The following is a 57,671-nucleotide window of genomic DNA, read 5'->3' as shown; positions in this document are numbered from 1 at the left end:
TGTCCGGCCTGCGGCAGCCATACGGTGCGGCCGGAGGGAGAGGCGGTCCAGCGCTGCATCAACCTCGCCTGCCCGGCACAAATCAAGGAGCGCATTCTTCATTTCGCCTCCAAACGCGCCATGGACATCGAGGGTCTGGGCGAAAAACTGGTGGACCAGTTGGTGGAATCCGGGCTGGTGCACGACGTCGCCGATCTCTATGCCCTGAGCCCGGACCATCTGGCCAAGCTTGAGCGCATGGCTGACAAGTCGGCCGGCAATCTATTCGCCGCCATCGAGGTCAGCCGCCAGCGCCCACTCGACCGCCTCCTCTTCGCCCTCGGCATCCGCCATGTCGGCGAGCATGTCGCTCGCGTGCTGGTGGAGGCCTTCCGAAGCATCGAAGCCCTCATGGCCGCGGCTCCGCAAAGGCTGATGCAGGTCCGCGAAATCGGCCCCCAGGTTGCGGAAAGTGTCTTCGAATTCTTCGCCACCCCCGAAAATCAAAAGGTCATTGAGCGGCTGCGGCAGGCGGGGGTCCAGATGAGCCCGGCCGTAACCACGCGGGGCAACCTCCTCGCCGGCAAAACGGTTGTCCTCACCGGAGCCCTAGCCGCGTTCACCCGCGAGGAAGCAGAACAATTAGTGATCGCCCAGGGCGGACGCCCCGCGGCTTCGGTCAGCAAAAAGACCGCTTTCGTCGTCGCCGGCGAAGCCCCCGGCAGCAAACTGGATAAAGCCCGGGAACTCGGCATCCCGGTCCTCACTGAGGCTGAATTTAAAGAGATGATCGGACTATGAAAAAAGAAGGCCCTCTGGGTATCCTGCTGACTGCCCTCCTGCTGCTTGCCACAGGGTGCGCCGGAAGCCGCAAAAGCGGCACCCTGGCCTTTGTGAGCATCGAGGAAGAGATTGCGCTGGGCAAGGAGGTCTCCGTGCAGGCCGGGCAAGTGCTGAAGACTGTCCGCAACCAGGAGGTGCTGCACTACCTCGACAGGCTGGCAGCGGAGATCGGACTGCAGTCGCACTGGAGTGGATTGACCTACAGCGTGCAGGTGGTCAATGAACCCGACCTGAACCATTTTTCTCTGCCAGGAGGAGAGATCTTCCTCTACCGCGGAATGATAGAAAGTCTCGGCAGCAGCGATCAGGTGGCGGCGGTACTAGCGCACGAGATCGCCCATATCGCAGCGCGTGACGGCATCGAGCGGCTCGCGGCCAAATACGGCTGGGCGGTGGCCGCCCAGAGCATGATCGGACAAAACCCCGAGATCGCACGGCAGCTGCTGCTCACCCTGTATACAAAGGATTCAATTCTGGATTATCCCAAGCCAGTCGAGCGCGAAGCTGACCGGAAATGCACCACTTATCTCGAAAAAGCCAATTTTGACCCTAAAGGGGCGCTGGAGATGCTTCGTATCCTGCGCCAGGCCGAATCCAGACATCCCTCGCTGGTGCGGCTCCTGCGCAGGACACATGCTTCGGCCTCAAGCAGATATCGTCATGTTTACAATGATGTTAAATCACTCAACTCTCCCGACATCAACACCCATCCGTTAGCCGATTTTCTCCAGGTCAAGGAGATCCTCGCCAAAATACCCTATTGAAGCCCCGCCATTTTTCCGCAAACTTGATCTTTTTGGCATGCTTGTTGTATCAGCATCGGCAGAAGTGAATGCATCCTGAGACAGGCAGCGCCGCAGGCAATACCAGGCCGGACATGTAGTGGTTGCATCGCCTTTGAGCGTCCTTTGGAGTGGGATCTGCCATCGCATCTATGACGGCCTGGCGCCTGTCGCATCTTGACGGCACCATGAGCAGCCGCACAGGTCTGAGTGAGCCTGTCAATGACATAGCATTTAGCCATCGCCCTCCGTGGGCGATGGCCGGGGCAAGGCAGCCTGTCCAGCTCTTCTTGCCCCGAAGAACCTCCCTCCTCCTCAGATGCCAAAACTAAAAAGCCTCCGCTGAGCACACGGAGGCTTTTTAGTTTGTCTCTCCTGGATGACACCAGGCTCTTGACCCGCCGACTCCGCCGCCGGCTTCCCGCTTTCCTGCTTGTGTCCACCCGGCCTCGGGTCAGCGCCGTCGGACTCCCAGCTTTTGTATCTTTTTATAGAGATTGGTACGGTCGATGCCCAGCACCGCGGCGCTGGCGTCCATCTTCCATTCATGAGCCTGCAGAATCTGCGCAATGTACTCCCTTTCAAACCGCTCCCGCGCTTCTTTCAGGGGAAGTATCCCTTTTTCCCTGTCCGGAATGCCCATCATCTGTTTCAATTCGGCCTCGGAAAGCGTATCGCCGGCGGCCAGCACCACTGCCCGTTCGATGAAGGACCTTAGCTGCCGCACATTGCCCGGCCAGTCGAAGTTCATCAGCAGGCGCAGAGCCGCTGGCGACAACCCACTGAGCCGCCGGTTATAGCGTTCACAGAATTGGCGGAGGAAGAAGGCGCTCAGTTCTGGGATGTCCTCCCTGCGCTCCCGCAACGGCGGGAGCTGGATATCAACGACGCAGACGCGATAGTAAAGGTCTTCGCGAAAGAGGCCTCTGGCGATTTGTTCGGTGAGAGTGCGGTTGGTCGCCGCGATGATGCGGACATCGATCGGCAGCGGCCGGCTGCCGCCGACCGCCTCCACTTCATGCGATTGCAGCACCCGCAGCAGCTTGGCCTGGGCCGGCAGGCTGAGATCACCGATCTCATCTAGAAAAAGGGTGCCGCCGTCGGCCAGCCTGAATTTACCGTCATAGTTTTCGATGGCGCCGGTAAAAGCTCCCTTGCGGTGGCCGAAAAGCTCGCTTTCGATCAGGGTTTCGGGAATCGCCGCGCAGTTGACGCGCATGAAGGGGCCCGCGCTGCGCTTGCTGCGTAGGTGGATAGCCATCGCCACCAGTTCCTTGCCCGTCCCGGTTTCCCCGGTGATCAGTACCGTACTCTCCGTGGGGGCCACCCGTTCGATGCGCGCGTAAACCGACTGCATAGCGGTGCTGGTGCCGACCATCTGATAGCGGTTCATAATCTCGGCGCCCATCCAGTTGGTCTTCTGTTCGAGATGCCGCCATTCCAGGGCGCGTTCCACCGTCAGCAGCAGGCGGTCGAGATTGACCGGCTTTTCAAGAAAATCGAAGGCCCCGAGCCGTGTGGCCTGGACAGCGCGATCGATGGTTGCATTGCCGGTGATGACCACCAGCGGCAGGCCTGGAGCCAGCGAAGCGGCGCGTTCGAGAACCTGCATGCCATCCAGCCCGGGCATGGAAAGATCGATCAGCGCAATCTCCAGATCCCCGAGTGACAGCCGCTTGATCGCCTCGTTGCCGTCCTTGGCCTGGATCGCCTCGAACCCTTCGCCTTCCAGCACCGAAGCGAGCTGTGCGGCGAAAGCGCTGTCATCTTCAGCGATCAAAATCCGTCCATGGGAATACCTCTTCATTCCTTCTCTCCCATACTATCGGATAGGCAGCCGTACAAAGACCGTCGTCCCGCTCCCCTCATGGCTGTCGATCTCGATGGTGCCGTCGTGGGCTTCTATGATGCTTCTGGCCAGGGGCAATCCCATTCCGGTCCCAGAGCGCGAGGTACTAAAGCCCGCCTTGAAGAGCCGGGAAAAATCCGCTGCACTGATCCCTTTGCCGTTATCCGTGATCTCAAGCAAGGCCTGATCTCCCTTCCCGTGTCCGGAGAGCGGGTCCTTCTCCTGCATCGTTGTAATACCGAGAATGCCATCGCCCTGAATGGCGGAAATGGCGTTATCTAGGAGGTTATAGAAAGCCTCCTTGAACTGACTGATATCGATGGCGACCGGCAGCTCGAGGGTTTCAAAACTGGTCTGCAGCTGTACCTCGTCTGGAATCCGCGGCAGGTATTCCTGCAGGCATTCCTGCACCACGCGTGAAAAATCATCTAAAACCAGTACCGGAGGCTCAAGGCGGGCGAATTTCATAAAGGCATTGATCGAATCACGCACTCGTTCGATTTCATGCAGAGCGGTCCGGGTCATCTCGTCATACTCCTGGACCCGTTCGGGAGAATTCTTTTTATAGTTGCGTTGCAGCCGCTGGATGGCCAGCAGGACGGTCGCCAGCGGGGTTTTAGTCTTGTGGGCCATCCGCTGCGCCATGGCGGCCCAGATTTTCAGACGCTCTTTTTCCAGGCTCTCCGAAAGGTCAATCAGGAGCAGCAGAATGAAAGAAGCATAGCTCCGAATCCGGAAGAATTCCACAGCCATTGTCTGGGCTCGGCTCTCCAGCACCCATTCAATTTCGTGCTGTTCATAAACCTCCCCGCGTCGGCTGAAGGTCTGATAGCGAAGAAGCAGTCCCTCCAAACGCGAGGTTCTCAGCACCGTATCGGCAGGCTGTTTGAGGACTTGTTTCCGGTCCTGGTCGATCATTTTTAAAAACCGGGGATTGCAGTGGACGATGCGCCCCTCGGCGTTGACCATGGCAAATCCGACCCGGGCTGAAGAGAGACGGTCTGCAAAACCAGCAGTCCGATGCAGTGCAAGGGCCAAGAACAAGAGCCCCGGAAGGATCAGGAGTAATAGCGCCAGCAGGAAGAACAGAATGGTCTCAGACGGGACCCTTTTGCCGAGAAACAGGAGACCCCGCCGTTCCCCGGGTAGTAGTTCATTGACTCCGATTTGGAGCTGATAGAGAGCCGTGCCATCGCGGAAGCTGTAGCCCGGGCGTGCGGCCAACAGGCGGGTATGCGCGGCAATCTTGAAATGGTAGGGATCTTTTATCGGCATCCAGGCCAGGGGATGGAGCGCCGCATCGGTCAGCCAGAGCGCCGGTGGATTGGCCGTCGTGATAAAGATCTCAACAGTCCCGTCCAGGTTAACATCATCGGCCAGCTGCAGAGAAGCCTCGCCACCGGTTTTGACCAGAGACAGGACTTTAAACCGGGTGTCTCCCGGATCATAACTGATGACCGCCGCATGCCCGGTCAGGTCGCTGGTGATGAACTCCGGCGTACCATCTCCATTCAGATCCCGCTGGATGAGCTGATTCAGCGGGGAGATCTCCGCGGCGTTCTCTAGTTCACTTTTCACTGCAAGCGAACACCCGTCCAAAGCGTACAGTCTGGCCGCCCGTTGGTGGTTCAGCACCAGAGAAAACGGTGCGGCAAGAATTTCCGGCTGGCCATCTCCATCCGTATCAGCAGCCTGCACATTGACATAGGAGGACTCACCGCCGAAGGCTTTGTGGGCGAGTAGCCGGCCATCACACCCGAGGACCGCAATGTAGCTGCTGTCGCGGCTGAAGGGGCCGAATTGGGGCCCATCCGAGGCGCCAGCAAGCGAAATAACCAGCTCCGTAGCGCCGTCGCCGTTGCCATCGACCGGCAGAACCTGGCTCACCATCGGCGCAAAATGAACCTCCAGAAGGCGCTCCCTGGTGGCCAAGTCATAGGCCAGCACCGCCCGCGGCCCGCCGTCCGCTCCCGTATTCACCAGAGCCACAAGATCCGGCCGGTCGTCTCCGTTAAGGTCAACCGCGGGCAGGACAATCAGCTTGCCCGTCCAGAGCCCATCACCGGAACCATCCCGTCCGCCGAGCGCAGTGAGCGAATCGACGCGCACCGCTTTATGGTCGTAGAGATCGATCCATCCCTTTTCTCCGGCGCGGCGATAGGTGGCGAAGCGGAACCGGCCCCTGCCGCCCAGAGTGAACAACACCTGATCATAAGGATCAAGGGCGATCGGATGGCCCGGATAGGTATAGCCAGCGCGTGAAAGCTCGAGGATGGCCAGGAAAAGCGGGTGGTTCATTTCGGTGCGCAGCTCGCAGAGTTCCAGTTGGCCATCACCATCGAAATCTTCGAGGATAAAATCGTGGACGGTGTGGCTGGGATTGCTTTCCACAGCCCAGTTGTCGAGACGGGGTAATCCCTGGGCACTCCAGACCAGGGGCGCAGAAGGATTTTGCGGGCGAACGGTTGCCAAAGGCGCCAGCAACCACGCCACTGCATAAAAAAAGACCGAAGCGGTTCTCATTTTTTTCCCCAGCCCCATCTCAATGTACGAGCACCATTTTGCTGGTCGCCATACCCCCTTCCCAGCGCAGCTGGCAGAAATAAATACCTGCCGGATGGGATCCTGCGTGCCAGACAACCCGGTGGGATCCAGCCGTCTGGGGGCCATCAATGAGCCGGGCGACTAACTGTCCGCGGCTGTTATAAACCGTCAGGGTCACCGCGCCCGCTGTAGCCGTCTCGTAAGAGATCGTCGTTTCGGGATTAAAGGGATTGGGATAATTCTGGCTCAGTATATATTCCGCCGGCGCGGTCGCCGCTTCCGCTGTTACCGCCGCCTCGATGTGGCAGGCGCTTTGCGCTAGATGGTAGAGGAACAGATGACCGACGGCCGCATACCATACGTCGGGGCGGTTGCTGATATGAGCCAGGTGCTGCCAGGGATAGGGCTTGTCCCATTCCACCACATTGGGGTGGAACATGAGATGATAGACGCTGTGACCGACCAGCGCCTTGTCGAAGGCGCCGTTGAGGTCATTGAGGTCATTGGTGCCGATACCCCAGCCCAGTTGGGAGGCGGGCGGATCAAAGGCGCGGGCAACCCCGGCGTTGGTGAACATCTGCAGAGTTGCATTCCATGCCGGCCAGCCGAAAAAATTGCTGGTGTAGAGCCGGTCAAAAAGAAACCGGTTGACGGTCAGTAGCGAGTCCACAATCCGGTCGGTGCGTCCGTTCGGGGCAATCCAGAGATAAACATACTCACGCGATCCTGAAGTGAAAAGCTCCGGGAGCTGCAGATTCTTGAGGATATCCTCCCTGTTGCCGCTGACTTCCGCAACATAGTTCTTGTAGGGCAAGGAGGGATGACTTCGGGAATGGCAAGCGGCCTCGACCCATCCCGAATCGAGTTCAGCCTGAATGTAGGTGTAGGTGGCACGATCCGCACCCACTGAGTTGATGCCGCAGCTGACCCAAAGGTTATACGAGCGCAGGATATACAATGCGCGCTGGAACTTGTCTTTGCTCCAGCCGGCCATGTCATCGGCGCTCAGGGCCACCGCCATGGCGCGGTTGTCGTAATAGGGGGATATCCCGCTGCAGGTCACAGGCACGGCCTCCTCCGTAGCGCTGGTTATTCGGAGCATCAGCGAGTCGCTCACAGCGGAGAATCCTGCCGATACCAGCGCCGTCGCTGCCGCCTCGTCAAAACGGACAGCAGCGATCCCGTTGAAAAAAACACCGCTCTGCTTTTCGGGCAGCCGCATCCAGGGATCACCTTGGCGATAGCGGTACCAGGCACTCAGGCCGCTCTGTGGGGAAGAGAGATTGAGGATAAACGTCAGGGGATAGCTGAATCCATAATCGACATGCGCCTGCGGGGCTATGGTAACGGTCACCTCCGCTGCAGCAGGATGGATGTGTACAATCGTCTCTTGGGCCACAAGGGGATTAAAAACGAGAAATAGGAGCCAGCGAATGGGGCGCGCGTTCCAACGGGACATGATTTTCTTCCTTGTGAGCAGCCATTTCTTCATATAAACTACAATTTTTTGCCCAAATTTCAACCGCTTTTCTCGCCCTTTATGAAAACTTTTTTGCTTTTTCGCGTAAAAGTACTATACTATAAAAAAGGAGGAACTATGCCGATTCAATTCATCGCGCCCTTTGAAAGAGCCTATTATCGCATGAAATCCGCGTTGTTCCAGCCCTTTGACCTGCACAAATGGATGGTCCTCGGCTTCACGGCCTTTCTTGCGGACCTGCTCGATCATGGCGGCGGGGGCAACAGTCTGAAAAGGGGGGGGCATGCTGATTGGGGTGCGATTCTCGGCGCCCCCTACGAGGCCCTCGACTGGCTGAAAGCAAGACCGCAATGGATGGCGCTGATCGTTTTAGGCGGCCTGCTCCTACTGGTGATCCTGCTCCTCGGCATCTGGCTGAGCTCGCGGGGCAAATTCATGTTCCTCGACAATGTCGTGCAGGAGCGTGCTTTAATCTCACAGCCCTGGCGCCAATTCCGCGACCTGGGCCACTCCCTTTTCCGCTGGCGCGTGGCTTTTCTTGCCGTGGCCATCCTCCTTGCCGGCGGAACGCTGTACCACCTCTGGCGTATCGCTTACACGCGGTGGAACGACTCCGGCGATCTCTGGTCTCTGCTCCCCTCCCTCTTCATCTGGGGTGCCTTCTTCGCCGTTGTGGTTTTAGCCCTGGGTTATGTAAAGCTGCTCCTTGACCATTTCATCGTTCCGCTGATGTACAAGGACAACTGCACCTGCGTTCAGGCCTGGGAACAGCTATTGCCGCTGCACTGGCGCCACCTGGGATATTTTATTCTTTACGCCCTTTTCATGCTCGCCATCATCATCGCCCTGGTCGTCCTGGTGATCCTGGGCGGCCTCTTCACCTGCTGCCTCGGCTTTTTCCTGCTGATGATTCCCTATATCAATTCGGTTGTTCTGCTGCCCTTCCTCTACTGGATTCGCGCTTTCAGCCTCGAGTTTTTGGCCCAGTTCGGCGAAGCCTACACACTTCTGCCTCAGCGGCCGGTTGAGGAGAATGCACTTCCACAATAAAAGTGTCCAAGCCAGCCCTCTATCCCTAAGGGAGTGATGATGAATCACTCCCTTTATTTTTTATGGGAAATTATCTGCAGTATGGCGAGTTTAATCAAACAGATAATCCTTGCTTATCTGAATGCGCTTTTGTAAAATTTAAATCAATTTTAACTATGAGAATTCTGATATGATCGGTTTGAAAAGATTTCGTCCTCTCCTTGTTTTGCTCATGATGGCCGGCCTCTGTACGTTGAGGCTGCAGCCGGCCGCTGCCCTGCAAACGGCTGCTACGGGGAAAGCTTTGCCCGGCGTGGTCGCCCTCGCCTTGAAGGAACCGCTCTCCGGTGCGGCCACATTGAGCCGGACCGGTTCAAAAAGCCTCGACGCAGCACTGCAGGCCCTGCAGATCCAGGTTCTCGAACCGGTCGCCCCGGCGCTCGGACGCAGACTGCAAAAGAGTATTCATCGCACTCGCGTTGACAATCTCTATTATGCTTTTTTTCCCGGCGGCCGTCCGCCGCAAGAGGTGGCGCGCGAACTCGCCCGCGATCCGGCAGTGGAGTTTGCCGAAGCCCGCTATGAATACCAGTTGACCGCCGTGCCGAACGACCCCCTGACCGGCAAGCAGTATTACCTCAACAAGACCAGACTTCCTCAGGCCTGGGATCTTTGCAAGGGAGAACAGGGATCGGTCGTCATCGCAATCATCGACGGAGGCACCGATATCTCCCACCCCGATCTGGCGGGTAATCTCTGGACCAATCCCGGCGAGATCCCCGGCAACGGCCGGGATGACGACGGAAACGGCTTTATCGATGACCTGCACGGCTGGAATTTCACCACCCATACCGCCGATCCCAACAGCCTCTTTTCTGGAACCACCTACAGCAGCCACGGTACGCACACCGCGGGAGCCGCGTGCGCGGTCGCGAACAACCGAATCGGCATCGCCGGCACCAGCTGGAATGCCCGGCTGATGGCGCTCAACGCCGGTTCCCGGACCGCAGATGACAAGATCGATCCCCTCAGTATCGACCAGGCGATTATCTACGCCACGGCGAACGGCGCCAACATCCTCAGCTGCAGCTTCAGCGGCGCCTACTCGGAGGTCAACTGGCGGCTGATCCGATTCGCCACCGAACAGGGCATGGTGGTAGTCGCTGCAGCCGGCAACAGCGCAACCCTCGCCAATGAGGTCTATCCGGCCAGTTATCCGGGAGTACTCGCGGTCGCGGCGATCGACAGTTCCGACATCAAGGCCTATTTTTCCAATTATGGCACTACGGTCGATGTCTCGGCTCCGGGCGTCGGGATCTGGAGCACGGTCGCCGGCGGCGGCTATGAAGGCCCCTTGTGGCAGGGCACCTCGATGTCGACGCCGATCGCCGCAGGGGTGGTCGCTCTGGTGATGACCCAACACCCGGAGTGGAGCGGTCTGCAGGCTGCCGAACAGGTGCGCATAACCGCGGACAAAATCGACAGCAAGAACCCGGCTTATGCCGGCCAGCTCGGGCATGGTCGAATCAATGCCTGGCGCGCCCTGAGCGAGTCCTGGCCCGCCCTGCGCCTCACCGGAATTGAATTTGCCGATCAGGATGGCGACAGCCTGATCAAGCCCGGCGAGACGGTCGCTCTGAGCCTGACCCTGACCAACTATCTGGCGGCAGCGCAAAACATCTCATTGAAATTGAGTGAATCCAGCCCTTACGTCACCCTCTCCCGTAGCACGGCCACCCTCGCCGCCCTCTCCACCGGCGAGAGCATCACCCTGCGCAACGCCTTCACCTTCGAGGTGGCCAGGACCGCGCCCAGCGACCATACGATCCTCTTCACCCTGAACCTGAGCGAGGGGGAGTACAACGATGCCGATCATTTCAGCCTGACTGTACTGCCCTCTTTTGCCGACATCGGCATCAATAACATCTATACCACCGTGACCAGCATCGGCCGGATCGGCAGCGCCAATCCCAATAGCAGCGGCACCGGGATCGGGCTCCTCTATAAATCGGGAAGCAGCCTTCTATTCGAAGGCGCGCTCATCGCCGGGACCGCGGCCGACCGCATTGTCAACGCGGCGCGCGGAATCCTCGATTTCAACAACAGTCAGGTCAATGATGCCGATTTTACCAGCTCGGAAGGCGGCGATGTACGAATCGCGACGCCGGGCGCTCTGCTCGATCAGGAGAGCAGCGCCATCTTCGACGACCGCACCACTGCCAGGCCCCTCAACATCCGCATTACCCAGCAGACCTTCGCCAGCCGGGAGGAGCGCTATGCCGACAATCTCCTGTTCCGCTATACGGTGCATAATCTCAATGCCCAGCCCCTCGAAAACTTCCACCTGGGCATCTTTTGCGACTGGGACATGGACGCCACCAGCTATGCCACCAATGTGGCCGACCTGGATGCCGGACGCCGCATGGGATTCGCCTATGATGCCGGCACGGGGCCGAAAACCCATGTCGGCGTGATGCTCTTGAGTGACGGCGGCTTTTCCTATCGCGCCATTATGAATGATAATGCCGATCCCCTCAATCCGAGTTGGGCCTTGCACGACGGCTTTACCGATGCCGAAAAATGGCAGGCGATCAGCGGCGGACTGGTACAGACCAAGGTCGGACCGGCCGACATCTCGATGGTCATCGGCTCCGGGCCGCATACCATCGCCGCCAACGGTGACCTTACCATCGACTTTGCCTTCCTCGCTGCTGACGATCTCGCCACCCTGAAGGCCGATGCCGACAGCGCCCGAGCACTCTGGCGTTCCCTCTTCACGACCGGTATCGGTCCGACGCCCGGTCCGCTTTATCCGGCGCAATGGACTCTGGAGGCCAATTACCCCAATCCCTTCAACGCCGGGACGACGATCCGCTACGCTCTGCCGGCCGCCGCTCCGGTCCGTCTGGAACTCTTTGATTGCTCGGGCCGGCTGGTGCGCTTGCTGGTCGATGCGACGCAGACCGCCGGTTCGCATGAGATCCAGTGGGACGGGCGGGACCAGGAGGGCCGGCTGGCGGCCAGCGGAACCTATTTTTACCGCCTGCGCAGCGGCGGCCGGGAGTCGATCCGCAAACTGCTGCTGCTGCGATAAAGCGGGCCGCGCTCCAGGGGGATCGATGCGGCATCAGGCGGGCGGGATCACACGGCATCCCCTTCAACCGCAATTTCGCGCCAAATCAGGAGGCTGGCATGATCTCATTTCGCCGCATCCCGCAGAGGGTGATCCTGGCGGGCGCGCTGCTCGGTTCGGCAGCAGCCGCCCAGCCTGTTCTCTTTCCGCAGCCCCAAAGCCCTCGCATTGCCAACTATGACATCGAGGTCCGTCTCGATGCCGCCACCCATCAACTGTACGGCCGCGAAACCCTGCACTGGCGCAATACCGCGGCGGTGCCCCTCTCCGAGCTGCAATTCCATCTCTACCTGAATGGATTCCGCAACAACCGGTCGACCTATATGCGGGAATCAGGCGGTCGCGGCGGCGGCAAAACGGCCGATCGCACCGCATGGGGATTTATCGAAGTGGATTCGCTGACCAGCAGCGGGGGAGAGAACTGGCTGCCCCTGACCTCCTTTATCCAGCCCGATGACGGCAACGCCGAAGACAAGAGTGTCCTCCGGCTCCGCCTGCCCCGGCCCCTGCCTCCGGCGGAGAGCATCACACTGCAGATCGCCTTCACCGCCCAGCTTCCCTCGCCGCCGATTTCGCGCACCGGCATCAAGGAAGAATTCGTCATGGCCGGCCAGTGGTTTCCCAAGATCGGCGTCTGCGAAAATGGGGTATGGAACTGCCACCAGTTTCATGCCAACTCGGAATTCTATGCCGATTTCGGGGTCTATAACGTCGCGATCACCGTGCCGCACGGCCACATCGTCGGCGCCACCGGCCTGTGTTATGCCACCGAGGACCATCCCGACGGAACCGTCACCCACCGCTTCCATGCCGAGGACGTCCATGATTTCGCCTGGACCGCCAGTCCCGATTTTGTCGTCTTCTCCGGAAAAAGCCAGGATGTCGAGATCAGCGCCCTGATCCAGCGGGATCATGTCAGCCAGGGCCAGCGATATCTCCAGGCGGCTGCGACCGCCGTTGCCTGGTTCCAGGATCAGTATGGTGATTATCCCTATCCCAATCTCACCGTGGTCGATCCCCGCCGCGGGGCGCTGGGCGCCGGCGGGATGGAATATCCCACCCTGATCACCGCCTGGGGCGCCTATGGCATGCCGGCGGGCCTCCACGCTCTCGAAATGGTGATCATGCACGAATTCGGCCACAACTTCTGGTATCACCTGGTCGCCTCGAACGAATTCGAAGAGGCCTGGCTGGATGAGGGGATCAACACCTTCAGCGAAATCGAAATTCTCGCTGATACCTTCGGCGAGGCGGGCAGCATGATCAACCTCTGGGGCCTTCAGCTCAACGATATCCAGCTGCAGCGGCTGGGCTATATCGCCGACCCCGCGATCGATCCCATCCTGCTGCCATCGTGGCAGTATTCTTCCGGCAGCGCGTATGGTGCGATGTCCTACAACAAGCCGGGCCTGGTCCTGCTCACCCTGCAAAATTATCTCGGCCGTGATACCATGAATCGGATCCTGCGCACCTGGTTCGACCGCTGGAAGTTCAAACATCCCCGCACAGCCGATTTCATCGCCGTGGCCAATGAGGTTTCGGGGCAGAATCTCGACTGGTTTTTCAATCAGGCTCTACACACCACCGCCGTGCTCGATTACAGTATCGGCCGCGTCAGCAGCAATCCGGTGAAAAAAGGCCGGGGATTCGATTGGGATCTCCAGATCCACCGCAAAGCCGCGGCAGCGGACAGCGGGACTAGCGCCACGAAGCAGGATTCGAACATGCGCGCCGCAGACGCTTCCGCCGACCTTGCAAAGGCGGACGCTGACGGAGAAAAGCCCAGCAAGCTATACGAAACCCGGGTGGACGTACGCCGCCAGGGCGATTTCATTTTCCCGGTTGAGGTACGGCTGGTCTTCGCCGGTGGTGATACCGTTTGGGAGCGTTGGGACGGACAGGCACGCTGGAAACGCTTCATCCTCACCCGTCCAGCCCGGCTGGTCTCGGCCACGGTCGATCCGGAGAATAAAATCCCCCTCGATATTCAGATCACCAACAACAGCCGCACAACCGATGTGCAAAGTGCCGGGCTCAACGCGCTGACCGCGCGTCTGCTCTTCTGGACGCAGGCCCTGTTCGATATGCCGCAGGCACTCAACCTACTCACTGCCCTCTCCGTAAACCTCTAACCAGCGCCGAGGAATTAGCCATGATCCACCGCACACTCTCTTCCGCCCTGACCCGCCTGGTCTCGCTCAAGCGGCTATGGCTGCTCTATTACCTCCCCGGTCTCATCTTCGCCGCCCTGGTGGCGATCCCCTTCCGGGCGGTCCTGAGCGATTGGGCCGGCAGCACCCTTGCCGCCGGCCGCCTGGGCGAGGGCCTGGATATGACCTTCTTCATCGAACTCATCAAGTACCGCGGAAACGCCTTGTCGCCTCTCCTGCTGCTGGCGCTCCTGCTGGCCTTACTCTACTGGCTATGGCTTCTTTTTCTTTCGGGCGGGGCTGTAAAACTGCTCGGCACCGATCACCCCTGGCGGCCGCGGGAATTCTGGGATGCTTGTGGCCGCTACTTCGGCCGTTTCTTGCGCATCTTCCTCTGGAGTGTGCCGCTCCTCTCCCTGCTTCTTCTTTTCCCCTGGCTGCTCAAGCTGCCGGAGCGGCTCATCTGGGGCAAGGATCCGGGAGACAACATCACGCTCCTTCTCAGCTATCTTAAAATGGCAAGCCGCTTCCTCGCCCTCATGCTCTGGGCCCTCTTCTTCGACTATGGCCGGATCCTGACTGTCGCCAGGAACGAAAAGAGGAGCCGCTGTCTGCTGCGACCGCTCCTCCTGTTCTTGTTTCACCATTTCGGTCGAATCCTGCTCTTGGCGATATTCCTCTCGGCCATCTCCCTAGTCGGAATCCTCATCTATACTCTGATCGCCAACCGGCTCGCTGCTTCGGCTGCTGCCGCCCTTTTTCTTTTCATCTGGCAGCAGCTCTATATGTTCTTCCGAGCCGGGATGCGCCTGTTGGGTCTTGGCGCCCAGGTGCAGCTCTATTTGCGCCTTGCCAGAACGTGAAACCTCCGCATCAGGAGGACTGGAAAGGAATAGACCAATGAAGAGCACAACACAACCCTCCCTGCCCATCCTGCACTGCCCGAAGATCGAAGCGCCGCCCCGGCTGACCGGCAGCATCGATGACCCGGTGTGGCAAAAAGCTGCCAAGATCGACCTTGTCGAGGCAGTCAGCGGCCGGCCCGGCCGCTGGGCTACCTCCGTCCGCGTCGCCTGGAGCGAGTGCTTTCTCCATGTCGCCTTTGCATGTCAGGATGATTATGTCTGGGGAACCATCCTGGAGCATGACGGTCCCATTTATGACCAGGAGTGCGTAGAGATCTTTCTCAATCCCTCCGGATGTCGCCATCAATACTTCGAGATCAATCTCAGCCCGAAAAATGTGGTCTTTGACGCCTGCATCCTCAACCACCGCACAGAAGAGCGGCCGGAGGCTCCTTTCATCGGCTTGCCCGCCTGGGAAGCGGAGGGCTTGCGCACTGCCGTCGCTGTCCAGGGCATTGCTGACCGCCCCGGTCTGGCCTCCGGGTGGTCCGCCGAGTATGCTCTTCCCTTCGCTGCCCTCTGCGGCGCGGCCCATCAGCCGCCGCAGCCCGGCGATCTCTGGCGGATCAATTTTTACCGGATCGATTCGCCCCGCCTGGGAGTTCAGGAGCTCTACGCCTGGAGTCCCGTTCTGCTCGGCACCTTTCACCGGCCCTGGCGCTTCGGCTATCTCCGGTTTGATGCATGACCCCGGGGCCCGACCTTTCCGCCCTCATTCTGGAAGCATGCACTGCCATTCTCGAGGGCGGCCGCCGCGCCGATGCCGCCCTGCAATATTGCTTCCGTGAGCACCGGACCCTGACCCTCCCGGCGCGAAACGAGGTGGCTACGGCCGTCTATGATATCGTCCGCCGCGCGCGCTGGCTCGCTGCGCTCGAAAGCGGCGATCCGGCGGCACCGCCCGCGGTCTCGCCGACTCTTCATGCCACCTGGCGGCTCTGGCGCGGGGAGCGTACGGCGGCAACGCCTGCCGACCGGGAGGTACTGGAACGCGCCGGCCGCTTCGCTGCCCTCCGCCCGCTGCGGGAATCCCTGCCGGACTGGCTCGATGCCCTGGGACTGCACGAGCGAGGCGACCGCTGGGAGCCCCTGCTCGCCGCGCTCAACCAGCCGGCGGTGCCGGTTTTGCGTGTCAACACCCTGAAAACGAGACTGGATCAGGTGGTCGCAGCGGTCGCAGCTCATGGCGCCGCCTGCCGCCGGGTGGAATTTGCGCCCGACGCTCTGGCCATCGAGGGCTTTGCACCGGTGTTTGCGTGGGAGGAGTATAAAAAAGGGTGGTTTGAGCTGCAGGATGCCGCCTCACAAGCGGTCGCGTTATTCCTCGAGGTCAAGCCGGGAATGCGGGTGGTCGATGGCTGCGCCGGTAACGGCGGCAAGAGCCTGCACCTGGCTTCGCTGATGGGCAACCGTGGCCGGATCATCGCTCTCGATATCGCGGGGGACAAGCTGGCAGCGCTCGAACACCGCGCCCGCCGGGCCGGCGCTACCAATATCGAGACGCGCATCATCACTTCGACCAAGGTCATCAAACGGCTCGCCGGCTCGGCCGACCGGGTACTCCTCGATGTCCCCTGCTCAGGTTCGGGGGTCTGGCGCCGCAATCCCGATGCCCGCTGGCGGCTTCATTCCGAAGATCTGACGCGCTTGCTCGCTGAACAGCAGCACATTCTCGGCTACTACAGCAAACTGCTACGGCCGGGCGGGCGCCTGGTCTATGCTACCTGCAGCCTCTTCCCCTGTGAAGGCGAGCAGCAAGTGGCTGCCTTCCTCGCCGCTACGTCCGGCGCCTTTGCCCTGGCCGCCGAGAAGCGCCTAGATCCGGATCTGCACGGCTTTGACGGTTTTTATATGGCCGCACTCGAACGCTGCTAGGCCATCCTGGCCCTTCAAGCGAGCGCGCCCGACCCATCCGCTGGGCCGCGGCGCCAGGGAGCCGGGATTCTGCTCAGACACGTAGGAAAATCTTGTGCTTGTAGAACAGATAGAGCACCAGCCATGTGCAGAGCAGAGCCGCCGAACTGAAGATGACCGGCTGGACTATCTCCGGGAACAGCCCCGCGACGCCGGTGAAAAAGTAACGCCCCATCTGGTCGAAATTAACAATCCCCGAGTTGAGCATATAGATCGTGATGGAGTTGAGCCCGATGACCACGAAGGGGAACGCCCATTTCTTGTAACCCCAAACATCGATGATCAGGTAAAAAAGTGCTAGCAGGATCAGGCTCCACCCTCCGGCATAGAGGACAAATGAGCTGGTCCAGAGATTCTTGTTGATCGGGAAAACAAGATTCCAGAGCCGGCCAATCGCCAGTCCCGCCAGACCTGCGGCGAAAAGGACCCCTCCCTTGTGCAGCGGGGCCAGATCGCAAATCTTTCCGCGCAGCAGTTGCCCGGTGAGGACGCCGAGCAGCGCAGTGCCGACGGCGGGTATGGTCGAAAGGATCCCTTCCGGATCATGATTGCCCAAATAGAGCACGCCCGGGCAGAACATCCGGTCGAGGTAGGCCACCAGGCTCCCCTCTTGGGTCAAAACGCCGGCGCCGTATCCTGGCACCGGAATCAGCTTCATGATCGCCCAATAGCCGAGCAAGATTCCGGCCAGCCAGAAGGCCTGCCCCCTGGGCCTGGTATGCAAAAAGATGAGCGCGGCGAAGAACCAGCCGAAGCCGATGCGTGCTAGAACACTGGCATAGCGCTGATGAGCAAAATCGAAGCGCAACAGACCGTTATAGATTGCACCCAGGAGAACCAACAGAAAAAGCCGTGTAACAAGGTGGCGATAAATACTCTTCATGCTGTCGCCCCGCTCCAGGCGTTTGGCGAGCGAAAAGGACATGGAGACGCCGGCGATGAAGAGAAAGAGCGGGAAGATCATGTCATAAAAATGAAAACCATTCCATTCGACATGCTCCATTTGCCCGTGCGCCCAGACGAAGAACGGCCAGCCGGTCCAGGCGGACAGTGCGGCGATAAGCCACTCGCCGCCGGCGATCCAGACCATGTCGAATCCCCGCAGGGCGTCCAGAGAGAGCAGGCGCCCGGATTGTCCTTCTGCTTTGTCCATAGAGACTCCTCCGACGCAGTAATTCACACCCCCTGAACGTCAAAACTTGCTTCGACCAGGCGCACCGCCGCTGCAACCTCTTCCCCGATCCGGGCCCGCAGTCTTTCTGCTTCGGTACGTGTCGCTGCCGTAAAGGCCTGATCGCTCAAACCGGCCAGATTGATGCACACATTGAAGTAGGCGCCCTCCGCGGCGGTGCGGATGGCCAGTGCGCCCACACCAGCGTCGCTGATGGAATTCTTGTTGCCATGGGCCACTGCCTTATGCGCCAGCGGCACCGCCTCCAGGCAGCGACGCAGCACCTCCAGGGGCACCCGCGTGGCGCCGCGGGTTGCCACTTCGATGGCCTTGGCGCGCACCGCCTTCTCCTCCTCCGTCTTTTTCGGCATCCTGAAGGCTTCCATCACCTTGTTGAAAGCGGCTGTGTCCCGATCGACATCGCGGAGGAATTCCTCTCTGAGCGCCTGGGCGGCGATACCGATCTCCTCCATCTCCTGAAATTGGACCTCATACCCCTTCTTGCCGTGGGTCAGCCCGGCGGTCATCGCGATCAGAGCGCTGCCTAGGGCGCCGCACAAGGCGGCGACGCTGCCGCCGCCGGGTGCCGGCGCATCACTCGCAATCAAGTCGATGAAGCCGGCTACCGTCATGCTCACCAGGGCCCCTTTTTCCCGCAGCTGATACTCGATGATCTTCTTCTCCGCCTCAAAAGGGTACAGCTCGTTCAATCCGAGCGAAAGCACGGCGATATGCACCAGTTCCGCTTCGCTCACGCCGATGCTCCGGCCCTGCTTGCGCAGGAAATAGCGCCCGGCTTCAAGCATCGCCTCGAGGGGGATGAGCCCGACCAGTTCACTGCCGGTCACGCGCGCCCCCATCTCCTCCGCCAGACGGCAGCAGGCGTCAAAGACCTGATGCGGCGGCGTGATCCGGTAATTGGTGAGGTTGATCGAGATTTGCGCCCGGCCGAAATCCTCCATGTACCAGCCCACCGCCTTGCAGGCCGGGAACATGCCGGGGTGGCGCAGGGCCTCCCCGGCGGCATCGCGGAGGATCTTGCCCTGGGCGTCCTTTTGCGGCCGTCCGGTCTCTCGGATGCGGCCGGCTATTTCGTTGGCGAGACGGGCGTCGCGGGTGTTGAGATTGATATTATAGGCGATGAGAAATTCGCGCGCACCGATGATGGTAGCCCCGGTATGGGCGTTAAAGGTCGCCGGGCCGAAATCGGGCTGCCATTCGGGGTCCTGCAGCTTATTCGGCAATCCCTCATATTCCCCGGCGCGGATATCCGCGAGATTGCGCCGCTCCGGCCGCGAGGCGGCTGCTTCGTAGAGATAGACCGGGATCGCCAGCTCCCGGCCGACCCGCTCCCCCACCTCCCGCGCCAGCTCGGCGCATTCTTCCATGCTCACGCCACGGACCGGGATAAAGGGACAGACATCGGTGGCACCCATGCGCGGATGCGCTCCCTGGTGCCGGGCCATATCGATCACCTCCGCCGCCCGGGCGATCGCCGCAAACGCCGCGGCCGCGACCGCCTCAGGCGCCCCGATGAAGGTCATGACGGTTCGGTTGGTATCCTTGCCGGCATCGACATCGAGCAGTTTTACTCCATCAATGCCCCGGATGGCTGCGGCAATCTGCTCAATTCGCACCGCATCCCGGCCTTCACTGAAATTGGGAACACATTCCACCAGCTTCATTGCAGATCCTTTGCTGTAAATTCCTGGCTTCTGATGATTGCGGCTTAATATACAAAACAATTCGCTGCAATGCAAAACCACAGAATTCTATTGGAAAAATAGAGAAAAATTCGCAACTTGGGCAGGGGGGATGCACCCGAAATCCCGTATTGTCGATTTAGCAGACAGGAGGTCGTTATGGGCATCGGATCGGCCCTTTCCGTTGTACCCTGGAAAAATGTTCTCGCCGCCCTTCCCACCATTATCCGCACCGCACGTGAATTGATGGCCGCTGCGGGCAAGCCCAAACAGATTCCCTCCTCCTTCGCGGATACCCCCGAAGGGATGCTGCAGCGCGTGGAACGGCTCGAGGAAAACGAAGTGCTGCAAGCCGAACTGGTTAAAAAGATGTCCGAGCAGCAGCAGGGACTGGCGGAAGGCCTGGAGTTCATGGCCTCGAGAATCACCGCGTTCCTCTGGATTTCCGCCATCGCCCTGATCCTCGCCCTAACCAGTTTTGTCATCGTCCTGCTCCGGTAGAGCCGCAGCCCCTTCTCCTGTCCGCAAACAGAAAAGGCCTGACGAAATGTCAGGCCTTGTTGCCCTTCCCGCGCGTTGCGCTCTCTCCGGTCTCAACGTTTCAACCCAGTTTTCGGATCCGGCGGGATGTCACCTGTCCTAATCCGGATGCTATGCCCGGTCTGATCGGTACCCTGCTGCAGCGTGCGCAGCAGGGCGGAGTCACTGTACACCCGCACCATTTTCTCACCCCAGGCTGCCCAGGCGCCCGGATCAATCGCCACCCGAATCGAGTCGCCACGGCTGCCCGGAGGCGGAGGCGGTACCACCCCTCCCCAACGCAGCCAGCGCTTCTTCTCAAGATCACGAAGCTGCGCCACCAGCAGGGAGTCATGCCCCGTCAGCACATCGCGCAGCTTTAAGTCGACTGTCACCCGTAGACCGCTATCGCTGGGTTGAAAATGATATGGCTTCTCCCATCCCGGGTGCCGCTCCCGCTCGCGTGCAAGCGACTCCATCTGCTTCTGCAGCTCCTGCATGGCCTTAAGGCGCCGGGCCATTTCCTCCTTGGACCACGAGGGTTGGGGGATCCGCTCGACCCTGAATCCCCTTGCGGCATGGCCGCCTCTTTCTGGTAGGCCGACCGATGCCGAATCGGCTGCTGCTGGCACCGCATGGGCCTCCTCCAGCAGCTTCAAGGCATCGGCCGACGAGATCAGCGAGTCCCGGCTGTGCAGATTGAGGATGCCCGCTGCGACCTTTTCCACCTTCTCTGGGGCGATGGCCTGCTGCTCGGCTTCGTCAACAAAGGTTTGGTACTTGGCCTGGAGGCGTTCCTTGCCGACATCATCCTGCACGGCGGCGAAAAGCTGCTCACCGAGGGCTTCGAGTGTCGGACGTAGCACCTGCTGCCGCATTTGCTTGTCACTGGTCAAAACGAAAAAGATGAGGGACGAGAGGGTGAGCACAAGGATGGTCATCGTCCCTTTCTGCAGCCACTGCATGGCCTGACCTCGCCGTTTCCGTTAACACCGCTTTATCTATCAGACTCCGGAATCGCAAAAAAGTTTCACCTATTTGCGAGCGGGGACCGCGCCGTCTCCCTCCTCAGGGCTGTAACAGCTGCTTCTGCCAAGCGCGGGCTTTGGAAATCGCCCGCACCGGCAGCGGGGCGCGATGGCGCATGGGGACAATCACCTTCAGGGCTTGCGGTTTGACGCCGATCTCCACCGACCGTCCCGCATCAACGGGCTCGCCATCGACATGAAAAGGTCCCGGTTTGGGCCGCGAGATGCGCAAGGCGGTGGTCTGATAGCGTTCGTATTCGCGTACCTCTTCGATCCGGCCGGTGAAGAGCTTGGGAAGATGGATGAGCGCTCGCAGCCATGTGATGTTGCGGATAAGACAGACGTCGAGCAGGCCGTCATCCGGCTCGGCCTTGGGGGCGATGATGGCCCCAAGGCCCCACTGCGGCGTATTGGCAACCGTCACCAGCAGCGCGGAGCGCTCGACGGTCCGGCCGTCGAATTCCAGCCGGAAGGTCTCGGGCCGGAAGAAGAAGAACTCGCGAATGCCGATGTAAAAGTAGGGGAGCGGACCGCGCAGGGTGCGGTCATCAAAGAGCTTACCGACCAGGGCATCGAAACCGAGACCGGTGACAATGAAAAAGATACGGTCTTCGATGGTCCCGGCATCGATCGTGCGGATCCGGCCGTGCAGCAGGATCCGGGCGGCACGCCGGACCGCCACCGGGATGGAGAGCCCGCGCGCCAGCCCGTTGCCGGATCCCGCCGGAATGATCCCGAGCGCGGTGCCGGTATACAAAAGGGCGGAGCCCACCTCATTCACCGTCCCGTCGCCACCGATCGCCACAACCGCATCATAGCCTTCGGCTGCGGCCTGCCGGGCCAATTCATGGGCATGTCCGCGGTATTCAGTCTCGACAAAGTCGTAGGCAAACGGGGCCCCGGCAAGGACGCCCTCGATCCCCTTGCGGATCAGCCGCGGCCTATGCATCAAGCCCGATTTGGGATTATAAATCAATCTGACTTTTTTTAGTTGCACCAAAAGGCCCCGAGTAGAATGAACGCCATTAATATCCAGGGTACCGATCCAGTCATTTCAAACAGAATTAAACAGGAGTGAGAAGAGGAGACCGGAGGGCGCCTGGGCGCCCTCCGCTGAGGATTCATCTGGCCTGCAAGGCGCGCTGCAAGCTGGCGAGCATTTTCTCCGGCGGAATAAAACCAATCTCGCGCAGCTCGGAGAGTTCCTCCCCGGAGGCGGTCAAATAGATCAGAGTGGGCATGCCGCTGACCGCGAAATGATCCATGAACACACGGGTTCGGGCATCGGGCTTGGTACAATCCACCTTGACCAGCGTAAAATTCGCCAGCGCTTCTTTGATCCGGCTGTCGGCAAAGGTTTCCCGGTCGAGCTGTTTGCAAGGCGCACACCAGTCGGCATAAAAATCGACAAAAACGGGCTTACCCGGCGCAATCAGCGCCTCAAGGCTCTGATCCTTGTAGTGCATCCACGGGAGATCGGAGGGCCTGGCGTCAATCGACCCGTTGAGCCAGTGCAAACCCAGCAGGATCATCAACGTTCCCAGGATCCTCCGGAACCACTTGAAGGCCCGCGTGGATTCCTCATGACCGGTAAAACCGAGGAGGACTCCCGCGACCAAACCGAGCAGCCCGAGCAGAAAGAAGAGCTTGTCGTAGAGCAATTCAATCTGCGGGGTGATAAAATAGAGGGCAACGCCGACCAGTAAAAATCCGAAGAATTTCTTCACCCACAACATCCACATACCCGACTGCGGCAGCCGGTCGAGCAGCCCGGAGAAGGTCGCTAGCACCAGATAGGGTGTGCCCAAACCCAGGCCCATCACAAAGAAGAGCAGGCCGCCCTTGGCCACCAGCCCCAACTTGGCAACCAGTCCAACCAGACCGATGATGATCCCGGCCGCACAGGGGGCGATGATCACCCCGACTGTCAATCCCATCACCAGAGCCCCGACAAGGCCCTCACGGGCCGTGCCAAAACGGGTCAACAGCACCGTCGGTATGCTGATCTCGAAAGCCCCGAACATGCTCGCGGCCATGAGCAAAATGATGGTGACCACCACCGCGACAAACCAGGGGCTCTGAAAAAGGAAGCCCCATTGCTTGCCGGCCAGCCCGGAGAGCACGCCGAGCAGGGCGAAGGAGAGGGCGATGCCGGCAAGGTAAAAGAGGGCATTGATAAAACTGGAACCGCGGCTTCGGCCGCTGCGGCCGCCAAAGTAACTGACCGTCAATGGGATGACCGGATAGACACAAGGGGTTAGGTTGAGCGCCAGGCCGATCAGGAAAAAAGCCAGGAGCGCAGAAAAAAGACCCTTTTCCAGGATCTGCATGGCCCGCTGCTCGTCTCGGGTCAACTTCAAAGCTGCGCTGCCCGCCCCTGTAACCGCCTGTTCCGGGCCGTCACCCGTCTGCCTGCCGGCTGCAGCGAATTCAGCGCCGCCCGGCTCGGTTTCGGCAGAGGCGGCGACAATCTCGAGCGGCAGGGTAAAACGCTTCTCGGCAGGTGAGAAGCAGGTGTTCTCATTGCAGCCTTGATAGGAGAGCACGCCGGTGAGGGTGAGCTTGCCGGGCGCAGCCTCCGGCGCGATCCGGGCGCTGCAGGAGAAGGCGACCTCTCCCTCATAAACCGAAAGATCCTCGCTATAAAAAGCGAATTTCTTGAAGAGGGGTTTGGGGTAGCGTACCACCCCGATCTGGAGCTGGGGGGCGGGTGCGAGTTGTAATTGCGTCGGGATCAGGAAATCGGCTGTGGGTTCGCTGGAATTGATGTGCAGCCCCGAGGCGATCCGGGCAGTCACCACCACCGCAATCTCCGCACCGGCGCGGGCTTGCGCCGGTGCGAGGCTGGCCTGTACAGTGAGGATCTCGGGCTCGGCCAGTCCCTGGGCCGCCGCAATCCCGGCCATCGAAAAAAGAAAGAGGAATGCGATTTGTCTCATACGGTTCTCAGACCGGTTGGTCTTCGCTTGGAGCTGATATAACCTTCATTGCGGGCATATTTTTCCAGAACCTTCTGCAACATCCGCCGACCGCGGAAAAGCCGGGACATCACCGTCCCGATCGGACGATCGATGATCTCGGCAATCTCCTTATAGGCAAATCCTTCCACATCGGCCAGCAGAATCACCATGCGGAATTCATCGGAGAGCTGTGCCAGAGCGGCTTTGATATCGTCATCAAAGAGTTCTTCGTAATTGGCCTCGTCAAAACCGCCCCACTCCTTGACTGCCTTTTGCTCGTCCTCGCTCTCGAGCCCAAATTCAACCTTGTCCAGCTGCACCTGCTGCGGCGTCCGGATTTTTTTTCGGTACTTGTTGATGAAGGTGTTGGTGAGAATTTTGAAGATCCAGGCCTTGAAATTGGTCCCCTCTTCGAATTTACTGAAAAAACGGAAGGCACGCAGATAGGTGTCTTGCACGAGATCCTCCGCTTCCGCAGTATTACGAGTCATGCGCAGCGCTGTGCTGTAAAGGGAGTCCATATATTCAAATGCGATCTCTTCGAACCGTTTTTTTTGCTCATCGGTGATCACAGCGGTCCCACTTTAGCCAGAATGACCAACCTGTCACATCAGCTGCTTTGCAAGCGTAGTTTATATAAGATACTAAATATCATTCCAATAAGTCAATCAGTTTTTCAGCCTCACATCTGGGATTCATCCTTCCAGCGGGTAATACGCCATTTTTGATCATAAGCGCTTTTGCGCAGATTAAAAATGGCATTGCCGGTTAGATTGAACTCCCCTCGGCTGCCAAACAAGTGGAGATGCAAGGTCTTGGCCAGTTCGGCCGTTGTTGCATCCACAGTCTCGTAGATGGTCGAATCCCAGACCAGGGTGAGAGTTTCGAAATTCCGGAAGAGCCGGCCTGTGGTTTTGAGTTCGATATCGCGATTCCAGGAGGCATAGAGCCCAGAGGAGCCAAGATTGGGATCAAAATAGACAAAGACAAAAGAGCTGTCGAGCAGGCCGTCGTAAACCAGCGAGTCCTTCAGAGTATACGCATAGACGAAATTTTCAAGCACCTCCTGCGGGGTGGTTTGTCCGGTGATGCGCAATCCGCCGCCCGCATGGTGTTCCAGCTCCGGGGCAAAGGGATTGAAGCAGGCGGTATACCTCAACGTCAGCATCAAAAGGGCGCCGGCCCCCATCCCGATCCACCGGCGCTGCGGCGGTCGCCGTGGCATCGCTCACCATCCGCCCTGCTTGAGGATGGATGCGGCCTGTGGCATCAGGGCTTCAGCAGCGATCACCTCCGGGTCCTCGCTGCGCAACACCTGGTAATAATGCTTGCTGTCCCAGAGGGTGCGCGCTACCTCCGCCTTGACCATGGTCTTGATGAAGGCTTCATCCCGCTTGTAAGCCTCTTCATTGAATTCGATCTTGTTTTTCTTTAGCACCTCTTTGAGGTCGGCCGTGAACTCCTCTCCGATGCTGAATTGTGCACGAAAAATTGCAAAGCTGGTATACCTGCCGCGCAGCGCGGTGCCGTATTTGGAGCCGAGTTCAAAAAAGATCCGGCGGCCGAAGAGGTCATTGGTAAACCGCGTGATCCGTTCCGCTTTCAGCGTGCTGTCCGGGGTGATGCCGCCGCCGCCGAAAACCGTGCGGCCGGCGCGCGTCTTGTAGACGGTGCGCCCCGAATCAGGCTGGGCCGTCGGGGCGTTTGCATCTTCATCATCATATGCCGCCGCATAGTAATCAGCCAGTCCGCCGGTATAGGGCCGCTGGATCAGACGTCCGCTCGGGGTGTAATATCGCGCTACTGTGAGCCGCAGCGCTGAACCGTCTTTGAGGCCGATCTGGTTCTGGACCAGTCCCTTTCCAAAGCTGGTCTGGCCGACCACTAGACCGCGATCGAGGTCCTGGATCGCACCGGCGACGATCTCCGAAGCACTCGCCGATCCGTGGCTGATCATGACAATCATCGGCTTCATCGGCTGGTCGCCGTTGCTGGTGGAGAAGAAATCCTCATCCGCCCCGGTGAGACGGCCGCGGGTATACACCAGCTTCTGTCCGGCGGGGATGAACTTGTCCGCCACCTCCACGGCCTGCTCCAGCAGTCCGCCGGCGTTGGAACGCAGATCGAGAATGAGCCGCTTCATGCCCTGGCTGTGCAGATCCTTGAGGGCGGCCTCGAGCTCATCGGCGGTGGTTTTAGCAAACCGCGCCAGCCAGATGTACCCAGTCTTGCCGTCATCGAGCATAAAGGCGGCGTAGAGACTGTTGATCGGAATCTTGTCGCGAACGATCTCCACGTCGAAGGGATCGGCCAGATTGGCACGCGCAACCGTTACCTTGACCCGGCTGCCCTTGGGACCGCGCAGTTTTTTAAAGACCTCATCCTCCGTGATGCCATAGGCGGAAACGCCATCGATGCGTACGATCTGGTCGCCGGGCAGCAGCCCGACCGCCTCCGAAGGCCCGCCGGGGATCGGCGACACCACCGTCAGGACCTTGTTCAGGACGATAAATTCGATGCCGATGCCCTCAAAAGAGCCCTCGAATTGCTCATTCACCTTCTCCAGACTCTTCTTGGGGATGTAAACCGAGTGGGGGTCCAGCTTGGCCAGCAAGCCTTCAATAGCGCCGGTGATCAACTTGTCACTCTCCACCGGCTCGACATAATAGCGCTTGACATAGGCGAAGACCTCAACAAATCGGTCGAGGTCCGCGCGGATGTTGTCCTGGGGAAAGGCTTCATTATCCCCCACGCGGGTGAAGGCGATGCCGATCAACAGGCAAACCACCGTCAGCCCCAGAAATCGAAGGATGTTTTTATTCATCTTGCTCATTTCTTCCGAGAACGGTTAATCATCTCTTCCGTATCGCTTCACAAGCGGTCCGCAACAGCCCGGGCGACATCGAGACTCGTGCTCGTCCCGCCCATATCATAGGTGCGCACCCGGCCTTCGGCGATCACGGCCGCGCACGCGCGCTCCAGCCGCTGCGCCATGGCGGTCTCTCCGAGCCAATCCAGCATCAGCCGGACCGTGAGCAGCATGGCCATGGGATTGACCTTGTATTGTCCGGCATATTTAGGCGCAGAACCATGGGTCGGTTCAAAGACCGCATAGTGGTCGCCGATGTTGCCGCTACTGCTGAATCCTAAACCGCCGATGAGTTGGGCGCAGAGATCGCTGATGATGTCACCGAAAAGATTGCTGGTCACCAGCACCCCGTAATCCTGGGGATTCTTGATCAGCCACATGCACATGGCATCGATATTCGCCTCCCACAGGGCGATTCCGGGATACTCTGCAGCAATCTTGCGCGCCTCCCTCACCATGAGACCGCTGGTCTCACGCACCACATTGGGCTTTTCCACCACCGTAACGGTTTTGTAGCCGTACTTTTCGGCATACTCAAAAGCATCGCGGATGATGTTGCGGCAGCCCTGGCGGGTATTGATGCGCAAAGAGACGGCGATATCCTCCAAGGGTACAGATTCGAACCGCTTCATCTTTGAATTGTGCTTCACCAGAGTCTGCATTACCTCGGCGGGCAGGGGATGAAATTCGACGCCGGCATAGAGATCCTCGGTGTTCTCGCGGAAGACCACAATATCGATATCGTCGCGGAAATTGAGCGGATTCCCCTTGTACGCCCTGCAGGGACGGAGATTAGTCCGCAGATTGAACTCCTGGCGCAACCGGACGATCGGGCTGGCGTAAATGAACCCCTTGCCTTTCAGCGCCGGATCCAGCTCGGCCTCGGCTTCTTCCTTGGGCTTGGAGGTGATGGCGCCAAAGAGGGCGCAGTCGGTATTGCGCAGCAGATCCGTTGTCCGCTTGGGCAGCGGATCGCCTTCCTTGCACCAGAACTCCCAACCGATATCGCCATGTGTGTATTCAGCGTCCAGCGCCAGCTGGTCCAACACAATCTGTGCGGCATCCATCACATCCTTGCCGATACCATCACCCGGCAGCAGTGCGATCTTGTACTTGGCCATGCTTTCCACCTCGGTTTGTACTGGGTCGATCGGATCTAAAATTTTATTATACCTATTTTCTTGGGTCTAAGCAAGTAAAAAATCAGGGGCCTATGGACAACGAGAAGCGGTGCGCCCGTCCCAACTCCTCCTGAAACGGCACCCAGGCATAATCGATCGCGATTTGACCGAGGTGCACGCCAAATCCTGCGCTGAAATCGCGTGAAGCATAACCTGTCTGATACCCGGCCCGCAAGGCCAGCAGCGGCAGCGGCCGGATCTCCGCCCCGATCAGCAGATGGTTCTTCTGATGGCGGACGCCGACATAATCCGCCGTCAGCAGCCAGGGCGACTCGGGACTCCCGAGCGGCAGCGCATAGGCGACACCGACTCGCAGCGTATGCGGCAGTGTTACCTTTTGGGTTATCATTTCCCGGGCGGAGCCGAGATGCTGCACCACCACCCCGGCGGTCACCTCCTTGAGGGGTGTTTTGCAGATGGCCCCGAAATCCGCACTATAGCCGCTGGCGGCCTCGTCGAAAATCTTTTCATTCAGATAACGCAGATTGCACCCCAAGGCGAGATACTCCCCGATATACCGGGCGAGGGTGACGCCAAAGACGACGTCGTGCGCGGCAAAAGTGCTCAGGGGCTCTTCCGTCGGGTAATAGCGCTGCTCGATGCCGTCGGTTGACACCACCAGGGCGTGCACCCCGAAAGTGAAGGGTTGAAGCGGGAAAAGCGCCGCAGCGGCGTCGTGGGTGACCTCCTGGATCCACTGATTGTGGGCAAGATGCGCCTGAAATCTCCGCGCTGCGGCTGCACCCGCTGGATTCCAAAAGGGAGCGCTGACATCCCCGGAAACGGCCGCAAAAGCCTCGCCCATCGCCGCGGCGCGGGCGCCGGTGCCGATCTGCAGAACCGCAAAACCGCTCTGCCATTGCGCCCGGACGGCCGCACTTTGTAGCAAGACCAGCAGCATCAGGCTGCCCAACATTATTTTCACCTCTCTCATCTGACGTCCCGTCCCTAATCTTTGCCTTTACAGGTTAAGGTCCCAGGAAATGACATGGTCCGCCCGCGGCGCATCACCGGGCGTAGCATAGGCATAGTTCAACATTATCGTTTTGCCATACACCTTCAGGGCGACACCGATGCCGGCGGTCAGCTGCCCGTCATCCAAACCAAGCCGGAGGGCGCCAGCCTCCGGCAGCGCCGCCTCGGCGCCAAAATGATAGCGCGGATTCTGCTCGCGTGAATCCTCCGCCTCGGCGGTCAGCAAGAGCCAGCGCAGCGGCGGTCGGTAGGCCGCAGCCAGTCGAGTCGACCGCGGGAACTTGTCATTGATGTTGGTCCCGCGCTCCCAGACCTTTTCCGTATTCCAGGTGTATTTGGAAAGATTGTCGCGCAGCACCACGCCCAGACTGAAATCCGCGAATGGGCGGTAGTATGCGCCAAAATCGACGCCGAGCCCCATCGAAGAGATCGCGGAACCATCATTGTTGACTCCTGGCATACGGCTGTAGAGGATCTTGCCGCTGACGCCAAGCGAAAAACGCTCGGCCGGACTCAGGGCAAAGGAGAGGAAAAAGGCATTCTCGCTGAAGGAATAATCTTCAGTATGGCTCCCCGCGAGATCGCGCCCGTCAATACGCTCCACCCCGGAATGGATCCAGGCCAGAGCGAAGCCGGCGCGCAACGGCGCCCGTTCTTCGCCTGCCACCGCTTTGGGGCGGACGGGCTGCGCATAACCGATATAATCGAGCTTGCGATCGAGCGGTAAAAAGGCGTAGGAGAGGGCCGCCTGCCGCCCCTTGAGATGCGGCAGCAGCGCAGGATTATAGATGCCGGCGAAGGCATCCTCGGCCACCGCGGAAAAGGCATCGCCCAAGGATTTGGCGCGCGCGCCGATTCCCATACGCAAAAACGCGCCGGCATAGCCGCCATCTCCTTCCGAGGCCATCAGGGCTTGAGCCAGCAGCAGCAAGGTGCAGGCGATCGAACAGACTCTCTTCATCATCTCCCTCATATCCTGAACAGGCTAATTCACCACCAGCACCTTGCCCCAATAGACGCCATCCCCTTCGAGAGCGACGCTGTAGAAATAGGCGCCATTGGCCACCAGATCGCCATACGCGTTGCGGCCGTTCCAGATCTCGGCACAGTCGGCGGGACCGCTGCGATAGGCATCTTGGATGACGGTGGCCACCAGGTCCATGGCAAAATCGAAAACCTTCACGGTCACCCGCGTCGGCTTTTGGGTATTGTATTGAAACCGGACGTAGCCATCGCCTCCGAGCAGATTCTGCCGCATTGGCGAAAAGGGATTGGGATAGGCATAGGTGCGCGCCTCTCCACCCCGCCCGGTCCGGACGAAGGCACGCTGGATCGCCCAGGTATAGCCGTTGTCCGCCGTGCGGGCGAGACCGTCGGCCATGCCCGCCCAAAGTACGCCGTCGCGGGCAAAAGCGGAGTAGGCCTCGGTGCTGAGGACCCGATCGCCATCGTTCGCGTCGTGCATCACCGGATACAGATACCAGCGCTTACCCAGATCGTGCGAGACATAGAGGCCGTTGTCGGTAGCGACATAGACGACCGAATCGTCAAAGGCAAAATTATGCGCTTTTTCATTGTGCAGAAAGGTCTCCCAGGTCAATCCGCCGTCCTGGGAGCAGGAGACCGCATTGTATTCGCTTTCGCCTTCAGCGGTCCAGGTCGCGGCCCAGATGATTTCGCGGCCGCCGGTCTGCTGCACGCCGAGTGCGACGACGAAGTTGCCGGAGATGGGCTCGGGTTGACTGAGATGATTAAAATTGGTCCAGGTAGCGCCGTTGTCAAGGCTTTTGTTGACGCCCTCGGCTGTGCCGATCCAGAGGCTGTTGCTGCCGGCGGCGGCGGAGAATCCGCGGTGGTTGTAACGGCCGTACGGATCGAAGTTGAAGGTATCCGGGGCGGCCTCGATCCAGCTCCGTCCCCAGTCGGCCGATTTCTGCACGCCGCCCCCATAGCTGACGATCCAGACCGTTTGGGCGACAACCGCGATATCATAGGTGAGGTTCTGGATCGGAGTGGCCCCGGGCTGCGGCGAGTGCCGCCAGCTGGCGCCGCCATCAAAGGAAAAACTGATCCCGGTGCCCTTAGGCAGAGCGGCGGGATCGACCTTCGTCACCGTATCGGTGGCTGTGGCAACGATGATGGTGTCACCCCGTGCCCAGAGTGCCGCGACGCTGCCATGCCCAATTCCCGGCGTCGAGGTATAGCTGGTGAATTCGTTGGTGGTCAGATCGAGGCGGCTCAGTCCATTGCCCGTCCCCAGCCAGAGCCGGGAGCCGCTGCAGACGATGTCCGTAATGCCATTGCCCGCCAGCCCGGTCGTTTGCGTCGCCGCTCCGGAGAGACGATGCGTCGTGACCACGGCCGCCCCGAGAACCGCAGGCAGCAGCACCAGCAGAAAGATCCATTGTCTCATTCGCATCCGATTCAAACTCTTGTTTAAGTAATTTTTCCGGCCGCGAGCCGCAAAAGGTGCTGCCGCCGGACCGTCAAGATACGGCGAATCAATCCAGAACGATCGTGTGGGTCAGGGGTTCGCTCTGCTGGCCAGTCCAGTCCTCGGCCACAAAGGTGAGGCGGTAACTCCCAAGAGCCTTGGAGGGGTCAAAAATGACCGTCATGGAATAGATTCCGTCCCTGGCTGTCAGATCGCCGCGGTACCCGAGGTCCCAGCGATTGATGTCGAGCGCCAGACCATTGTCATACATGAGAAAAGGATTGTTGTTGAAGCCACTGCCATCGGGATTATAGGCGCGCAGCAGCACCCGATTGATGTCCTGCAGTCCCTCGGGTTCATCGACCTGAACCGAGACCAGGTGCGTGGAAATGCCGCTGGCCGGCCGCGTCACATTGTCGGGCGCCGAAAGGCCGGAGAGGTGGGGTACGCCATTGACCATGACCATCGAGGTGCTCATCGCCCCGCTCCGCAGTCCCGAGCGGTCAACGGCCACGCATGTGAAGAGATAGGCGCCGGTTTTACGCGCATTGAAGGTTTTGTCCACAGCCAGGTTGAAAAGGCCGTCGGCCGCAGTGTCATCGCCGTGTGTGCCATCATCATAGAGCATGGTATCGAAGGCCGCTTTGCCCGCGGCTGTGGCGCGGACCTCGACCCGCGCCACATCGTCGGCGCCACTAGAGTCGGCTACAAGGGCCTGCAGCAGCCGGGTGCCGGCAAAACCGCTCGCCAGGCTGTCTGGAAAGTTCAGCTGCAGAATGACCGGAGCGGCCAGGTCCCCCGAACGCCGGATCTCCTCCAGCGGATCGCCTGCGCTCCGGCCCTCACGCAAGGCCTGAAAACGCAGCTGGTAGGGCTGGCCCCCGGATACCGCCGGCTGCCAGCGGAGCACCTGGGTGAAGACGCCGTCAAAAGCCACGACATCCCCATCCTCCGGATGCAGCGCCCCGCCATCATCGTAGAGAGACCAGGTCCGTTCAGGCGCTGCACTCCCTTGCGGTGCGGCCTCCAGCCGCACCGAATCGGCGGCGCCGGAGACGGTGATCTCAATCCGGTAAAGCTGCTGTGCGGCCAGCTTCTCCGGAAGAGTGGCCTTTTTCAGCGCCACCGCTTCCGCCAGAGGCGGAGTCGGTAGAGTGCGCTTGCCGCAGCCGGCAAGCAGCATCAGGCAAACGATGAAAACAAACGATCGGCGCATACAAGTTCCTGAAGGTTAAAAAAAAATCCGAATGTCCGGAGCGGCGATGGCGTGCACATTTCACCCGGAAACATTCGGATAACGATGAAAAGCGCCTTAACCATTCGTCAAAGAGAGCGAAATCTGCATCACAGCACGAAAGTCTTTAACGAAGGGAAATAGGCGGCCTCCTTATCCAGTTTAATCAATCTCTTATAAAATAAACACAAAAATGGTATTAGTCAAGTGATTTCTGGCGCTGCTCGAGCCACTGCAGCAGCGCGGCGTGACCGGGAAGGATCAGGTCGGCCTGCTGCAGTTCCCCGGACGGCAGCGTCGTCTCGAGGGCGATGCAATAAAGCCCTGCTGCCTTGGCAGCGCGTATCCCCATCGGGGCGTTCTCAATCACTACGCAGCGCTCGGGCGCCAGATCGAAATAGCGCATCGCGGTCAGATAGGGATCAGGATAAGGCTTGGGCCGGGCGAAATCCCCGTCACAAAAAAGTGCGTCAAACCGGTCACACCGCTCCCCGAGGATATGCAGCAGGTTCTCCCGCGATGTACCGGTCACCACCGCCGTCCGGATTCCGGATCGCGCCGCGAAATCGAGGATCTCCGCCACGCCGGGGTAAACCGACGGCGTGGTCTCGCGGCGAAAATGGATATTCTTCTCAGCCCCCAGGCGGCGCGCCTCACGCTCGTCGATCTCCAGCCCGCCATGCGCGCACATCGCCTGAGCGATCCGCCAGGCCGGCTCCCCTTCATGCCGCCGCAGTACCAGATCGACCGGCTCGACTCCCAGGGGCGGCAGAACCATTTTCCAGGCATTCAGGTGCCGGTCGGACGAATTAGCGATGACGCCGTCGAAATCGAAAAGCAGCGCCCCGATCACTCCATCTCCTCCAGCAGGGCCGTGAAATGACGCAATAGCGGGGCTTCATGCACCAGACGCAGCCCTTTGACGCGCTCACGATGCCGAAAAATCTCGATGACGGCCGCCGCGACATACTCGAGGTGCCGGGAGGTGTAGACCCGCCGCGGGATGGCCAGGCGCACCAGTTCGAGCTCGGGGTATTTTTCGCCACCCTGCCCGTCCTTTTCGCCGAACATCAAACCGCCAATCTCGACCGCGCGAATGCCTGCCTCGCGATAGAGCGCCACCGCCAAAGCCTGCGCCGGAAATTGCTGGCGCGGCAGATGCGGCAGGATCGCGCTGGCGTTGAGAAAAATCGCATGGCCGCCCACCGGCTTGACAAAGGGGACGCCGGCCGCATCGAGAAGTGCCCCCAGAGCGCGCACCTGACCGATACGGTAGGCGAGATAGGCCTCATCCAGCCCCTCTTCGAGACCCCGGGCAATGGCCTCGAGATCCCTGCCGGCCAGGCCTCCATAAGTGGGGAAACCCTCGAGCAGAATCAGCAGGTTCTTGGCCTTTTCGCTCCATGCTGCATCATTCAGGGCGAGAAAGCCCCCAATGTTCACCAGCGCATCCTTTTTCGCACTCATGGTACAACCGTCCGCATGGGAGAAAAGTTCCCGCGCAATCGCCGGAAGAGCTTTTGCGGCATAGCCCGCCTCGCGCTCCTTGATGAACCAGCAGTTCTCGGCATAGCGGCAGGCATCGATGATGAAAGGCTTGTGATACCGTTTGGCGATGGCGCTGATCTGACGGATGTTCTCCATCGAAACCGGCTGCCCTCCAGCGCTGTTGTTGGTCACCGTGATCATCACCAGCGGGATCTTGTCCGCCCCATGCACCTGAAAGGCCCGCTCCAGCTTGGCTGGATCCATATTGCCTTTGAAAGGCGCTTCCTTTTCCGGATGCATCGCCGCGTCTACGACCAGATCCAGCGGCACACCCCCCTGATGCAGGACGTTGGCGCGTGTGGTGTCAAAATGGATGTTGTTGGGAATCACATCACCGCTGCGGATAGCTGTCGCAAAGAGCAGATTCTCCGCCGATCGCCCCTGATGCGTTGGGATGACGTGGTTAAATCCGAAAAGACGGCGGACAGTCGCTTCGAAATGGACCCAGTTCTTACTCCCCGCATACGATTCGTCGCCCAGCATGATCCCGGCCCACTGGTTATCGCTCATCGCAGCGGTTCCGCTGTCCGTGAGCAGATCAATATATACGCTCTCGGCCGGCAGGGCGAAGAGGTTGTATCCTGCCTCCCGGATCAAGCGGTCGCGCTCCACCCGGGTGGTCCGGCGCAGCGGTTCGACGACCTTGATCCGAAAGGGTTCAGTTGGAAAATCCATGACAGCTCCCGGTTATCCTTTAAGCGGCTCAAAATTCATGAAATCGGCATGGTGGACGATCACCGCCTCAGGGGTCCGGTAACCGCCGTCTCCCTCCTTGGCGTGAACAGCGATGATGTGCACTACCTCGTCAGGCAGTTGGAAACGGGCGGCCAGATTGGCGCCGCTGAAAGGATGGCGCAGAAGCTTGCCATTGGTGCTCTTGATATACTTGCCCTCGAGGCGACGGTATTCGAGTAGCTTGCCGATATCATGCAGAAGCCCCCCGCTGACGATCAGATCCATCGATAGGGTGTAATAAGGGCTATAATGGGCTGCCAGAACCCTGGCCGCAGCGATGGCCGTTTGGGTCACCGCCTGCACATGCGTACGGTAGCTGACCGGGCATTCGGGGATGAGCAGGGTGAAGGGGATGCGGTCGAGATCCTCGGCCTCCCAGCCGCCGATGCGCATCGCCTCGAGCCAGCAGGCGAGGGTCTTGGCGTGCAGATCGGGATCCTGAATCAGCCCGAACTCGGGGAGCAGCGAAAGCACCTTTTTTTCCATGCGGACCTACCTGTGTTCGAGTTGGGATTTCATGGCTGCGATCGCCCGATCGACGCCGATCAGCAGGGCGCGGGAGAGTATCGCCCGCCCGATGTTGACCTCCTCGATCAGGGGTATGGCGGCAATGTCGCGGATATTCTGATAGCCAAGGCCGCGTCCGGCTGCAACTCCCAAGCCCAGCTTGTTCGCTGCAGCAGCTACGGCGCGGAGCCGCTCAACCTGTTCGGTCAGCGATCCCAAATCCTCCACCCCCGCCAGCAGGGTGGTATTGAACTGGACATAATCGGCGCCCGCCCGGGCGGCGGCGCGAATCTGGGCCGGGTCCACCGCCACCAGCGCGCTGACGACGATGTTGTGGGCACGCAAGGCCGCCGCAACCTCCTCGAAGTAATCGAGATTGGCCTCGACGTTCAGCGCGACCTCCTCTCCCTCATTCTCCTGCAAGACCGGCAGCAGCGTCACCATATCGGGCAGCAGCTGCAAGGCCTTTTGCACCATGACCTCCTGCAGCGGAATGGCCAAATTGAGGTGGCTCTTGACCACCTCCTTTAAAAGCCGCAGATCACGGTCATCTATGTCGGCGCGATCTTCGCGCAGTTGTACGACAATGCCATCAATGCCGGCCAGCTCGGCCGCCATCGCCACCTGCAGCGGATCCGGCTCCTTCTTGCGATTGAAATTGCGCACCCGCGCAACCTGATTGACACAAAGACATAACCTGGACATGACGGACCTCGTATTGGGTTTTAAACCGATGCTGCAATGTGTGGTCCCCGGCCCTGCTGCCGGGAGAGACCGCGCGGCCCTATAACGCTTCCGTGATATAAACGAAACGGATGCCCTGCTGTTCGAGCGCCGGGATCATCCGTTCCAGCACCCGGTAGGTGCGCTTACGCATGTGACAGATGACGATGACCTGGCCCTGCTTTGCGGCCACTGCCGCTGCCTTGTTCAGCTGCGCCTCAATGAAATCCTCGTCGTCCTCGGCATCGAGGAAATACTGGTTGGCCGCCGCCCGAACACCGGCCTCCCGGGCCGCCTCCAGGGCGACACTTTGCGGGCTGGTGCGGCTATCAATAAAGATCTTGTTCTGACGCTTCAGCTCGGCCATCACCGTCCGCATCATGGCCCGGTCCGGAGTGACTTTGGAACCTTCATGATTGTTGATGCCCAGGGCCGCGGGCAGCTGCGCGAGCGCGGCCCGCACCCGCAGCCGCACGGTCCCGGCATCCTGACCGGCGAGCAAGGTATAGCCCTCATCCGACCACTTGGCGTCGCGCGGTTCCATCGGCATATGGACGAGCATCTCGCGGTTGGCCAGACGGGCATCCCGCGCCACCAGGCTTGTCGCCTTCTGGCCGGGTAGGATCGCAATCGTCAGGGGTTTGGGATAAAAGAGGAACTTTTTGACCAAATCGTTATTGGCATAGCCAAAATCATCAACGATGATCGCCATCCGGCCGGATACTGCGCTCATCGATTCGCGCCGCATCAGCACGATGCGGCAAGCCCAGTCACCGTCGACCGCAATGGTATACTCCAGACGTCCCTTTCGCCGGTCTTCGACGATGCGCCGTATCTCGCCATCGATCTTGTCCAGCTCATCGATCAACGCAAAGGTGAGCCGGTGAATATTCAGATCGCGAGGGATCGAGGCGGAGTAGGTCAGCTCCGACTTGTGCACCGCCGGTGCATTGATGCGGAAAGCCGCCAGCGCCTTGCGCAGCGCCTCTCCCACCTGATCGACCTCCTCCTGTGAGGCCCGGTTGCGGGGATCGGCCGGCGGTTCAGCCTCCGGATGCGGCAGCGAACGCGGCTCCGGCCCGGCCGGCTCTATCGCGTGCGGTTTCTTCTGCTCGGGGATAACCTCACGCCGCTGAACCGGAGATTTCCACAGGATGTAGCCGTTGATGACCAGTAGCAGCACACTGAAGGTACCCAGCGCCCATTGCAGCCGTCTTTTTTTATCCATGCTCATTTGCCATACCAGGCGCGCAGGGCGCTCCATGTGGGATGTTGATCCGTCGCGTAATCCGCCCAGCGGCGGATATACCATAACTCTTCACTCGAACGCACCAGCCGGAATTCCGCCTGGCCCTGCATCCGCCGCGGCGCTTCGTCCTGATGCCGATGGCCGACTGTCAGGACATATTCCTCTACCAACACGACGGAGTCCTGATAGGTGTTCTCGCGGATCAGGTTCAGAGTCAACGAACTCACCGAATCGGCAGGCAAATAGGCGAGGAGCTGATTGAGATAGTTGCGTTCGCTCTCCTTGTCCCAGCGCGAAAAAAGCCCGGGGTTGGCCGCTCCGACTGCCGGCTCCGGCTGATAGATGAATGAGGCATGCACCAGCCCGGTATCGGCCAGACAACGCAAATAATTCTGATTGTTGCGCTCCGCAATCGCCGTGCGCAGGTTGATCATCACCAAAGCCGGTGACGTCGGCTGCACCCAGCTCGATTGGGTGGTGACCGGCGTCTCGGGTTCGCGCGTGCTGAATGGGGTCTTGCAGCCAGCAGCCAGCAGTAATAAAACCGGCAGCAGCCAGTGGACCTGGATGGTAAGCCGAGCGTGCACCATCCCCATCCTATTCGACTGTCCGCTGATAGTACTTCAAGGAATTGGGTTTGACCGGGCACTCCTCGGCGATCTTGAGCCACCCCAGTCTGCCCTGTCCCCGCAGCTCGAAAAGCCGCGGCACCAATTTGTCGCGCAGTTCGCTCAGCGACATCGGATTGACATAGATCTTGGTTCCCCCCTCAAAACCCGCCGGGATATTGACCCGCCATTTGATCAAGATATGCCACGGAATCGGGGTAATGCTGTCGTTAGGCATATAATACCACTCTTCATTGCACGAGATCTGCGAACCTGTCGCCGCATGAATGGCGTGCACCAGGTCGCTTACCCCGCGCAGCTCCTCAGGTGTATGCTCGCGCGGACGGCAATTGACGCTCTTCGAATAAATCGCGATCGTCGGATAGCGATGGCCGAGATCGACAAAGGCCATCGCATAATCGTTTTCACAGATGACATTGTTGTTGAGCGCCGCAAAATTGGCGGCATATTCATTGTACATGTTGCGGTTGGTGACCATCAGCTTGAGTTCGCGCTCCAGAGAGACTCCCCATTCATCCAGACCGACGATTTGGGTATGCAGATGATCGAACGAGGCACCCGCCTCCTTGCGCCAGTTCTGATAGACCGCCACATAGCGGCAATAGCGGTTGTCGGCATAGACCTCGTTCATCGCCTCGATCGTGAACCGGAAATATTGATAATGTTCCTCACTGGAAAGCTCGCCTGAGGAGGCCAGCTGCGAGTCATACTCGGCGCCATCGATATAATGACGGCGCGGCACGATCAATTCATGACCGCCCCCGAAAAACGCATCCGCCATTTCGACTTTTTGATCCTCGGAAACCTCGGCAATTTCCGCATCGCTCAATCCGGAGTACTTGAGCTTGAGATTGACGATGTCCAGGACATGCCGCTTCCCTTCGGGGATGGCCAGATAGCTCTCTTTCCAGGCGCGGTTTTTCTCGTTGAGATGATACTGGAAATTCTTCTTCCAGTAATTGATGGAGACGATCTCGAAAAGATTGGGGATGCGGCGGAACTCCGCGCTCTCCTTCACTACATCGACGGCACTGAGCCGGGATTGCGTCACCCATTGCCCGTCCTGCAGAACCATCCGCGACTTTTCCGGCGGGGTCATCAAATAGCGCGCTGGGCAAAAATTGCAGGCATCCCGGTGATCCCCTTTAATCGGCTGCGCCGTCTCGGGTATGCCGGTGAAAATCGGCCGGTTCTTGCGTCCGGGTATATGCCATACCTCCGTGCCTGTGAAGGGATTGTACTGCTTCTCGGTTCCGTCCGGCATCGAACGGATCATGGCACCATTGTGGTTGTTCATACAGACCTCAGTTGACAAACTGCTCAACGAAATAGCGTGCCGTCAGCGGCTCTCCGGTGGCGCGTTTGATCATCTCGTTCCAGGGATAGAGCGATCCAGGGGCGAAGATCCGCGACCGCAGCCAGGCGCCGGCCTGAAGCGAACCGACATAGCTGGGGTTCGCCTCGGAACGCTCCGGCCAAAACGACTTGACCAGGCAGGCCTGCAACTGCGAGGCCAGCAATTCGCCCAGAACGTAATTATGATAATAACAGGGTGCAATGGTGAAGTGGATCTTGGCCGCCCAGTCGGGCTCGTCACGGCCCGCCGGCTTCTTGATCCCCTGGTATTTCTCCACCAGCGTCCACCACAGTGCGTTCAGATTCTGGTCGGGATCGGCGTAGAGCGCCTTCTCGAACTCATACATCACCATCGCCCAGCGCGAAAAAATCAACTGCTTGAGCCGCGCATAGCGGGCGCTCACCTGGTCCAGCTCCTGCCGCTGGGCCGGCTTGAGGCTGAGCATCTGTTCCATCCACCAGGGATTGCGACTGAGACGACCGAAAAAGTTGGCAATCGCCTCGGTGGTGAAAGCGTGCGCTTCCTGGCGCAAGAGCCAGGGCAGCGAACGGTCCATGTAATAACTGTAGACCCCATGCCCCGCCTCATGTAGCATGGTCTCCATCCAACGCTCGCTGTCGGTGAGGTTGCAAAGGATGCGAACATCCCCGGCGCGGTCAATGTCGGTGCAAAAGGCGTGTGGATTTTTACCCTCGCGTTCATAGAGATCGCTGCGCACCAGGATGGAATCGATCGGCAGGCCGATACTCCGATAAAATTGCGCCGCCAACTCCTTGACATCCTTGCCGGCATAAAAACCGTCGAGGTCTACCGCCTCGAGCATGGGCGATTCCTGAAAGAAGGGATCCTGATAATGCCACGGCTGCAAATCCTCGATACGAATACGAAAGCGCCGCGCCAGCTCGCTGTCGAGCTGCTGCTTGAGCGCGAAGAACGGGGCATTGGTTAGATCGTAGAGCTCCTCGAAAATCCGGTCCAGCTCCTTCTGATCCTGTTCGCCCGCCGCCAGTGAAAGGGCATGGAAATTCTTGAAGCCCAGCTTCTGCGCCGCCTTGTTGCGCAGGCGGACCAGCCGCAGTAGATCTGCAGCCACAGCGGCTCCAACCTGCTTGCTCGCCATCCAGGCCGCCTGACGCAGCGCTGGACGTTTTTCCGTTTTCAGAATCGATTCGATTTCATTGCCTGAAAGCCGCTGTTTGCCGGCTTTGCCGCGAAAGGTGCTAAATTTTTTCTCCACCTCGGCGCTCAGAGTTGTGATCTCGCGCAGCAGCTCCGGCTCCATCTGGTTGGGCAGATAGCTCAGGTAAAGCAGCTCGATCTCCCGGGCCAGGACCGGATCGTTCAAGCCGCCTTGCTCCTTCATCTTTTTGACGAAGGCAAACTCTTCGGGATTGCTGTAGATCTGGCGCTTCTGCAGCTCCAGTTCGGCGTAGCGATCATAGGCCTTGGCTTTGCCGGAGGTGGCCGCCTCCCAATAGGCGAGGTTGGCCGCCCGGGCAACCGGGGCAACCTTGGCGACATGTTCTTCGATGAATCGTCGTGCAGCTCGGGTGTTGCGGCCATTACAGCCGGGCAAAAGGAGGGCGAAAAACAAAGGCAGCATCAGATAGACTTTCACGATCAAACTCCATGATTTTCAATAGAGTTATCTCTCGTTGGCAAAAAAAGTATCAATTTTTATTATACTAAAATAATCGCCGATTTCCAAGCCAATTTTCGTTTGCCATGCCCGGCCGTCACACCATCCCGGCTCTCATGCCCACCCGGAGGCCGGGGGCGACCCGAGAACCAGTTCGGCGCCGGGTTAATTTTCGCTTGCTATTCACGCCTGTTTTCTTTATCCTACCTAGTATGCAAGGCAGTAGGCACTTTCGGAGGCTTTATGAAAAGGTACCAGGTGGGGGGCATGCTTGTTCTGCTGGGATGGAGTCTGGCCTTGAGCCAGTCTCTGCCGGCACGTAAAGGCGGCGTCAATATGGCCCGGCTTGCCCTCATCGACAAGGCGGTGCAACTGGCGATCGATCGGGGAGATATCCCCGGGGCAGTTGTCCTCGTCAACCACGGCGGAGAGAAGGTGCTGCACAAGGCTTATGGCAATTGCCAGCTGGTCCCAGACACCCTGCGGATGGCGCCGGAGATGATGTTCGACCTCGCCTCGGTCACCAAACCGGTCGCCACGGCCACGTCGATCATGATCCTCGCTGAGCGCGGCCAGCTGCGTCTCACCGATCGCGTCTCCGATTATGTCCCCGGATTCTCGCGGTATCGCAAGCCCGACAGCTCCCTGGCTGAGGAGGCGCGTATCTGGCATCTGCTTACGCATACCTCCGGACTCCCCTCCTATACCAGCGCCGACAAGGCTGCGCAAACGCTGGGCACACCCTGCACGACGGCGGCGCTGGTCGATTATATTGCCCAGCTGCCCAAGCTCAGCGCCCCCGGCGAACTCTACACCTACAGCTGTCTCGGATTCATTACGCTCAATCGGATCATCCAGGCGGTCTCGGGACAGGATGTCAGCGCCTTTGCCAAGGAGAACATCTTTGAGCCGCTGGGCATGCGCTACACCACCTTCAATCCCGACGAGACCCTCAGACTGATCTGCGTGCCCACGGAGGTGCAGGCCAACGGTCTGCCCCTGCGCGGTGTCGTCCACGATCCGCTCGCGCGGCTGCAAGGCGGGATCTCCGGAAATGCCGGACTTTTCTCCACTGCCAGTGATTTGGCGCGCTATTGCCAGATGATGCTCAACGGCGGCATCCTCGGCCAGAGCCGCATCCTCAGCCCCGTCACGGTAGCGCGGATGACCCAGGTGGTCGATACCCCGGCTCATGCCGCCCGCGGCTACGGCTGGGTGATCAAGCAGGGACAATCGTGGGTCGGCGGTGATCTGCTCCCAGACGGCGGCTATGGTCACACCGGCTATACCGGCACCTCCATCTGGATCGATCCCAAGACCCGGACCTATATCATCATTCTCAGCAACCGGGTCCATCCCAAAGATGATGGCGAAGTCGACAGCATGCGCAGCACCATCGCCAACATCGTCGCCAGTGCGATCATCGAGTGAGCGCCGCCGTCACCATGGCTTGCGCCTCCTCCTGGATCCGCCGCAGGTGGTCGCGTCCCTTAAAGCTTTCGGCATAGATCTTGTAAATATCCTCGGTGCCGGAGGGGCGCGCTGCAAACCAACCGTTTTCGGTCACCACTTTTAAACCGCCGATGGCCGCCCCGTTGCCCGGCGCACGCGTCAGTATATCGAGGATCGGTTCGCCCGCCAGGGTGGCGGATTGGACCCGCTCCGGCGAGAGGTTGGCCAGGGCGGCGCGTTGGGCCGCATCAGCGGGCGCGTCGATTCGTTCGTACACCGAATGACCGAAACGCTCCTCGAGGGTGCGGTAGATCTCGCCGGGGTCCCGGCCGGTATTGGCGGTGATCTCCGCGGCCAACAAGTCGAGAATGATCCCATCCTTGTCCGTCGTCCAGGTGCAGCCATTGCGGCGCAGGAACGAAGCGCCCGCACTCTCCTCGCCGCCAAATCCAAACGAACCCTCCGTCAGACCTTTGACAAACCATTTAAATCCCACCGGCACCTCGGCGACGCGGCGTCCCAGCGAATGCGCGACCCGGTCGATCATCGAGCTGGAGACCAGGGTCTTGCCCACCGCAGCCTCGGTCCGCCAGAGTCCGCGGTTTTGAAAAAGATACCAGATCGCTACCGCCAGGTAGTGGTTCGGATTCATCAGGCCCGCGCTGCGGCAGACGATGCCATGCCGGTCGGCGTCCGGATCGTTGCCAAAAGCGATATCATAATGCTCGCGCATCTCCACCAGCCTCGCCATGGCATAGGGTGAGGAGCAATCCATACGGATCTTGCCATCCTTGTCCACCGTCATGAAACCGAATGTCGGATCGACGATGGGATTCACGACTTCGATCTGGAGATCATAGCGCTCTGCAATCCGGCTCCAGAGGGCGACGGATGCGCCGCCCATGGGGTCAGCCCCCAGCTTCATACCGGCCGCGGCCACCGCTTCCAGATCGACCACTGCGCCCAGATCTTCGACATAGGCGCCGGCCAGATCCTCCTGGTGGGTACTTGTCATTGAAAAGGCTCGGGCGAAGGGAATGCGCTTGATCCCGGCCATCCCCGCTTGCAACAGCCGGTTGGCCTGTTCCTCTATCAGCCGGGTCACTTGGCTGTCGGCCGGGCCGCCGTGGGGGGGATTGTATTTAAAGCCGCCATCGGCTGGGGGATTATGGGAGGGGGTGATCACGATGCCGTCGGCCAGTCCGGCCAGGCGGCCGCCGTTATGGGTGATGATCGCGTGCGAGATCACCGGCGTGGGGGTGTACCCACGCTCCTGCTGAAGGATCAGCGTCACGCTGTTGGCCGCAAGCACCTCAACGGCTGTGATGAAGGCCGGCTCCGAGAGAGCATGGGTATCCATGCCGAGGAAAAGCGGTCCATCCACGCCCTGCTGGCGGCGGTAATCGCAAATAGCCTGACTGATGGCCAGTACATGCGCCTCGTTGAAGGTGCCGTTGCTCGAAGCACCGCGGTGACCCGAGGTTCCGAAGACGACGCGCTCGTCCGGATCGTTCGCATCCGGATGACGGGTATAGTAATCGGCCACCAGACGCGGGATATTGATCAGCAGCTCTCTTGGCGCCGGCTTACCGGCGAGCGGATGTATGGCCATGTGCGCTTCCCTCCAGTGATTTGATTCCGGGTTTACCGGCTAAACATACACATTTTCGCTCAACCGTTCAAGCTAAAAAGGGAAAAAGAGGAGTGGAACATCCGGCGCCCCTGTGCGTAAACAGAAAGAAAGGCGGCTGCAGCACCCCGCCCAGCAAGCCCGGGGGATTTTGCCACCTCAGACCGCCAAACCGAACTGTCCGCTATCGGGAGACCCGGCGATGACTAAATTTCTGCTCTGGCTGTTGGTGTTGATCCTGTGCTGGCCGCTGGCCCTTCTGGCTCTCCTTCTCTACCCGGTCGTCTGGCTGCTGGTGCTGCCCTTGCGTCTACTCGGCATTGCGGTGGAGGGTCTGCTTGACTTTCTCCGGGCCCTCTTCGGCCTGCCCGCCCGGCTACTGCGAGGTCCCCAAAGCACACGATAAAAATGTGATCAAGGCGATTTTTTCCTTTCTTTTTTGAAATTTTCTGATATATTGGTATCGTTTAAAACGGTTCATTTTTTCAAAAAAGAAGGATATTTGATCGCCGTATGAGCAAGTATATGGAGATCCAGATCCAGAAAATCCTGATCGACAAGTGGTGTGAAGGCTGCCGGATTCAGGCTGATCCCGGAAACGCCTATGTCATGGATTGGATTCAAAACAATGGCCATTGGTTCCGCACCCACTACGACGATTCCATCTGCCAGAACTGCAAAAACTGGCGCCGCTGCGGACATAACCTGACGCGTGTCTGCCCCGATTACGAGGCCGAGTAAATCCAGCGACGTCGCCTCTTCCTTAACTTGCATCTGTCTCTTGCCGCACGCCATCCACGCCGACGGCGCGGCAGGGTTCCACCCTGAGGGTGAAGCCTCTCTTCCCTATTTCTCCCCTTTCCCGGAACATTTTCCAGCCCCTTACGTAAGTAAGGGGTGCTCGAGCAATTCCGATCATAAGAAGGTAAAAAAAGGCAACGAATTCGTTGCCTTTCTACTTTAAATTCACTATAATTATTTCTATAACAGAGAACCCTATAACCAAGGTACAGGAAGACCATGGCTGACTTGAAGAAGCTTGGTAAAAAAGCCATCTCGGTATTCTGGCGCGAAAAGGAGGCCGCGGCACAGGATCTGGGGCCTTCCCCGGCTCCGAATCTCGGACCGATCCTCTCTTCTCCGGTCTCGCCAACCCCCATCCCGCCGCTCTCCATGCCCTCAGCGACGGCGCCGGCGGATACCCCCTTTTACAAAGAGATCGAGCAGGAATTGGCCAAAAACATGCCCCCGGCCTTTGCCGAGTTCAACCTCCAGCTCGCCGACCTCACTGAAAAATTTCCGGCCCTCGACCAGATGACCCGCGATCAACTCGCCTTCCACGCGGCCCAGACCGCCCTCAAGGCGCGCCAGCAGCATCTGAGCGTGGACCATGTGCTCCAGGCCCTTGACACGGCCATCAAGGCGCTCAATCAAGAAGAGGCCCAGTTCTCCACCCAGAACGAGGAGGGCTTCAAGCAGAAACTGGCCGAAGTGCGGCAAAAGATCAACGGCCTCAAGCAGGGGATTGCACTCCGCGAAAACCGCCTGGTGGAGATCCAGAAGGAACTCGACGCCTTCATCGCCGCACGCAACGAGGAGAAAAAACGGCTGGAAGCCGAGAAGGCCCAACTTCTCTCCGACCAGCTGGTGACCGAGAACGAAATCAACCAGATCGAACAAAAAAAACGCGAACGCGAGGCCAACTTCCACACCGCACTGCAGCTCCACCAGCAGAATTTCGCTGCCCTTCGCGACCGGTTGGCGGCCAATTTGCAAAAAATCAAATAAGTAACGGAGGATTCCATGAGCGATATGCCATCCCTGCCGGGTGCAGACAAGGTTTCGACTTTTGTATCGAAAAAAGAGACCGCCATCGGACGATTCGGCCTCTTCCTGGTCGCCATCGGCCTGGCCGCCGGTTTTTATGCGGTCTCTCCCTATCTCATCACTCTGCTGGGCCGGGCGATCACCTTGACCAGCAGAGCCATGGTCCTGGGCGGCCTGATGGCCCTTGCCGCCCTGATTTGGTGGGTGGTCTCGAGCAAGCAGTTCCGCTCCATCCTCTGGTACTGGCGCGCCAAGTTCTACCGCTGGTTCACCGGCCTGCTGATCAAGAGCGGCCCCCTCGACGTCATCTACGCCTACGTTAATGAGTACCTCGGCGAAAAACTCGAAACCATCCAGAGCGCCGCCGACCGGGTCTATGGCATCCGCAATGGCATCAAAAGCAATATCGAGAACTATGAGAGCCAGATCCGCGAACGCATCAAACAGGCCGACGCCCTCAAGGACCGCTTCTTCGCCAAGGGCGCCTGGACCGATGAGGACAAGCGCTTCCAGTTCCAGAAGATCAGCAGCGAGGCCGGCATGCTCCAGTCCAATCTGGAGAAATCCAAGAAGCGGTACGAGCGCGCTGAAAAGTATTGTGAGATCATGAAAAAGATGCAGCAGGCCTTTGAATTCTACCGCGACAAGACCAAGTTTTTCGCCGATACCTTGGCCGCTGATTACAATGAAGCTCAGGCCATGGCCAAGGCCACCCAGGCCACCTCGAGCGTCCTCGGCGGCGATGCCCACAGCAACATCTACGAGATGTCGGTCAAGTACGTCCAGGGTCAGATCGCCCTCTTCACCGGACAGGTCGACCGCTTTATGCAGGTGGCCCCGCAGTTTCTCGCTGAACCGGAACTGAACGACATGGTCAGCGAGGACGCGATGATGAAAACCCTCGAGCAGTGGGACACCGCCAGCGATCAGCTGCTGCAGCAGGCCGAGGATATCGGCAAGGCCGGGCAGGCGCTCTCCACCGGCGATCCCGCCCAGGCTGTGGCCATCGTCACCGCCGGCGACAAGCGCGAGCTGGTGCCGATCATGCCCGCCAAATCTGCGGGTGAAGATGAGAGGAAAAAGTACAGCTGGTAAAGCGATAGAACCCTCCGGCTGGCCGCGCGCCCTGCGAATCAGGAGGCTTCCCGGCACCGGAGATTGAACCGATTCCAAGATACAAGGAGCATACCATGGCCGACCAACCTTTTGGCGCCCCCCCTAGCAAAGGCGGATTGACCTTCTTTGCCAAATTTCTCATTGGCCTGCTGATCATCGCCGCCGTCGGCTACGCCGCCTGGAAATTCCTGCCCGAAGGTGGCAGCAAACAGGATCTGCGCGTCCATCTTGTGACCTACTCCGGCATGACCCCCGGGCCCTATTTCAACAACGGCATGAGCCCCAACCCCGATTCACGCTACAAGAAGGATTACGGGCTGAATGTCAAATTCACCGTCATCGATGTCCTCTCCGACGCCATTCAGGCCTGGAAAACCGACCAGGTCGATGTGGTGGTACTCACCGTCGACTCCTATCCGATCGGCCTGCAGGAGCTGCTCATCTACAAGCCGCGCATTTTCTATCTGACCGACAAATCCCAAGGTGCCGACGTGATCATCGCCTCTCCTGCGGTCAAATCGGTTGCCGATCTCGCCGGCCGCAAGGTGGGCTATGTCCCCGGCTCGCCCTCCCAGTGGCTGCTGATCAATATGCTCAAGGCGGCCAACATGACGCTCAAGGATGTCAAGCCGATCGAATTTGTCGAGGTTCCGCAGGTTTTCAAGGCGTTCGAAGTGGGACAGCTCGACGCCGCCGTGGGCTGGTCTCCCGATGATATCGCCGCGCGCGAACGCGTTCCCGGCGCCCATGTGCTCAAGAGCACCAAGGAGGCTTCGGAGATGCTCTTCGGCATCATGTTCGCCAAGCAAGAGCTGATCGAAAAGCGCCACACCGATCTTCAGCATTTTGTCGAAGGCTGGATGAAGGGGGCCGCTGAACTCAATGTCGATCCCACCGCCCGCAGCCGGGCCGCTAGAATCATGACCGCAGGGTACAGCGGCACGACCGAAGAGTACTGGCTCGAGACCTTCGGCAACGTCCGCTTTGCCACCTACGGGGATAACGTCGCCTTCTTCGGTCTCAATCCATCCTTCAAGGGGGTGACCGCGGAGATGGTCTATGACGAGGCCCGTCAGGCCTACAGCGAGATAGGCCTGGCCTCTCCCAACCTGCCGAGCTGGCGCAACGTCTCCGATGTGAGCCTGGTGCAGGCTATCCGACTCACCGGCGCAGCGAATGCCGCCCAGGCACCGACACCCTTCACCCCCCCGACCTCGGACATGTATACCAAGACCGCAGTGGCCACCAAGAATGTGCGGGTCAATTTCGGTTTCAACTCGGCTGTGCTGGAACCCCTCGAGGCCCTGAAACTGAAAAACGAATACGGCCAGATCGTCGCCATGAATGCGAGTTCGCGTTTTCGCATCATCGGTCACACCGACAATGTCGGCGGCCGTGAATACAACATCGACCTTTCGCGGCGCCGCGCCAAGGCCATCGTCGATTTCTTCGTCCAGACCTATGGCCTGAGCCGCAACCAGTTCATCTATGACGGCAAGGGGCCCGATCAACCCATCGCCACCAATTCAACGGAAGAGGGCAAAGCGCTCAACCGCCGTGCAGAGTGCTCCCTGCTCTAATCAGTCTTGGATCAGGCCGGCTGCCGCAGTGGCCGGCTTGATCCGCTGGAGATCCAGCCGCTCGGCGGCATCGATCCCACTTCATCCCGGAGGCATCATGTCATCTCCTTTGTATGAGCTGCGCGGCGAGCTGCCCAAGAGTCAGAAAATCCAGATCGCCATCCTCGGCGCCGCGGTGATCATCCTAATCTGGTGGCTGGCCGTCAGGCTGGGCTTGTTCAATCCGAATATTATCCCTTCGCCCTTCGCCATCGTCGGCTCCATCCCCGAGCTGATCAGCCGCGACGGTCTTTTCCACCATCTCGGCTTGACCATATTCATGAACGTCGCCAGCTGGCTGGAGGGGGCTGCCATCGCCCTGCCGATCGGATTCGCCATCGGCCTCTTTCCGCTATTGAATGCCCTCTTTGGCGGCTATATCACCGCAACGCGCTACATTCCCCTGACCGCGACGATCGTCCTCTTCATGGCCGCTTTTGGGCTTTACATGCTCATGAAGATACAGTTTTTGACCTTCGCCATCCTGGTCTACCTTATCACTGCCGTCATTACGCGCATCCAGGAGACCCCCCAGGTCTATGTGGATGCCGTACAGACACTCGGCGCGAACAAATGGCAGACCATCAAGACCGTTTTCATCCCGAACGTTCTCTCCCGGGTCTTCACCGATTTCATCAACATCGTCGCTATCAGCTGGACTTATGCCGTCTATGTGGAACTGATCAACAAACAGGAGGGCGGTATCGGCGCGCTGATTTACAACCTCTACATGCGTCAGAACCAGGTCGAAAAACTCTATATGCTCATTTTGATCATGGTCGGAGTCGGATTCTGCTTCGACCAGCTCATGCGTTTTATCGATCGCAAGATCTTCCCCTTTAAATACGCATAAGGCGGTCCGCAATGACTCCAGACTTCACCAACACCAATCTGCCCGATATCATCGAACTGAAAAATATCAACACCAGTTACGACGGGGGCCAAAGCTATATCATCAAGGATTTCAACTTGCTGATCGAGGACATCCCCGACAAGGGTGAGTTTGTCGTCATCCTTGGCAAATCCGGATGCGGCAAGACCACTATCCTCAATTACATCGCCGGGTTGAGACAACCCACCTCAGGTGAGGTGCTCATCCACGGCCGCGAACGCGACCAGTCGGTGCCGATCAGCGTGATCTTCCAGGAGCCCAGCACCCTCGAACATTATACCGTGCTCAAAAATGTCATGCTCCCCCTCCTCTATAAGGGGGTGCCCAAAGTGGAAGCGGCCGATCGCGCCATGACCATGATCAAGGCGGTCGGCCTCGAAGGCCACGAGCACAAGTATGCCAAGTTCGGCAAGCTGTCGGGAGGGCAGCTGCAGCGCGTTGTCATCGCCCGCGGCCTCATCGCCAATCCCGGCATCATTCTCATGGACGAGCCCAACCGCGGCCTCGATAATGAGACCGCCCTGCAGATCGACCTGCTGATTAGCGACCTCTGGCAGCGTCTGCAATCCACCGTCATCCTCGTCACCCACAATCTCGACCAGGCCGTCTTTCTCGGGACCGATATCTATATCATGGGCGGTAAGCCGGCACGGATAGTCGAGTCGTTCAAAGTCACCCTGCCCTGGCCGCGCACCCGTGAGATGAAACGCAGCAAGCCCTTTCTCGATCTCGCCGTGGAGATCGAATCGCAGCTCTACAATCTCTAGGCGGCAAACCGCGCCATTTTCACCCCATTATCCCAGACAGGACCCAAAGGCAGGAAAGGTACTTCCTGCCTTTTCTGTTATAGCGGAAAACATACTGTTGAACAGGGAGGTATCATGACGACTGTTAAACATTTGCTGCAAAGCAAGCCAAGCGGAGTCGCGACCATAACACCGGAGGCGACGGCGCTCGAGGCGCTGCAGCGTATGGCGGAACAGGAGATCGGTGCGCTGATCGTCGTGGAGGGGAAGAAGGTTGTGGGGATTTTTTCAGAGCGGGACTATGCCCGCAAGGTGAGCCTGCGCGGCCGGACCACCCGGCATAGCCGGGTCAGTGAGCTGATGACCCGGCGCGTTTACTACGCCGAGCCGGGGCAGAGCATCAACGAGATCATGGCGCTGATGACCGCCAAGCGCATCCGCCATCTACCGGTGCTGGAGAAGGGGGAACTGGTGGGGGTGATCTCAATCGGGGATGTGGTCAAGGCCGTCATCGCCGAACACGAATTCACTATTCATGAACTGGAAAAATACATCACCGGCAGCTACGGCCCCGATCTATAGAGCCCTTCATGGGAGGCGGGAATCCAGCCCAAGCCGGGCATCGGTCTGCCAGAGGGCGAAATCGGCATCGGTCACCAGGCCGTCGCCGTTGAGATCCTCTTCATAATAACCGGCGGGCGGAGCAGCGAGCTTCTTTTTATACCACCGGACATAATCCTTACTGGTGATATGGCCGTCCTGGTCGATATCGCCGGCAGGCATGCAATAACGGATGCCGACAAGCGTCCCTCCGGCGCTGTAATACTGGCTTGCCGCGCCGGTAAAATCGAAGAACGCCCCGGAGGTGGTGAGACTCTGGGCGCTGGCGCTCATGACGGCAGCGTGGTTGCGATGGCGCAGGACGATCCAGTAGTTCCCCGCCGGCACCATAAGGGTAAGGGAGGTGGTGGTGCCATCCAACTCGGCGAGATAGCCGTCGTTGCGCAGCAAATAGGACTGTCGGAAGATCGCCGACCCGCCCGGAGCCGTGCGAAGCTCGAGCAGAATCCAGTCGGCAATGTTCGTCGGTATGCTGCTGGCGGTGCGCGGGGCCTGAGCGTATGGCGAGTTCAAGGGGATCCGGCTGCCCGCAGCCAGGGTCGTTCTCATGGTGCTGCCGTCGTTCCAGCCTTCGAGGCGGGTGAGGATGCGGGCCTTGGCGGCATTGGCGGGATTGAAAACGACGATCTGGCCGCCCTGGGTGGTTAAGGGCAAATAACTGTTATTTATATCGATGAGTTGCGCCCCGGAGATCGATATCGGATAGGATCCGACACCTCCAGGTGCAGAACAGCTCAACTCCAGAACAGATCCACTGTTGCCAAGAAATAGTTTTTTATTGAAGGAAACGGCAAAAATATAATAAGATCCATCCTGTTGGATGGTGCTGCAATAGACATTGTGATCCTGACTGCGACTCGTCAGCGTCAAAGACGAACCATCAAAGGCCAATCCAGCAGGAAAAGTAATATAGAACTGAAACGCCTTGAACGCATCCTCATTGGTCACATCGATATTAATGATCACGGTCTGGCCGGTGGTATACACCGCATCCCGCACCTTGAGTAGATTATTGCCGGCGCGGACCGCTTCTGGGCCTGCGAGGAGGCCCATCATCGCCAGCATGATCATCCAGCCTGTCCAACGTTGCATACCCTTCATCTGATGTCCCGCCTTTACTAGTGTTCCATCTCACCCCGATCAACGGGGTTTCATAGCATTCAAAAGAATGCTCATAATATAGTACGGAAAAAACTTCCATTTGGGGAAAAGCGCTGAATGTTTATGGGGGTAGGGAGTGAGCGTGCCAGCCAGGTGGGCGCGACAAGGAGCGGATGGCCCGCAGGCGCAAGCCGGGTGGACGCGAGGAGGTGCGAGGCATGGTTTGCGGGCTTAAGCCGGGTGGGCGCGCGAGTGCGGGGTAGCCTGCGAGCGCGGACCGGGTGCGCGCGAGAAGGGGTAGGGGCGGGGCTGAAATCCCCCGAGAAAACCATTTGACATCGGCGAAAATATTGTTATATTACAGTACTGAACCGGTTCAGATAAATTAATATTAATAAATATATAATATATATTTATTATAATAATAATCGGTTTAACTATGCGTCCAACCATCGCCGATATCGCCCAGCTCGCCCAGGTCTCCAAGGCCACCGTCTCCGCCGTCATCAATAACCGCCCCGGCATCTCCCCGCAAACCCGCTCCCGCGTCCTCGCGGTCATCAATAAGTTCAACTACCGCCCCAACGAAATCGCCCGCTCCCTCTCCAGCCGCAAAACCCGCTCCATCGGCCTGGTCATCAAGGAGATCGATAATCCCTATTTCGCCCGCATCATGAAAGGCGTCTTCGACGTCTGCCGCGAACACGGCTACACCGTCCTCCTCGGCAGCTCCGAACTCTCCCCGGCCCAGGAACGGCAGAGCATCGAAGCCCTCGCCAGCCAACGCGTCGGCGGTTTGATCATCTCCCCCCTTCAGGGACCCGATTCCGATTTCACCTGGCTCGCCGACCTCCTCCGCGATGACTACCCCCTGGTCATGCTCGGCCAAGTCCAGAATTATCACACCACCGTCGTCGACATCGACAACGTCCAAGCCGCACGCAAGGCCGTCGAATACCTAATCGCCCTCGGCCACCGCGATATCGCCTACTTCGCGGGCCCCTCCTATTCCAGCCATAGCGAGGAACGCCAGCGCGGCTATCAGCAAGCCTTGATGAACCACAACCTGCCCGTGCGGCCGGACTTCATCCTCCCGGTCGGATCGGAACGCGAGCTCGGCTACCAGGCCGGCCTCACCCTCTTCCGCCGACCCGGCCCCCATCCGACCGCCCTCTTTTGCTATAACGACCTCGTCGCCATCGGCCTGACCAATGCTCTTAATACACTCCACATCGCTGTGCCCGAACAGGTCTCGGTCATCGGCTGCGATGACCTCGACCTCGCCCAGTGCTACCGCATCCCCCTGACCACCATCCATGTCCCCGCCTACGAGATCGGTCGCACCGCCGCCGAAGGCATCATCCACGACCTCGAAAGCGGGGAGCATGCCAAGCCCCAGATCGTGCTGTTCGAAGCCCGGCTGGTCGAGCGCCTCTCCTGTGCACCACCACCCCGCCATCGATAGGAGGAATACAACCATGACCGAACCCCTGATCCTCGATGAAAACCGTTTTTTCGATTCCGATCCAGCCGTCCGCCGGATCGCCCGCGACCTCTACCAGGGGGTCAAGAATCTACCGATCGTCAGCCCCCATGGCCATGTCGACCCCCGGCTCTTCTCCAAAAACCGCCCCTTTCCCGATCCAGCGGAACTGATTCTCATCCCGGACCACTATATCTTCCGCATGCTCTACTCCCAGGGCATCGAGCTGGAAAACCTCGGGGTTCCCACCATCGACGGCACACCGGTGGCCACCGACCATCGCCGCATCTGGCAGATCTTTGCGGAAAACTATTTCCTCTTCGCCGCGACGCCCACCGGCGTCTGGCTCAACCATGAACTCGCCCTCCTCTTCGGCATTGAAGAAAAGCTCGACGGCGACTCGGCCATGCGCATTTACGACCAGATCCAGGAAAAACTGCAATCGCCCGAGTTCCTGCCGCGCGCCCTCTTCGAGCGCATGAACATCGAAGTGCTCACGACCACCGATGGCGCCGCCGACACCCTCGCCGAACACCAGGCGCTGCGGGATTCGGGCTGGAAGGGACGGGTCCTGCCCGCCTTTCGCCCCGATGCCGTCACCAACCTGGCACATCCGGACTGGAGCCGAGCGATCGCCGAGCTTGGCGCCGTCTGCGGCTTTGAAATCAACTCCTACGCTCGCTTCATCAACGCCCTCGAGCAGCGCCGCGCCTTTTTCAAAACGATGGGCGCCGCTTCGACCGACCAGGGTGTCGAATCCCCTTGGACCCAGGAACTCTCACCCGGAGAAGCCGAACGGATCTTTCAGCTCGCGCTGCGCGGCCGGGCCGGCAAGGCCGAGGCCGGCCAGTTCACCGCCCACATGATCATGGAGATGGCCCGAATGAGCATCGAGGATGGCCTGGTCATGCAGCTTCATCCCGGCGCCCTGCGCAACCACAACGCAAAGATTTACCAGCGTTTTGGGCCGGACAAGGGCTGCGACATTCCGGTGCAGACCGAATACACGCGCAACCTCCAGCCGCTGCTCAATAAATATGGCAACGATCCCCGCCTGACCCTCGTTGTCTTCACCCTCGACGAAGCCACCTACGCACGCGAGCTCGCCCCCCTTGCCGGCCACTATCCCGCAATGAAGCTGGGGCCCTCCTGGTGGTTCCACGACAGCATCGAGGGGATGACGCGCTTCCGCCAGCAGGTGACAGAGACCGCCGGCTTTTACAACACCACCGGTTTTGTCGATGACACCCGGGCCTTCCCCTCGATCCCGGCCCGCCACGATCTAGCCCGGCGTATCGATTCCAATTTCCTGGCCGGCCTCGTCACCCGTCACATTATCGACCTCAGCGATGCGCGCCGCCTCAGCCGCGCCCTCGCCTATGATCTGGTCAAAAAAACCTACAAATTCTGACGTGTGGAGCAAACGATGACCTTGGGAAAATACTCGATCGGTATCGGCGACCGTTTCGGCCGCCAGGGAGAGGCACAGCTTCAGGCCCTGCAGCGGCTCAAGGTGCAGGGTGTGACCGTGACGCCCGTCTGGAACAAGTCCTATCGCGAGCATTCGATCATCAACAGCCAGCCCGCCGATACCCGGGCTGAGGCGGATGCCGCCGTCGCAGCGCTGGGCTGGCAGGAGCCCTACTTCGTCGATGCCGACCACGTCGGCATGAAAACCGTCGACCATTTTCTTGCCGCCAGCGACTTTTTCACCATCGACGTGGCTGATTTCATCGGCCAGGTTGCCGAACAGAGCGCCCTCGACGCCTTCGTGGCCCGCTGCCAGCCCTTCACCGGCACCCTGCAGATCCCGCTGATTCCCGAACCCTTCTCAGTCACCCGCGACCAGATCGCCGGGATCGGAGCCAACTATCTCTTCGCCATCGAGGAAGCGCAACGCATCTATCGCCACATCGCGGCGGGCAAACACGACCAGCCCTTCGTCGTCGAAATCTCGATGGACGAGACCAACCTGCCGCAAAGCCCGGTGGAGCTTTTCTTCATCCTCGCCGCGGTCGCCTGGAAGGAGATCCCGGTGACGACCATCGCCCCTAAATTCACCGGCCGTTTCAACAAGGGGGTCGACTATGTCGGGGATCCGGCTCAGTTCACCCGCGAGTTTGAAGAGGACCTGGCGGTTATCGCTTTCGCCCGTGACCGCTTCGGCCTGCCCTCCGGCTTGAAGCTGAGCGTCCACTCCGGCAGCGACAAGTTCGCCCTCTATGGACCTATCAACGCTGCCCTGAAAAAATACAACGCCGGCCTCCATCTCAAGACCGCCGGCACTACCTGGCTTGAGGAGGTCATCGGCCTGGCCGAGGCCGGGGGAGAGGGACTGGCGATGGCTAAGGCCATTTACCGCCATGCCCGGGCCCGTTTCGAGGAGCTCTGCAAACCCTATGCGACCGTGATCGACATCGATCCCGCCCGTCTGCCGGCGCCGGACGAGGTCGATGGCTGGGAGGCGGACCAGTTCGCCGCTGTGCTGCGCCATAACCAGAGCCAGCCGCTTTATAATCCCCATTTCCGTCAACTCATTCACGTCGGCTACAAGGTGGCCGCTGAAATGGGCGAGCGCTATCTGCAGGCGCTGGAGCGGTTCCGTCCAGTCATCGCTAAAAATGTCACGGAGAACATCCTGGAGCGCCATCTGCTCCGTATTTTTTTGTAGCCATACATACAAGAAACAGCCCTCATGCGCATGCCTCGGTGTGAGAAACGAAAAAGGAGTACCATCATGAGCTATATTGAAGACCTGTTTGGCTTGAAGGGCCGGACGGCCGTCGTCATCGGCGGGGGTGGCGTCCTGGCCGGCAAGATGGCCGAGGGGCTCGCCCGTGCCGGGGCCGACATCGCCATCCTCGACATCAATCCGGAGAATGCCCGCAAGCAAGCCAATGAATGCAAAAAGTACGGCGTCAAAGCCCTTTCCATCAAGGTCGACGCCTCGAGCAAAGAGGAGCTGCGCGCCGCTGCGGACACCATCCTCGCCAAGATCGGGCGCATCGATATCCTCATCAACGCTCCTGGGATCAACTCTTCCACCCCTTTCCTCGAGATCGAAGAGGAGGAATACGACCGGATCATGAGGGTCAATCTCAAGAGCATCTTCCTCGCCTGTCAACTCTTCGGAAAGATCATGATCGAGCAGGGCGAAGGGGGCAGCATCATCAACATCTCCTCCGCCGCCTCCGAGATCCCGCTCTCCAAGGTCTTCACCTACAGTATCAGCAAGGCGGGTGTGAACAACCTCACGCGCAACCTCGCGCGCGAATGGGCGCCCTTCAAGGTCCGCGTCAATGCGCTGGCCCCGGGCTTTTTCCCCGCCGAACAAAACCGCAAGATCCTCACCCCGGAACGCACCGCGGATATCCTGCGCCATACCCCTATGGGCCGTTTCGGCGACGCCGAGGAACTAGTGGGAGCGGTGATCTGGATGGCCTCGCAAAAGGCTGCTGCATTTGTCACCGGCGCCCTGATTCGCGTTGACGGCGGATTCACCGCCATGACGATCTAACCAAGCCGGAGGGAAATCGCAATGCATTCTTATGCCATCGGGGTCATCGGCCTGGGCGTCATGGGGCGCAACCTGGCCCTCAACATCGAGCGCCATGGCTATCCCGTTGCCGGGTTCGACCTCGACGAAAAACAGCGGCTGCTTGCCGCTGATAAATTCGCGGGCAAAAAGATGACCGTATGCGCCAGCCTAGCCGAATTTCTGCAGCTCCTCGAGAGCCCTAAAAAGATCCTGATGATGGTGCCCGCCGGCAAACCGGTCGACGCGGTCATCCAGGCGCTGATCCCGCATCTCGCCCCGGGCGACATCCTCATCGACGGCGGCAACAGCCATTTCCCCGATACCGAACGTCGTACGCAAGAACTCACGGCTAGAGGATTCCATTACATTGGCACCGGCGTCAGCGGCGGCGAAGAGGGGGCCCTCTGGGGCCCGTCGATCATGCCCGGCGGCTCTCCGGATGCCTGGCCGCACGTCAAGCCGATCCTCCAGGCCATCGCTGCCCGGGTGGCCGACGGCACACCCTGCTGCGAATGGGTCGGCAACGGCGGCGCCGGTCATTTTGTCAAGATGGTCCATAACGGCATCGAATACGGCG

Annotated in this window: 49 protein-coding genes (2 of these 49 running past the window's edge); 22 read left to right on the top strand and 27 right to left on the bottom strand. The window is 59.5% G+C overall.

Going from position 1 to position 57,671, the window contains the following annotated elements:
* Together ligA and PLH32_03060 are read left to right on the top strand one after the other, a co-directional pair.
* Positions 1 to 780, top strand: the 3' portion of a protein-coding gene (gene ligA / locus PLH32_03065; protein HQJ63567.1) for an NAD-dependent DNA ligase LigA. It extends 1,218 nt beyond the left edge of the window; only the last 780 of its 1,998 coding nucleotides appear in the window; its start codon lies beyond the left edge, outside the window; the stop codon is at positions 778 to 780.
* Positions 777 to 1,586, top strand: a complete 810-nt coding sequence (locus tag PLH32_03060; GenBank protein ID HQJ63566.1) for a M48 family metalloprotease — start codon at positions 777 to 779, stop codon at positions 1,584 to 1,586. The genes ligA and PLH32_03060 overlap by 4 nt, the downstream gene beginning before the upstream one ends.
* A 472-nt stretch (positions 1,587 to 2,058) precedes the next feature.
* Here PLH32_03060 and PLH32_03055 read toward each other — a convergent pair whose 3' ends face one another.
* Genes PLH32_03055 through PLH32_03045 form a run of 3 tightly spaced genes read right to left on the bottom strand, consistent with a single transcriptional unit; the run spans position 2,059 to position 7,456 of the window.
* On the bottom strand, positions 2,059 to 3,411 hold the full coding sequence (locus PLH32_03055; protein ID HQJ63565.1) for a sigma-54 dependent transcriptional regulator: 1,353 nt from the start codon (positions 3,409 to 3,411) through the stop codon (positions 2,059 to 2,061).
* 15 nt (positions 3,412 to 3,426) lie between these two features.
* Positions 3,427 to 5,976: an ATP-binding protein gene (locus tag PLH32_03050; GenBank protein HQJ63564.1), complete on the bottom strand. Its 2,550-nt coding sequence runs from the start codon at positions 5,974 to 5,976 to the stop codon at positions 3,427 to 3,429.
* Between the two features lie 19 nt (positions 5,977 to 5,995).
* Entirely contained in the window at positions 5,996 to 7,456 is a 1,461-nt protein-coding gene (locus tag PLH32_03045) for a T9SS type A sorting domain-containing protein (GenBank protein HQJ63563.1), read from the bottom strand.
* 138 nt (positions 7,457 to 7,594) lie between these two features.
* Here PLH32_03045 and PLH32_03040 point away from each other — a divergent pair, with 138 nt between their 5' ends.
* The 6 genes from PLH32_03040 to PLH32_03015 all read left to right on the top strand — a co-directional run bounded on the left by PLH32_03040 (position 7,595) and on the right by PLH32_03015 (position 16,569).
* The gene (locus PLH32_03040; protein ID HQJ63562.1) at positions 7,595 to 8,527 is read left to right on the top strand and encodes a hypothetical protein; all 933 of its coding nucleotides are present in this window, start codon (positions 7,595 to 7,597) and stop codon (positions 8,525 to 8,527) included.
* Positions 8,528 to 8,696: 169 nt separating this feature from the next.
* Positions 8,697 to 11,600 (top strand): S8 family serine peptidase, encoded by a 2,904-nt coding sequence (locus PLH32_03035; GenBank protein HQJ63561.1) that lies wholly within the window; start codon positions 8,697 to 8,699, stop codon positions 11,598 to 11,600.
* 98 nt (positions 11,601 to 11,698) lie between these two features.
* A complete protein-coding gene (locus PLH32_03030; GenBank protein HQJ63560.1) occupies positions 11,699 to 13,771 on the top strand; it encodes a M1 family metallopeptidase in 2,073 nt (690 codons plus the stop codon).
* A gap of 20 nt (positions 13,772 to 13,791) precedes the next feature.
* The gene (locus tag PLH32_03025) at positions 13,792 to 14,652 is read left to right on the top strand and encodes a hypothetical protein (GenBank protein ID HQJ63559.1); all 861 of its coding nucleotides are present in this window, start codon (positions 13,792 to 13,794) and stop codon (positions 14,650 to 14,652) included.
* 37 nt (positions 14,653 to 14,689) lie between these two features.
* Complete coding sequence (locus tag PLH32_03020; protein HQJ63558.1) at positions 14,690 to 15,382, top strand: carbohydrate-binding family 9-like protein; 693 nt, start codon at positions 14,690 to 14,692, stop codon at positions 15,380 to 15,382.
* Entirely contained in the window at positions 15,379 to 16,569 is a 1,191-nt protein-coding gene (locus tag PLH32_03015) for an RsmB/NOP family class I SAM-dependent RNA methyltransferase (GenBank protein HQJ63557.1), read from the top strand. The genes PLH32_03020 and PLH32_03015 overlap by 4 nt, the downstream gene beginning before the upstream one ends.
* A 73-nt stretch (positions 16,570 to 16,642) precedes the next feature.
* Here the strand turns inward: PLH32_03015 and PLH32_03010 are convergent, their stop codons facing one another.
* Both PLH32_03010 and ftcD read right to left on the bottom strand, forming a co-directional pair.
* Positions 16,643 to 17,761 (bottom strand): DUF5009 domain-containing protein, encoded by a 1,119-nt coding sequence (locus PLH32_03010; protein ID HQJ63556.1) that lies wholly within the window; start codon positions 17,759 to 17,761, stop codon positions 16,643 to 16,645.
* Positions 17,762 to 17,784: 23 nt separating this feature from the next.
* Positions 17,785 to 19,464, bottom strand: a complete 1,680-nt coding sequence (ftcD, locus tag PLH32_03005) for a glutamate formimidoyltransferase (protein ID HQJ63555.1) — start codon at positions 19,462 to 19,464, stop codon at positions 17,785 to 17,787.
* A gap of 177 nt (positions 19,465 to 19,641) precedes the next feature.
* On the opposite strand from ftcD, the gene PLH32_03000 reads away from it, so the two are divergent.
* Positions 19,642 to 19,983 (top strand): hypothetical protein, encoded by a 342-nt coding sequence (locus PLH32_03000; protein HQJ63554.1) that lies wholly within the window; start codon positions 19,642 to 19,644, stop codon positions 19,981 to 19,983.
* 92 nt (positions 19,984 to 20,075) lie between these two features.
* Here PLH32_03000 and PLH32_02995 read toward each other — a convergent pair whose 3' ends face one another.
* The 19 genes from PLH32_02995 to PLH32_02905 all read right to left on the bottom strand — a co-directional run bounded on the left by PLH32_02995 (position 20,076) and on the right by PLH32_02905 (position 41,048).
* A complete protein-coding gene (locus tag PLH32_02995; protein HQJ63553.1) occupies positions 20,076 to 20,966 on the bottom strand; it encodes a hypothetical protein in 891 nt (296 codons plus the stop codon).
* A 103-nt stretch (positions 20,967 to 21,069) separates the two neighbouring features.
* The gene (locus tag PLH32_02990) at positions 21,070 to 22,026 is read right to left on the bottom strand and encodes a diacylglycerol kinase family lipid kinase (GenBank protein HQJ63552.1); all 957 of its coding nucleotides are present in this window, start codon (positions 22,024 to 22,026) and stop codon (positions 21,070 to 21,072) included.
* 124 nt (positions 22,027 to 22,150) lie between these two features.
* The gene (locus tag PLH32_02985; protein ID HQJ63551.1) at positions 22,151 to 23,968 is read right to left on the bottom strand and encodes a cytochrome c biogenesis protein CcdA; all 1,818 of its coding nucleotides are present in this window, start codon (positions 23,966 to 23,968) and stop codon (positions 22,151 to 22,153) included.
* The gene (locus PLH32_02980) at positions 23,965 to 24,561 is read right to left on the bottom strand and encodes a sigma-70 family RNA polymerase sigma factor (protein ID HQJ63550.1); all 597 of its coding nucleotides are present in this window, start codon (positions 24,559 to 24,561) and stop codon (positions 23,965 to 23,967) included. Before PLH32_02980 ends, PLH32_02985 begins: the two co-directional genes overlap by 4 nt.
* A gap of 110 nt (positions 24,562 to 24,671) precedes the next feature.
* On the bottom strand, positions 24,672 to 25,214 hold the full coding sequence (locus tag PLH32_02975; GenBank protein HQJ63549.1) for a hypothetical protein: 543 nt from the start codon (positions 25,212 to 25,214) through the stop codon (positions 24,672 to 24,674).
* Between the two features lie 3 nt (positions 25,215 to 25,217).
* The gene (locus PLH32_02970) at positions 25,218 to 26,813 is read right to left on the bottom strand and encodes a S41 family peptidase (GenBank protein ID HQJ63548.1); all 1,596 of its coding nucleotides are present in this window, start codon (positions 26,811 to 26,813) and stop codon (positions 25,218 to 25,220) included.
* 47 nt (positions 26,814 to 26,860) lie between these two features.
* Positions 26,861 to 27,979 carry an isocitrate/isopropylmalate dehydrogenase family protein gene (locus PLH32_02965; GenBank protein HQJ63547.1) on the bottom strand — a complete coding sequence of 373 codons (1,119 nt, stop codon included), beginning with the start codon at positions 27,977 to 27,979 and terminating at the stop codon, positions 26,861 to 26,863.
* 82 nt (positions 27,980 to 28,061) lie between these two features.
* Complete coding sequence (locus PLH32_02960; GenBank protein ID HQJ63546.1) at positions 28,062 to 28,955, bottom strand: PorV/PorQ family protein; 894 nt, start codon at positions 28,953 to 28,955, stop codon at positions 28,062 to 28,064.
* A 45-nt stretch (positions 28,956 to 29,000) separates the two neighbouring features.
* Positions 29,001 to 29,975 carry a hypothetical protein gene (locus PLH32_02955; protein ID HQJ63545.1) on the bottom strand — a complete coding sequence of 325 codons (975 nt, stop codon included), beginning with the start codon at positions 29,973 to 29,975 and terminating at the stop codon, positions 29,001 to 29,003.
* A 24-nt stretch (positions 29,976 to 29,999) separates the two neighbouring features.
* Entirely contained in the window at positions 30,000 to 31,427 is a 1,428-nt protein-coding gene (locus tag PLH32_02950) for a hypothetical protein (GenBank protein ID HQJ63544.1), read from the bottom strand.
* A gap of 88 nt (positions 31,428 to 31,515) precedes the next feature.
* On the bottom strand, positions 31,516 to 32,664 hold the full coding sequence (locus PLH32_02945) for a hypothetical protein (protein ID HQJ63543.1): 1,149 nt from the start codon (positions 32,662 to 32,664) through the stop codon (positions 31,516 to 31,518).
* A gap of 217 nt (positions 32,665 to 32,881) precedes the next feature.
* Positions 32,882 to 33,535: an HAD family phosphatase gene (locus PLH32_02940; protein ID HQJ63542.1), complete on the bottom strand. Its 654-nt coding sequence runs from the start codon at positions 33,533 to 33,535 to the stop codon at positions 32,882 to 32,884.
* Positions 33,532 to 34,905, bottom strand: a complete 1,374-nt coding sequence (locus tag PLH32_02935) for a tryptophanase (protein HQJ63541.1) — start codon at positions 34,903 to 34,905, stop codon at positions 33,532 to 33,534. Before PLH32_02935 ends, PLH32_02940 begins: the two co-directional genes overlap by 4 nt.
* A 12-nt stretch (positions 34,906 to 34,917) precedes the next feature.
* Positions 34,918 to 35,451 carry an HDIG domain-containing protein gene (locus PLH32_02930; protein ID HQJ63540.1) on the bottom strand — a complete coding sequence of 178 codons (534 nt, stop codon included), beginning with the start codon at positions 35,449 to 35,451 and terminating at the stop codon, positions 34,918 to 34,920.
* A 6-nt stretch (positions 35,452 to 35,457) separates the two neighbouring features.
* On the bottom strand, positions 35,458 to 36,177 hold the full coding sequence (locus PLH32_02925) for a pyridoxine 5'-phosphate synthase (GenBank protein ID HQJ63539.1): 720 nt from the start codon (positions 36,175 to 36,177) through the stop codon (positions 35,458 to 35,460).
* 79 nt (positions 36,178 to 36,256) lie between these two features.
* On the bottom strand, positions 36,257 to 37,423 hold the full coding sequence (locus PLH32_02920) for a divergent polysaccharide deacetylase family protein (protein HQJ63538.1): 1,167 nt from the start codon (positions 37,421 to 37,423) through the stop codon (positions 36,257 to 36,259).
* A gap of 2 nt (positions 37,424 to 37,425) precedes the next feature.
* A complete protein-coding gene (locus PLH32_02915) occupies positions 37,426 to 38,031 on the bottom strand; it encodes a hypothetical protein (GenBank protein ID HQJ63537.1) in 606 nt (201 codons plus the stop codon).
* A 10-nt stretch (positions 38,032 to 38,041) separates the two neighbouring features.
* Complete coding sequence (locus PLH32_02910) at positions 38,042 to 39,370, bottom strand: DUF4921 family protein (GenBank protein ID HQJ63536.1); 1,329 nt, start codon at positions 39,368 to 39,370, stop codon at positions 38,042 to 38,044.
* 7 nt (positions 39,371 to 39,377) lie between these two features.
* Positions 39,378 to 41,048 carry a M2 family metallopeptidase gene (locus tag PLH32_02905; protein ID HQJ63535.1) on the bottom strand — a complete coding sequence of 557 codons (1,671 nt, stop codon included), beginning with the start codon at positions 41,046 to 41,048 and terminating at the stop codon, positions 39,378 to 39,380.
* A gap of 264 nt (positions 41,049 to 41,312) precedes the next feature.
* Between PLH32_02905 and PLH32_02900 the strand changes: the two genes are divergently transcribed.
* The gene (locus PLH32_02900; protein ID HQJ63534.1) at positions 41,313 to 42,500 is read left to right on the top strand and encodes a serine hydrolase domain-containing protein; all 1,188 of its coding nucleotides are present in this window, start codon (positions 41,313 to 41,315) and stop codon (positions 42,498 to 42,500) included.
* Here PLH32_02900 and pgm read toward each other — a convergent pair.
* Positions 42,490 to 44,133, bottom strand: a complete 1,644-nt coding sequence (pgm, locus tag PLH32_02895) for a phosphoglucomutase (alpha-D-glucose-1,6-bisphosphate-dependent) (protein ID HQJ63533.1) — start codon at positions 44,131 to 44,133, stop codon at positions 42,490 to 42,492. The two genes, PLH32_02900 and pgm, sit on opposite strands and share 11 nt — an antisense overlap.
* Before the next feature lie 220 nt (positions 44,134 to 44,353).
* Between pgm and PLH32_02890 the strand changes: the two genes are divergently transcribed.
* Positions 44,354 to 44,557: a hypothetical protein gene (locus PLH32_02890; protein ID HQJ63532.1), complete on the top strand. Its 204-nt coding sequence runs from the start codon at positions 44,354 to 44,356 to the stop codon at positions 44,555 to 44,557.
* 71 nt (positions 44,558 to 44,628) lie between these two features.
* On the opposite strand, the gene PLH32_02885 is transcribed toward PLH32_02890, so the two are convergent.
* Positions 44,629 to 44,925: a hypothetical protein gene (locus tag PLH32_02885; protein HQJ63531.1), complete on the bottom strand. Its 297-nt coding sequence runs from the start codon at positions 44,923 to 44,925 to the stop codon at positions 44,629 to 44,631.
* A gap of 246 nt (positions 44,926 to 45,171) precedes the next feature.
* Between PLH32_02885 and PLH32_02880 the strand changes: the two genes are divergently transcribed.
* The 6 genes from PLH32_02880 (at position 45,172) to PLH32_02855 (ending at position 50,933) form a co-directional block, all read left to right on the top strand.
* Positions 45,172 to 45,939: a hypothetical protein gene (locus PLH32_02880; GenBank protein ID HQJ63530.1), complete on the top strand. Its 768-nt coding sequence runs from the start codon at positions 45,172 to 45,174 to the stop codon at positions 45,937 to 45,939.
* Positions 45,940 to 45,954: 15 nt separating this feature from the next.
* Positions 45,955 to 47,073, top strand: a complete 1,119-nt coding sequence (locus tag PLH32_02875) for a hypothetical protein (GenBank protein ID HQJ63529.1) — start codon at positions 45,955 to 45,957, stop codon at positions 47,071 to 47,073.
* A gap of 95 nt (positions 47,074 to 47,168) precedes the next feature.
* Positions 47,169 to 48,674: a phosphate ABC transporter substrate-binding/OmpA family protein gene (locus PLH32_02870; GenBank protein HQJ63528.1), complete on the top strand. Its 1,506-nt coding sequence runs from the start codon at positions 47,169 to 47,171 to the stop codon at positions 48,672 to 48,674.
* A gap of 97 nt (positions 48,675 to 48,771) precedes the next feature.
* The gene (locus PLH32_02865) at positions 48,772 to 49,566 is read left to right on the top strand and encodes an ABC transporter permease subunit (protein ID HQJ63527.1); all 795 of its coding nucleotides are present in this window, start codon (positions 48,772 to 48,774) and stop codon (positions 49,564 to 49,566) included.
* 11 nt (positions 49,567 to 49,577) lie between these two features.
* Entirely contained in the window at positions 49,578 to 50,372 is a 795-nt protein-coding gene (locus tag PLH32_02860; GenBank protein HQJ63526.1) for an ABC transporter ATP-binding protein, read from the top strand.
* Between the two features lie 114 nt (positions 50,373 to 50,486).
* The gene (locus PLH32_02855) at positions 50,487 to 50,933 is read left to right on the top strand and encodes a CBS domain-containing protein (protein HQJ63525.1); all 447 of its coding nucleotides are present in this window, start codon (positions 50,487 to 50,489) and stop codon (positions 50,931 to 50,933) included.
* Between the two features lie 6 nt (positions 50,934 to 50,939).
* Here the strand turns inward: PLH32_02855 and PLH32_02850 are convergent, their stop codons facing one another.
* Positions 50,940 to 52,064, bottom strand: a complete 1,125-nt coding sequence (locus tag PLH32_02850; GenBank protein ID HQJ63524.1) for a hypothetical protein — start codon at positions 52,062 to 52,064, stop codon at positions 50,940 to 50,942.
* Positions 52,065 to 52,512: 448 nt separating this feature from the next.
* On the opposite strand from PLH32_02850, the gene PLH32_02845 reads away from it, so the two are divergent.
* From PLH32_02845 to gnd, 5 genes are all read left to right on the top strand, one after another.
* Positions 52,513 to 53,538, top strand: coding sequence for a LacI family DNA-binding transcriptional regulator (locus tag PLH32_02845; GenBank protein ID HQJ63523.1), 1,026 nt, complete (start codon positions 52,513 to 52,515; stop codon positions 53,536 to 53,538).
* Between the two features lie 13 nt (positions 53,539 to 53,551).
* Complete coding sequence (gene uxaC / locus PLH32_02840) at positions 53,552 to 54,967, top strand: glucuronate isomerase (GenBank protein ID HQJ63522.1); 1,416 nt, start codon at positions 53,552 to 53,554, stop codon at positions 54,965 to 54,967.
* A gap of 15 nt (positions 54,968 to 54,982) precedes the next feature.
* Positions 54,983 to 56,227 (top strand): tagaturonate epimerase family protein, encoded by a 1,245-nt coding sequence (locus PLH32_02835; GenBank protein ID HQJ63521.1) that lies wholly within the window; start codon positions 54,983 to 54,985, stop codon positions 56,225 to 56,227.
* 66 nt (positions 56,228 to 56,293) lie between these two features.
* The gene (locus tag PLH32_02830) at positions 56,294 to 57,073 is read left to right on the top strand and encodes an SDR family oxidoreductase (GenBank protein HQJ63520.1); all 780 of its coding nucleotides are present in this window, start codon (positions 56,294 to 56,296) and stop codon (positions 57,071 to 57,073) included.
* 21 nt (positions 57,074 to 57,094) lie between these two features.
* Positions 57,095 to 57,671, top strand: partial view of a decarboxylating NADP(+)-dependent phosphogluconate dehydrogenase gene (gnd, locus tag PLH32_02825; protein HQJ63519.1) — the beginning only. The gene runs 836 nt beyond the window's last position; 577 of the gene's 1,413 nt are visible here — the first part of the coding sequence; its start codon is at positions 57,095 to 57,097; its stop codon lies beyond the right edge, outside the window.

The sequence above is a fragment of the bacterium genome, assembly GCA_035419245.1.
Taxonomy (GTDB): domain Bacteria; phylum Zhuqueibacterota; class Zhuqueibacteria; order Residuimicrobiales; family Residuimicrobiaceae; genus JAKPUX01.
The sequence above is the reverse complement of the archived record's forward strand: the minus strand, read 5'-3'. Positions and strand labels throughout refer to the sequence as shown.

Excerpts from the sequence above, each read along its gene's own strand:
- PLH32_02880 (HQJ63530.1), top strand. The coding sequence starts at position 45,172 with ATGGCTGACTTGAAGAAGCTTGGTAAAAAAGCCATCTCGGTATTCTGG.
- PLH32_03060 (HQJ63566.1), top strand. The coding sequence starts at position 777 with ATGAAAAAAGAAGGCCCTCTGGGTATCCTGCTGACTGCCCTCCTGCTG.
- PLH32_02995 (HQJ63553.1), bottom strand. The coding sequence starts at position 20,966 with ATGCAGTGGCTGCAGAAAGGGACGATGACCATCCTTGTGCTCACCCTC.
- PLH32_02970 (HQJ63548.1), bottom strand. The coding sequence starts at position 26,813 with ATGAATAAAAACATCCTTCGATTTCTGGGGCTGACGGTGGTTTGCCTG.
- PLH32_03050 (HQJ63564.1), bottom strand. The coding sequence starts at position 5,976 with ATGAGAACCGCTTCGGTCTTTTTTTATGCAGTGGCGTGGTTGCTGGCG.
- PLH32_02850 (HQJ63524.1), bottom strand. The coding sequence starts at position 52,064 with ATGCAACGTTGGACAGGCTGGATGATCATGCTGGCGATGATGGGCCTC.
- PLH32_02910 (HQJ63536.1), bottom strand. The coding sequence starts at position 39,370 with ATGAACAACCACAATGGTGCCATGATCCGTTCGATGCCGGACGGAACC.
- PLH32_02855 (HQJ63525.1), top strand. The coding sequence starts at position 50,487 with ATGACGACTGTTAAACATTTGCTGCAAAGCAAGCCAAGCGGAGTCGCG.
- PLH32_03040 (HQJ63562.1), top strand. The coding sequence starts at position 7,595 with ATGCCGATTCAATTCATCGCGCCCTTTGAAAGAGCCTATTATCGCATG.
- PLH32_03045 (HQJ63563.1), bottom strand. The coding sequence starts at position 7,456 with ATGTCCCGTTGGAACGCGCGCCCCATTCGCTGGCTCCTATTTCTCGTT.
- PLH32_02965 (HQJ63547.1), bottom strand. The coding sequence starts at position 27,979 with ATGGCCAAGTACAAGATCGCACTGCTGCCGGGTGATGGTATCGGCAAG.
- PLH32_02890 (HQJ63532.1), top strand. The coding sequence starts at position 44,354 with ATGACTAAATTTCTGCTCTGGCTGTTGGTGTTGATCCTGTGCTGGCCG.
- PLH32_02830 (HQJ63520.1), top strand. The coding sequence starts at position 56,294 with ATGAGCTATATTGAAGACCTGTTTGGCTTGAAGGGCCGGACGGCCGTC.
- PLH32_02925 (HQJ63539.1), bottom strand. The coding sequence starts at position 36,177 with ATGTCCAGGTTATGTCTTTGTGTCAATCAGGTTGCGCGGGTGCGCAAT.
- PLH32_02955 (HQJ63545.1), bottom strand. The coding sequence starts at position 29,975 with ATGAAGAGAGTCTGTTCGATCGCCTGCACCTTGCTGCTGCTGGCTCAA.
- PLH32_03025 (HQJ63559.1), top strand. The coding sequence starts at position 13,792 with ATGATCCACCGCACACTCTCTTCCGCCCTGACCCGCCTGGTCTCGCTC.
- PLH32_03010 (HQJ63556.1), bottom strand. The coding sequence starts at position 17,761 with ATGGACAAAGCAGAAGGACAATCCGGGCGCCTGCTCTCTCTGGACGCC.
- PLH32_02935 (HQJ63541.1), bottom strand. The coding sequence starts at position 34,905 with ATGGATTTTCCAACTGAACCCTTTCGGATCAAGGTCGTCGAACCGCTG.
- PLH32_03000 (HQJ63554.1), top strand. The coding sequence starts at position 19,642 with ATGGGCATCGGATCGGCCCTTTCCGTTGTACCCTGGAAAAATGTTCTC.
- pgm (HQJ63533.1), bottom strand. The coding sequence starts at position 44,133 with ATGGCCATACATCCGCTCGCCGGTAAGCCGGCGCCAAGAGAGCTGCTG.
- PLH32_03035 (HQJ63561.1), top strand. The coding sequence starts at position 8,697 with ATGATCGGTTTGAAAAGATTTCGTCCTCTCCTTGTTTTGCTCATGATG.
- PLH32_02960 (HQJ63546.1), bottom strand. The coding sequence starts at position 28,955 with ATGTTGGGCAGCCTGATGCTGCTGGTCTTGCTACAAAGTGCGGCCGTC.
- uxaC (HQJ63522.1), top strand. The coding sequence starts at position 53,552 with ATGACCGAACCCCTGATCCTCGATGAAAACCGTTTTTTCGATTCCGAT.
- PLH32_02930 (HQJ63540.1), bottom strand. The coding sequence starts at position 35,451 with ATGGAAAAAAAGGTGCTTTCGCTGCTCCCCGAGTTCGGGCTGATTCAG.
- PLH32_02875 (HQJ63529.1), top strand. The coding sequence starts at position 45,955 with ATGAGCGATATGCCATCCCTGCCGGGTGCAGACAAGGTTTCGACTTTT.
- PLH32_02985 (HQJ63551.1), bottom strand. The coding sequence starts at position 23,968 with ATGAGACAAATCGCATTCCTCTTTCTTTTTTCGATGGCCGGGATTGCG.
- PLH32_03020 (HQJ63558.1), top strand. The coding sequence starts at position 14,690 with ATGAAGAGCACAACACAACCCTCCCTGCCCATCCTGCACTGCCCGAAG.
- PLH32_02945 (HQJ63543.1), bottom strand. The coding sequence starts at position 32,664 with ATGCGCCGATCGTTTGTTTTCATCGTTTGCCTGATGCTGCTTGCCGGC.
- PLH32_02885 (HQJ63531.1), bottom strand. The coding sequence starts at position 44,925 with ATGCAAGTTAAGGAAGAGGCGACGTCGCTGGATTTACTCGGCCTCGTA.
- PLH32_03055 (HQJ63565.1), bottom strand. The coding sequence starts at position 3,411 with ATGAAGAGGTATTCCCATGGACGGATTTTGATCGCTGAAGATGACAGC.
- PLH32_02900 (HQJ63534.1), top strand. The coding sequence starts at position 41,313 with ATGAAAAGGTACCAGGTGGGGGGCATGCTTGTTCTGCTGGGATGGAGT.
- PLH32_02860 (HQJ63526.1), top strand. The coding sequence starts at position 49,578 with ATGACTCCAGACTTCACCAACACCAATCTGCCCGATATCATCGAACTG.
- PLH32_03030 (HQJ63560.1), top strand. The coding sequence starts at position 11,699 with ATGATCTCATTTCGCCGCATCCCGCAGAGGGTGATCCTGGCGGGCGCG.
- PLH32_02835 (HQJ63521.1), top strand. The coding sequence starts at position 54,983 with ATGACCTTGGGAAAATACTCGATCGGTATCGGCGACCGTTTCGGCCGC.
- PLH32_02920 (HQJ63538.1), bottom strand. The coding sequence starts at position 37,423 with ATGGATAAAAAAAGACGGCTGCAATGGGCGCTGGGTACCTTCAGTGTG.
- PLH32_02950 (HQJ63544.1), bottom strand. The coding sequence starts at position 31,427 with ATGAGACAATGGATCTTTCTGCTGGTGCTGCTGCCTGCGGTTCTCGGG.
- ftcD (HQJ63555.1), bottom strand. The coding sequence starts at position 19,464 with ATGAAGCTGGTGGAATGTGTTCCCAATTTCAGTGAAGGCCGGGATGCG.
- PLH32_02845 (HQJ63523.1), top strand. The coding sequence starts at position 52,513 with ATGCGTCCAACCATCGCCGATATCGCCCAGCTCGCCCAGGTCTCCAAG.
- PLH32_02865 (HQJ63527.1), top strand. The coding sequence starts at position 48,772 with ATGTCATCTCCTTTGTATGAGCTGCGCGGCGAGCTGCCCAAGAGTCAG.
- PLH32_02870 (HQJ63528.1), top strand. The coding sequence starts at position 47,169 with ATGGCCGACCAACCTTTTGGCGCCCCCCCTAGCAAAGGCGGATTGACC.
- PLH32_03015 (HQJ63557.1), top strand. The coding sequence starts at position 15,379 with ATGACCCCGGGGCCCGACCTTTCCGCCCTCATTCTGGAAGCATGCACT.
- PLH32_02975 (HQJ63549.1), bottom strand. The coding sequence starts at position 25,214 with ATGCCACGGCGACCGCCGCAGCGCCGGTGGATCGGGATGGGGGCCGGC.